Here is a 57,671-nt window from a genome sequence, read left to right on the forward strand (position 1 = left end):
GTCCTGCGCCGCCCCCTCCCGGTGCTCCTGCTGTCCGTCGTGGGCCTGGGAACACTCGCCGTACCCGTGATGGACCTCCAACTGGGCACCACCGGAGACGAAGCCAAACCCACCTCCACCACCGAACGCCGCGCCTACGACGACCTCGCCCACGGCTTCGGCCCCGGCTTCAACGGCCCCCTGACCATCGTCGTCGACGCCAAGGGCGCCCCGAACCCCAAGACCGCGGTCACCACCATCGAGAAGAAGATCAAGGCCACCGACGGAGTCGTGTCCGTCTCCCCCGCCCGCTTCAACCCCGCGGGCGACACCGCGGTCTTCTCCGCCGTCCCCTCCACCGCACCCACCGACACGAAAACCCAGGACCTCGTCAAAACGATCCGGGACGAGCGCCCCGCCACCGAGGCCTCGACCCACGGCGCGAGCTTCGAGGTCACCGGCACCACCGCCCTGAACATCGACATGGCCCAGAAGACCCAGAAGGCCCTGATCCCCTACCTCATCGTGATCGTCGGCCTGGCCATCCTGCTCCTGATGGTGGTCTTCCGCTCGATCCTGGTCCCCATCAAGGCGGCCGTCGGCTTCCTCCTCTCCGTGCTCGCCGCCCTCGGCTCCGTCGTCGCCGTCTTCCAGTGGGGCTGGCTCGCCTCACTCCTCGGCGTGGAGACCACCGGCCCGATCATGAGCCTCATGCCGATCTTCCTCGTCGGCATCGTCTTCGGCCTCGCCATGGACTACGAAGTCTTCCTCGTCGCCCGCATGCGCGAGGCCTACGTCCACGGCGACAGCCCGCGCCAGGCCATCGAGAGCGGCTTCCGCCACAGCGCCCGCGTCGTGGTCGCCGCCGCACTGATCATGACAGCCGTGTTCTCCGGCTTCATCGGCGCCGGCGAATCCATGATCAAAATGATCGGCTTCGGCCTCGCCATCGCCGTCCTGTTCGACGCCTTCGTCGTCCGCATGGCCTTCGTACCAGCCGTCCTGGCCCTGTTCGGCAAGGCCGCCTGGTGGATGCCGCGCTGGCTCGACCGGATCCTGCCCAAGGTCGACGTAGAAGGCGAAGCGCTCACCCACCAGTCCGCGATCGCCCCGGCGCCCCCGGCACACGACGACCCAGCCACACACGAACCGGCCCACGTCTGACCACCCCCACACACCGGAAGGCCGCCCGCGCCGAACACGAGCGGCCCTCCAGGCCGGCTGTCCTGGCCCGGCGGAGGCGGTCGTACACGAGGAGGCCCCTCTCGAAGGCCGAGAGGAGGCCCCCTCGAAGGCCGCGAGACAGCCCGCACCTACCTGCTCTGGTCGGTGAGCGTCACACCAGACGCCTGATTTCTCCGCGCACCCGGTAGAAGCCACCCGTCGAGGAGTGCAGCGCGTCCACCACATAGCGGGCGCCCGGCTGGCGTATCGCACGCGGGAACTGGACGTTCCAACTCGGCTCATAGCCCTCGGAGACCACGTGCACGCGCACTCGGCCTCCTTCCTGAGTGCACTCCACGACGACCCCGCTCCCCGGCGCGGGGACGGCGCTGACCGTGGCGACCGAGGCGGCGGTGGTCAGCGGTGCGTACGTCGGCAGGGCGGCCGCCAGTTTGATGTCCGCGGCGACCGGGACGGTGCCCGACTGGGCGGCGTTGATCGCGGCCTCGCTCGCGTCGATGCAGGCGAGAGAGCCGTCTGTCGAAACGATGTACAGCCTGTCGTCGTGGTACTGCATGGACAGCGCCGAGCCGCCGCCCGTGCCGAGCTTCCACAGCCGGGAGCCGTCGGCGGTGAAGCAGTAGACCGAGGAAGCGGAGTCCCCCGCGAAGACGTACCGCCCGCCGGGGGACGTGGCACACGAGTACACCGCGGCGTCGCACGAATAGGAGGCCTCGATCCGCCCGTCGGACTTGGCGAGCCGCTGGACGACCCGCCGCCCCGTACCGGCGTAGACGGCGTTCTCCTCCTGCCATCCGAAGAGCACATTGCCGTTGGTCGCGGTGTGCCAGAGCTGGCTGGTGCCGTCCGCCGCGTACGCCGTCACACCGCGGCTGTGCCCGTGGTACACGGCGTGGTCGTCGGCCCGCACCATCCACGCGTTGTCCCCGGACGAGTTGCGCGACCACTGGAGCTCGTCCTCGTGGTCGATGACCGTCAGACCGCCGTTGCGGTCGGAGACGTTCAGCACGCCCGCGTGAATGTCCAGCCAGAAGATGTCCACCTCGGCCGCTATCTCGTAGGCCGCGAACGGCACCTTCGAGGAGAGGTCGTACACCCGGCCGTCGTCACAGCCCGCGTAGATCCAGAAGTCGTCCGCCACCAGGCACTTCACACCGTCCGGCAGGGAGTAGTGAGCCAACACCTCGCCGTCGTGGCTCAAGTTGTAGACGCTGCCGTGCTGGTTGCCCACCCAGCAGCGGTCCTCGTCGACATGGATGCCGAACGCCGAGGCGCCCGTACGGAACCGCCACAGCACCGGCGCCGTCGCCCGCGCCGTGGACGGGGCGGACGTCACCTGCCGACGCGTCACGGCCCGGGCCGCGCGCTGCCCCTGGACGGCGGGCGCGTACCCCTTGCGCACCTTCTCCGCTATCTTCTTCGCCGCCGCCGCGTTCGCCTTCTCGACGGTCGGAAACGCGGAGGTCTGACGCTGCCCGTCCACACCGATCCGTCCGTAGCGCACGGAGACGGTGGTTCCCTCGACGGTCACCTCGTAGAACTTGTGGGCACCGCCGCTCTCCTGGGACAGCTCCAGATACGTCGTGTTCCCCGACTGTCGTGCCTGCGCAGCGGACACAGCACACCCCTCCCCAAAGGCCTGGTCGGCCGCTTCGGCCGTCTTCCAGTGACTCCAAACTAGTGGTCACCACTGACAACGACGCGTCGGACCAGGACCCTTGCGCAAGGACCTTCGGGTCAGGAGTCCGCCTTCACCGGCTCCAGGATCGCCACGCACTCCACGTGACGCGTCATCAGAAGTCGTGGCTTGGGCCACGACCTCGCCGCCCAGGCTGTCACTGTCCGCCGGACAGGCCCTGGACGACCAGTTGCACGTCCCGGCACGAGTACCCGAGAGCGTTCGAGTAGACCTCCACCGTCCACAGTCCGGGTTCGGCACGTAGCTCGGCGCGGAAGAGTCCGTCCCCGCACGACTGCATCACCTCGTCCGCCGCAGACCTGCCGTCCTCGCCGATACGGCGGACTCTCAGCCCCATCGCGGCGTCGGCGTTCGTCGCCCACACCTCGAAGGGCTCTCCTGCCTGGGCGAAGTCGGGAAGCTCGACTCCCACGGGCTCCCCGGTGCTCAGCACCCCGGCCGGTTCGAGGCCGTCGCAGATGCGTCTCAGTTGCTTGAGGGCATGACCGGAGTTGATGAGATCCGCGTGCCTGCTGTCGAGCCACACCGTCCGACCGGTGTCGTACCACTCAGGCGGGGTCTGGGCGACATGCGCCACAGTGCCGTCACCGAAGAGCGGCAGGCCCCGGTCTTCCGGATCACCGGAATCCGAGAAGTCCTGGTGGAACTCCGGTCTGCCCCCTGAGGACAAGGAGAGCGCCTGGTCGGTGCGGTGCTTGTCACCCCCCAGAGCGACCAGCGTGTAGCGCTCGCGACCGTGTACGGCATCGTTCTCCTCGATGGCGTTCTGCACCTCCTGGAAGAAGGCGAAGGAGTCGTCGATCATCCGCGTGTCCACCCCCTCGACCGGTTGCCCGGTCAAATGGGACCTGCGGTCCCGGCGGTCGACCACCACCCGGTAGGTGGGGATGAGCTGGCCGAGCGAGGGGTAGGTCGAGCAGACCTCGTGGATCCACTCGCGGAACGGGCTCGGCACCCACCGCACCCGGCCCGTCAGGAACCGCAGCGCCTTGACGCTCCCCGAGAAGGGGGTACCCAGCGTGGCGACCGACCGGGTCTGCTCCCATCCCCCGAGCACCTCGGTGTAGTACCGCACCACCAGACCCCCCATGGAACGGCACAGGAAGATCACCTTGGCCTCCCTGGCCCGCGGAAACCGCTGGGGGTCGGCCGTCTCCTGCCACCGGGTCAGTCGCTCCTCGACGAAACGCGCCAGCTTCTCGGCCGAATTGCGGTTGCTGAGGCGCCAGTCGTAGGGAAATTCCGCGAATCTCTCCTTCTCGACGGCGAGCAGCTCACGGAGGTCCGGGTAGTCCATGTTGGAGACCAGACCGGGAAGCAGACGCCGTCCGTGGATCACGCCGCCCAGGTCCAGGGCGTACGGCGGCTCCGGGTCGTCGTTCCCGATGCCCTTGGGCAGTTTGAGCATCTCTCTCGTGCTCCTGGGCCAGAGGAGCCCGCTCATCGCCTCCGAGCTCAGATCCCAGACGTCGGCTCCGTCCCGGGTCAGGGCCGTGCCCATGATGCCCGGCACGAGAACAACCAGATCGTCCTTCAAAGAATGCTCCTCTTGTCTCTTCGAGCGGATTCCCATGTCCGTTGGTCGACGACCCCCGCGCCGGAGACGGGCTGGTCGACCCGCCAGGGCACAAACACCTGATCGCAGCGGACGCTGTTCTGCGCGACGCCCTGGATCATGAGGGTGATGCCGCGGCTGTCGAAGGCCGAGTCCACGCCCGTCACCTCGTACCCGCGGGATTCCATGAGGTCAAGTGCCTTTCCCCGCCTGACGTCCCAGAGCCGGAGGCAGCCGGAGTTCCGGCTCCAGCCCACGAGCAGAGGCCTCTCCGCCGGACCCGCCAGAGCAACGCCGTCGAGTGCTCCGCCTGACTGCCACGGAAGGACGGACGCCACGCCGTACCCCCCGTCGCACTCGATGAACTTCACCCTCTCTCCGGTGGTGAAGGCGATCAGCGGGACAGGCGCGTCCCGACGCCTCAACAGGCCCGTGGCCACTGCCTTCGCTCTGACGACGTCGACCGGCTGCGGCTTTGCGCCGGGCTCCGTGAGGTCCCAGACGCGGACGGCGTTGCCACCCCAGGCCGACAGCCACGACGGGCCCGAGGGAAGCCCCACCACTTCCAGCCGCTGCACGGCGCCGGCAGCTCCCATCCAGAACGTCCGCCCTTCGCTCCATGCGCCGCGGCCCTGCGTATCGCGCTCCCAGGTGGCCACGCTCTGCCCTGACGGCCACAGCAGACGCAGCCGGCCGGTTCTGGTCTCCTGGAGAGCCATGGAAGACACCGGCCGCTCGGCCGCGCCCGGCAGTGCGAAGGTCTCGGTCTCCAGCAGCTCCAGTCCGAGCCCGAGCGTCCAGAGCACAACGCACCTGCGTCCGACCGCCGCGGTCAGCCAGCGGTCACCGACTCTCGTGGCGGCGAGCGCCTCCACCGCGCCGGGGTGCACGAGCCGGAGCTCTTCGCCGGACCGCCCGTTGGCGGAGTGCAGGCTCAACAGCACGTCAGAGCCCTGCGAGCGGCTGAGCAGCAGAGTGCCGTCGGGCCCTGCGTCCGTCACCCGCAGCCGTGTCCTGCCGACCGCCCTCCCGCCGGTGGGACGTGCGCGGGCCGCACCGCCCTCCCCCTGCGGATCATGCGGCTCCCAGACGCGGATCCGTGTGTCGTCCGCCACCGCCAGACGCCCTGTCCCCGATGGGTCGAAGGCCAGGGACTGGTGATGGTGGTCGCTCGGCAGCGAGACGTATTCCTCGCCCTCTTGGTCCCAGACACGGACCGCGGCGTCCTCCCGGACCGCGGTCAGGAGTCCGCGCGGGCCCCATCCCACGGTCACGGCCTGTCCAGCGCTCGCGGGGCTGGGGCTGAACAGGGGGCGTGCCTTTCCCTGGAAGAGGTCGTCCATCCGCCAGCCATGGAGCGTATGACCGTCCAGCGCCCCGATCACCACCTCGGAGCCGTCACCGTCCGGCCGGCCCAGAGCCGACACCGCGATGACCTGCTCGATGCCGTCCCCCAGTGACCGGACCTGGCGCAACGGCTCTCTCATCGTCTTCCGGCCGGGCACCTCCCACACTTTCACGCCCGCGGGCCCCCCTGTGACCGCTGCGACCCTCCCACCCACCGCCAGGAGAGACACGCAGCGGACCGGCACGCCGAGGGTGTGCTTACGGAGTTCCGCCCGGGAGTACTCCGTGGTGCTGTCCCACCGCCACAGCCACAGGCGGTCACCGTCGACCGTGGCGAGGAGGACCTCCTTGTCCCACCGCACCGAGTCCACGGCACCCGGAGTCCCACCCCAGTACAGCTCCTCCACCGGGTACTTGCCGTTGCCGTGCCACATCCGCACGCACAGGCCGTCATGCGTGGCGACCACACGGCTGTCACCCCGACCCGACGCCGTCACTCCCCGCTGCCGCGGAGGGGCGGCCCAGGTGGCCGGTCCGGTGTCCCTTCCCCGAATCTCGTGTCCCTCCGCGGTCCACGACTTGACCTCACCGGCGCCCGACGCATGGATGATGCCGTCGCCGTGCGCCTCCCAGTGCACGGCGAGCGCCCCACCCGGCGGGGCGCTCCAGCTCCTGTGCAGCGGAAGCCGCGCCGCGCTGCTCCACACGTCGTCCCAGAACACCGATGGCGGCCTCGGCACGGCGGCGAGGAACTCCCTCGAGAACATGGCCAGTGCGGTGGCACGCAGCATCGCCCACCTGGCCTCTTCCGCCGCGTGTCGACGGAAGTGGCCGGCGACACCCAGGTAGAGCGCGCTCTGCACGGTGGTCGAAAGCCGGGCGGCGACCAATGGCTCGAGGATGTCGGGCGAGGCGGCGACCAGGAAGTGACAGTCACCCACCAGTTCTTCGAGGAGGTCGTCCCCGCCCAGGACGGCATGTGTGGTGAGGTGGTTCTTCACATACTGTTCCGTGGTCCGCCAGTCCTCGCCCCTGCGTGGGGTCAGGGTCCGGTGGACCGCTCGGTGCTGCTCCCGCTGCCTCAACTCGTCGCCGAGCAGATGGGCGCCGAAACTGGGGTGATGCAGGCGGTAGACCTCCTCGCCCGACTCGACGTCCTTCGCGATCGTGACACCGGTGGCTCTGCGGATCACGTCACGCAGGTCCTCCTCCCCGTACTCCCTGCTCCCCCGAGCGCGCACCGCGTTGGTCACGGCCAGCCACACCCTGGGCTGGGGCAGTCCGACTCCCTGGGCCAGGGCGAGAGCGGTCATGAAGTCCCGGATGCGAGCGGTGTCCTGCGGGTCGAGCCGTAACAGTTCCTCAGCCAGCAGGGAGTCCAGGACGGACGTCCCCTGCCGTAACTCCCTGCGCAACTGCTCCGCGTCGGAAGGCACCGGCCGCTTGGCCACATGGCGTGCCCACAGGGTGGCCACGAGAAAGAGGCCGTTGCTGCCAATCGCGATCTGCCGGGCGACGGCGCCGCGTTGCCGCACCGCGTGCGGCAGCCGGTAAGGGGAGTTCTCCTCGGCGAGCAGCCGTTCCACGTGCCGGGCGATGTCCTGCTCGGTCTGGTCCCCCCGGTCCAGCTCCATCATGGTGGTGCAGTGCAGCACGTCCAGCAGCGTTTCGGCGCGCAGCTCGCCAGGAAGACTCCGGCGGGCGTTCGGCCGGGTGGCGACCACCACCCGCACCCCTGGCAGGGCTGCCAGCGGGTTGAGCAGCCCGCGTGCGATGTCGAAGGAGTGCCCCGCAGCCGCCTCGTCGAGCCCGTCGAACATCAGGGTGAGACTGCCCTTGAGTTCCGCCACTGCCGCGACCTGCCGCACGAGGCTGTGCGGGGATCCCTGCTTGATCTGCGCCGTGTCCAGTCCTAGCGGGGTGAGGCCCTGAGCCAGCTCCTCGCAGAGCGTCGACAGCGTCCTGCCGCGGCAGTGGAGGGCGGCGTTGACCGAACGGAGTTCGGGCAGCACCCGAGGACGACGGTCCTCGGGGAGGGAGTTCACGAAGTGCGCAACCGTCAGGTGCGCCACATACGCCAGGAGCGTCGACTTGCCCGCGCCGGACTCCCCCGTCACCGTGAGCATTCCGGAGTCCTGGATGCGCAGCCAGTCGACCAGGTCGGCGACCACCCGATGGCGGGAGGTGAAGTCCCGCAGATGCCAGCTCTCACCCGAGCCGGAGAAGACCGGCAGCTCCTCGCTGGCGAGTTCCTTGCCGATCCATGACCGGTCGTCCTCCGGGCGCAGCGCGGACCGCGCCCGCGGGGACCAGTGCGGGTTGGGCAGGAACCAGGCGCGCAGCGTCTGCGGCTCCTGCCAGAACGGCACCTGCTCCCCCGTCCGACTTCTGACGGCGCTCATCAGTTGCTGGAAGGGGACGAAGTCGTTCTCCCGCTGAAAAATCCGTGCGCTGCCGTCGATGACCTGGTCCGGAGTCGAAAGAACCTGTTCCAGGCAATCGACCCAGTGTCCCTCCAGCGCCTCCTGCCGTGATCCCGCGGTCGCGACGACGGCGAATCCGACCTCCGCATCGTCGACGCCGGCCCTCAGCCGAGCGTCCTTTACGTGGTGACTGACCTCGCGCACCGCCTCGCCCGAGAAGCAGGCGTCCAGGACGAGAAGTGTGTCCGTGGGGTCCTCGGCGAGCCAGGAGACCAGCTCCTCGGCCGAGACCGCCCGGCGAGGTTCGAACTCCCCTTCTTGGTAACTGTCTTCACAGGCGAGGTAGAAAGCGCCCGAGACCACTTCGCCGTGCCCGGTCCAGTAAAGGATCTTCCTGTCCGCCGCCTGCTGCCGCAGCCGCAGCACCAGGTCCCGGATCTGCTCGCGCGCTGCGGACGGTTCCGCCTCGCCGTCACCGCCGACGCTGCTGACGTCCAGTGAAGGAGCGTCAAAACCCAGCCGGGCAGCCTGCTCCACGAAGCGAGAGGCCGTCCTTCTCAGCCGACTACGATCCCTGACTCGTCGTGCGTCGCCCCGGTATTTGTCGACAACGACAGTGGCGACCACACCATCACGCTTCTGACCCCGGTCCAACCGAACTCCCCCTCCAAAGAGTTCAGCCACACATCCGTGCCGCACAGCAGGACGGTTTGTGGAAACCTGACGTCTCACACCGCACAAGGTGTGCTGCTCACGCTACTCGACATGGGGCTAGGAGGACTCGTGGAGCCGCGCGACCGCATGGTCATCGGGAATCTTGTAACGGACTGCCACATCTTCGAGGGAGACGGCACACGCCCGATCCGGGAGGAGAACGTGCAGATCATTTACGAACCGGGGCTTCGCCGAGTCGATCTTCCCGTCGAGGTCCAGCGGTGGCGGGAGGACATCGAGGCGGAAATGCAGCGCCGACAGGCAGCGGGCGAACCGTACGCCTGGAACAACCCCCGTTTCGCCGTCGAGAGCATCATCACCTCGCGGAGCGACGAAACCGAGGAACCCTTGGTGCGGATGAGTCTGTGCGACGCGGACTACTACGACTTCCTCGCCACATCCGTCAACCTCGACGAGCCGCTGCGCGAGGCGGAATCCGCCACCCTGCGCTCGCAGTACCTGGAGAACGCCGACCCGGTGACCGCGCCCGCGTTCCTCTCGTGCAGCTTCGGCGTCAACGTGGCGGTGGAGACGGCGCCCGATCGGAAAATGGTCTTCGCGCGGCGAAGTGTCAGCGTGGAGGGCCACAACAAGGTGCGCTGGAATTCCTCGGTCAACGAGGGACTCGCCGCCATCCACGACATCCCCGAGGACGGATCCCCCATCAGCCTGCACGCCGTGGCGCGCCGCGCGCTACGGGAGGAACTCGCCGTCCAGGACGAGGACGACGTCGAGCTCGAACTCCTCGCCTTCGCGCTCGACGTCCAGAACCATCAGTGGGCCGCCTTCTATCGGGCCGTGCTCACCGACCTGACGGCCGACAACCTCGTGGCCCGCCGAAGCCGTGGCATCGAGGACAAGTGGGAGCACGACCGGTTCGACTTCGTCCCGGCCGACCCTGACAGCGTGCTCGACTTCATTCTGCAGAAGGACCCCGGGGAGTGGACCCCGTGCGGGCCTGCTCTCTTCTACCTGGCCCTGGTCCGCGCGGCCGTCGTCGCCCGCGGCGGCAACCGGTCGGGCCGCCTGGACGTCGAGGCCGCCGAGCGCCGGGCAGTGGAACGACTCTCGACACCCGCCGCCCATACGTGACGTCATTGCGCTGCAGCGCCGGAGCGGGTCGTCAGAAGACGTTCCGCTCCCGGTGCTGTCGGCGCAGTTCGAGAAACTTCGCTCGCACCTCGTCAGGCGGCATGCCGCCGCCTGACTGGATCCTCAGGTCTGCCAGCGCGTCCCGGGACTCCATGAAGCCACGCCACTTCTGCTGAGGTTTCAGCCAGGTGTCCACGGCCGTCATCACCGCGACGGCGAGCGCCAGGGCTGGAACCCAATCGATCAGCCAACTCCCGTGACCGCCGCCCAGGTTCTGGTCGGCGGCCACGACGGCGCTGGCGATGATGAGCAGAATCCGGCTGAGGTAGTAGGTGACGCCATAGTTGAAGGTGGCAGTCCTCCACCGCCGCATCTCCCTGTCCATCTCCCTGACGAGTGGCTCCGGCAAGCTCTCGGCCACCGCGCCCCGTTCACCTTCCATCGCGGCCTCCACGACGTCCTCGGCCATGCGTCCCCCTACGAACTTTCTGTCGCGGCATGAACATTTCCCATTCTCACCAATGGACACCGGCCGGCGAGCAACATGGCCAAACGCACCGCGTGTTCCCCCCGCTCAGGCCGAGCGAAGCGTGAAGGCTGCGCACCCTCTCCGGCCACGGCGCGGCGCCGTGAGGCAGCCGGAGGGCAAACGAGCGTCGCGGCCCGATGGACTCCTCTGCGAGTCGGATCCGGCGAGCCCCGACTACCCATGGCTGGCCTCAACAGCATCTAGTTCGGCTTCGGGTTGCTGAATACGAGCACGTGACGAGGAGTGTTCTCTTCCGGCCCGGGTGAGTCTTCACGAGAACCGCCCGCTCGTTCGGGGGCGTCCCGTTCCAAGAGTGCGGTGGATCTGCGGGTTGACCGACGAGGCCGTACTGGCCGGTTCGCCCCGCACCACGCGCTGGGTGCTCAACCCATGGACTACGCGGCGCTGCTGGGCGCGCATCGTCGACGAGATCGTGAGGCAGCACCGACCATGAGACTGACCTTCGACAGCGAGTGGCGCGCGACGGTGACGGACGATCCGCTGCGCATCATCCCCCGCTTCACAGGCGACTCTGTGGACGTGGCGCAGTACGCGGACGCGAAGGAACGTGAGCGGTTCCTCGCGAGCACCTTCGGCAGCCAGGAATGGCTGTGGGACACCCCGGACGTCCTCCGCTTCGAACCGGCCGGCCGGAAACTGGTCGGGGCCGAATTCCAACTGCCGGGAGAATCCGCTTCTGCCGAGGAATCCGCCCGTGTTCCCGACACACCCGCGGTACGCCCGGGTGGGCTCCGCGCCGACGAGGTCCGGGACTTCCGGCTGGAGAGGTGCGCGGTGCTGTGCCGCACCCCCGGGGATGCCGTGCTGACCGGCCTGCGCGATCTCCGCGTCCTCGACGAGCCGTTGGAGGCCCGCGTCGGTATCGCGCCCGATGTGGCGCTCCTCGTCCAGCACGGCACGGTCGTCGGGTGGAGCCTCACTGATCCCGCGCGTTACCTGACCTCCGGGTTCGCCGCCCCCGATCCCGACCCGCCGTCCGACGCCACCCGACGGCTGCTCGCCGAGTGTCTGGATCTGGTGACCCAGCCGGTGATCCTCGACGTGGAGGACCGTGAGCCGACCGCCCTCGCCCGACTCCGTGCGGTCGACGAGGCCCTGCGCAACCAGCACGAGGACCGGCACCGGGCCGACGCCCTGCTCTCCCTCATCGCCAACCTGGTCGAGGACTACGGGACGCGGTGACGATCGGCCGACGACTTCGAACACGGCCTCGGCCGATCCCCGAGTCACTTCGGCCCGGGGATCGGAGCAAGGCTTCAGATGGCGAAGAGACACAGATCAGCCCCCCCTTTGACTGGTTTGACCGCCTTGATCGGTTCCAGGATCGCCACGCACTCCACATGACACCGGCCGCACGTCGCCGCACGCACGTAACTGCCGCCCATCTACCCGCCCGCATGCCGCTGTGGCTCCGAGGCCGTACATACGCTGCTGCGCCTGAGCTCCACTTGTCCGAGACGGAATCCCCGATGGAACCGATAGCTCTTGTCTGCCTGCCCTTCGCGGGGGCGGGCGCCTCGTTCTTCAGAGCATGGGAGAAGCACGTACCAGAGACCTTGCGGATAGTGGCGGTGCAGCTCCCGGGGAAGGAGGAGCCCTTCGTCGAGCCGCCTCACACGGACGTGGCCCAGGCCGTGGCGGACGCGTACGACCAGGTCGTGCGGCTCACCGGTGGTGCGGGCCGGGTGGCGGTCTTCGGCCACAGTCTCGGCGCCGTTCTCGCCTACGAACTCGCCTACGAACTCGCCCACAGGATGGCGAGTTGGAAGGAGTCAATGTCGAGAGGCTGTTCGTCAGCGGCTCGCCGGGGCCCTGGGACGGCAGAGAGACCCGGGCCGGCGACCTGGACGACGAGGCGTTTCTGGCTCAGGTGCGGCGCTTTGCGGGGTATGCGCATCTGGCCCTGGAGAACCCGGACATGCGGAAGTTGCTGCTACCCGCGCTGCGCGCGGACGTCGCGATGCACGAGAACTACCGGCCCTCGACGAACTGGACGGCGGCCACATGTACTTGGCCGACGACGCGCCGGCCCTCCTCCAGGTGATCGATGCACAGGTGCAGACACTCCCGGGAGCCAACCCTGCGCCTGTCCGGTAAGACCGCTCTCGTCACGAGCGCCGCCCGGGGGCTGGGGCGTGCCTGTGCCACCGTCTTCGCGAAGGAAGGCGCGGACCTCGCACTGCTCGACATCGCCGGGGATCTCGACCAGGTGCCCTACCCCCTCGGGTCCGCCAGCCGGCTCGCGCACACGGTGGAACTCTGCCGCGACCTCGGCGCCTCCGTCCTGGCTCAGGCGGTCGACGTACGGGACGCGAACGCGGTCGATGCCGCGGTGGACGCGGCCGTCGCACGGTTCGGCGCGATCGACATCCTGGTCAACAGCGCGCGCATCGCGGCTCCTTCCGGCACGATCGCGCACGACATCGACGAGGGCGAGTGGAACCTCATGCTCGACGTCGACCTGTCCGGGGCCTGGCGCCTGATCCGGGCCATGGGTGGCCGCATGGTCGAGCGCGGTTCGGGCAGCATCATCAACATCGCCTCCACCGCCGGACTGGTCGGCTACCGCCACTTCGCCGCCTACGTGGCCGCCAAGCACGGCCTCGTAGGCCTGACGAAGGCCGTGGCGCTGGACTACGCACCGCGCAAGGTGCGCGTGAACGCGCTCTGCCCGGGATCGGTCCGGGACGCGGACCACGTCGAAGGGCGCATGCCGTCCGAGATCGCCCGCGCCCCGGACGTCCCGGTGAACGAACACGAGGACACCTTCGTGCAGTCGCAGCCGATGAACGCGCTCGTCGAACCGGAGGACATCGCGGCGGCGGCCCTGTGGCTGGCCTCGGACGAATCGCGCCAGGTCACGGGCAGCGTCGTCACCGTCGATGATGGCTTCACCGCGCGCTGACACCCCGACACGCTCCTGCCGGGCACCGCACCCTCCCACCACGACCATGCCACCTGGAGTTCAAGCCGTGCCCCGAATCGAAACGTCCTGGCTCACCCCCGCAGCCGTGTCCGCACACTGCCACGCCGTCCACGTCCGCCTTCCGCACGGCGCGGACGCGGAGCTGATGGGCCGGACGTTGGACGAGGCGGTCGGGGCCTGGTGGGGTGAGGACGCCGGGTGCAAGCCGCCCAGGCTGTGGCACGAGCGGGTCCTTGCCGACCGGGCCGCCGGGGGCGATCGGGTGCGCGCCGAGACGACCCGTGCTCTCCACCCTCGGGACGAGGCCTTCCGCGCCGTCCTGCTCGAGTTCGCCGACGGGCAGGCCGAACTCGTTCTCGTGGCCCATCGCGACCGCCTGGACGCGGAGTCCCTGCGCCTCGTCGCCGACGTCCTGACAGGCCGCTCGCGGCACGAGGAGATGCGTCCCGTCGAGCCGGACGACCGCGGGGAGGCGCGGGAAGAGACGCTCCAGGAGTGGCGGGCGACGGAGTGCGCGGCAGGGCTGGACTGGGCGGCCGGGGAAGACGGCGCGGGCGAGCGTACGGGACATTTCACCGTAGAACTGCGCGCCGGGGCGGCCGGCTTGGGGGCCCGGCTCGCGGTGGCGGCGGCGATCGTTCTCGCCCGGTTCGAGGACCAGGACAGGACGCTTCTCGGCGTGCTGCGGAACCGGCGGGACCGGCCCGCCGGGGCGCTGGGCGCGTTCGACACCGGCACCTTGCTCGCTCTGGACCTCTCCGGCGCCGTCAACACGGCGGGCCTGCTGGCTCGCGCGGGGGAAGCACTCGCGGGACGCGACGGCCGGTGCGGAGCGGGCCAGTACGCGGATCTCGTGCTCGGCGCGGGCGGCGCGGTCGTGGTGGGCATCCTGGAAGGAATCGACGATGAGCTCTCGTACGCCGACGGCCACCTCTACACGGCGTGTCAGACCGCTCCCTTTCCGCTCACCGTCGTCCCCGGACGCACCGCCGCGGGGGCACCGCAGCTGATCGTCCACCATCGTCTCCGCGAGGTGGGCGAGGAGTCGGCGAAGCGATTCGCCCGGCATGTCGCCTTCGTCTATGAGCAGTTGAGCAATACGACAGGGCAGCTCACGCCGGGTGACCTCGGGCTGCTCGATGAGGAGGAGGCGCGCCGTACGGCCGAACTCGGCGTTCCCGCAACGCCGTTGGTCTGGACACCGGAGCGGATCGACGCGGCCTTCGCCGCCAGGGCCGCCGAACGGCCCGATGCCGTGGCGGTCACCTACGAGGGACGGACGCTGACGTACGCCGAACTGGAAGGGCGGGCCGCACGTTGTGCCGCCGCCCTGCGGGCCGGCGGGATCGGTGCCGGTGAGCGCGTGGGGATCTGCCTGGAGCGGTCACTCGAGCTCGTGGTCGCCATGCTCGCCGTACTGAAGGCGGACTGCGTCTACGTGCCCATGGACCCGGCCTACCCGACCGACCGGCTCGCGTACACCGCTGAGGACGCGGGGCTGCGGGCCGTCGTGACCACCCTCGACACCTTCCCCGGGCCTGCCGGTATGTGGTGTGTGCGCCCGGAGGAGCTGGAAGCACGGGGGGACGACCTGGGTACGGCACCGGAAGACGTGAAGCCCACGCGGGCTCCCGAGGAGGCGGCCTACGTCATCTACACCTCGGGCTCCACCGGCCGCCCCAAGGGCGTGGTCGTACCGCACCGCAACGTCGTGGCCCTCCTCGCCGCCACGCGGGACGATTTCGGCCTCGGTCCGGACGACACCTGGACCCTTTTCCACTCCTGTGCCTTCGACTTCTCCGTGTGGGAGGTGTGGGGAGCGCTGCTGACGGGAGCCAGGCTCGTCGTCGTGCCGTACTGGGTCTCCCGGTCACCCGAGGAATTCCACGCCCTGATGCTGACCGAGCGGGTCACCGTGCTCAACCAGACCCCGTCGGCCTTCGCGCAGCTGATGGACGCCGACCGCCGCAGCGGGGAGCAACTGGCCGTCCGGCTGGTCGTGTTCGGCGGTGAGGCCCTCGACGCCCGACCGCTGGTGACGTGGTTCGACCGCTACCCGGAGGCCCGCTGTCGTGTGGTGAACATGTTCGGCATCACGGAGACCACCGTCCACGTCACGGCCCAGACCGTCACACGCCGGGAGGCGCTGTCCGGATCGCGATCGGTGGGCGCGGCCCTGCCCGGCTGGCATCTGTACGTTCTCGACGAGCGGCGCCGCCCGGTTCCGTGCGGTGCTCCAGGCGAGATATACGTCGGTGGCGAGGGCCTCGCCCTGGAGTACCTGGGACGTTCCGACCTGACCCGGGAACGGTTCGTGCCGGACCCCTTCAGCGGCGGGCGCATGTACCGCAGCGGCGATCGCGGCCGACTCCTCCCGGACGGCAGGCTTGAGCACCTGGGGCGCCTCGACTCGCAGGTGAAGGTGCGGGGCTTCCGGATCGAGCTGGACGAGATCCGCACCGTCCTGCTGGAGGCCCCGAACGTCACGGCGGCAGCGGTGGTCGTCGAGGGAGGCGAGACCGGAGACGCCGCTCAGGCCCGTATCACCGCGTACGTGGTACTGCTGGGCACCGGCGGCGAAACGGAGCCGGTGCGCCAACGCGCGCTAAGCGTTCTGCCCTCGTACATGGTGCCGACGTCGGTGATCGCCGTCCCGGCCCTGCCCCTGACCGCGAACGGCAAGCTGGACACGCGCAAGCTGGCGGAACACGCCGTCGCCCCCGCGCCGCCCGTGCCCGCGGACACCACCGAATCACCGGACGGTGACCGCACCGACCTCGCGGCGTCCCTCACCTCGGTCTGGGAAACGCTGCTCGGGGTGCCCGTCGGGCCGGACGACAACTTCTTCCTGCTCGGCGGGAATTCGCTGCTCGCGGTGCGGCTGACAGCGGTCATGCGCGAACAGGGGTTGCCACCCCTGCAGCTGCGGGAGCTGTATCTCCATCCGACAGTGACACGGCTGGCGCGGGTGCTCGAGAGCAGCCGGACGTGACACCGGCGTCGCCGAGCAGCCCCAGGGAGCGACCTTCAGCGCCACCGTCCTCCGGATGCAGAAGCGAGGAGGCCGCCAGCAGATATTCGAGGCCACACCGCCCCCACGACCCCGCCCCGGCACACACCCGGAGCACCCCGCGCCGACCACCTCGCCTTCGGCCACGGCATGCACCACTGCAGCGGAGCAGCCCTCGCCCGACCGGAGACGGTGGCCCTCCTGGACGCCTTTTGCCGACGCCACCCGCAGGCCCGAGTACACGACAGCGCGTGGGGCACGAACCGGACCTACCGTTCGATGCGTCTGCCGTGCGGTTCCAGGCCGTGCCGCTCGGCGTAATCGACCGCGCGCCGCCACCCTGCGACCTCGTCGTCGTCAGGGCCGGTGAGGCAGACGCGCCCCCCGGCGACCAGACGCTCGGCCAACTCCAGTGCTTCCGCCCACCGAGGGGCACGTCAGCGACCTGAACCCGCAGGTCAGGCGTCCTTCTTCACCGGCTCCAGAATCGCCACGCACTCCACATGATGCGTCATCGAAAGGATGTCGACCTGGGCGAGTCACGGAAAAGCCCAGGTCAGAGCTAGTTCATCGGCTCGCTGTCGCGCCTGCGGGCGCCCGGAGCGTCAAACGAGCGTCATGACGTACAGCGCATCGCTCCGATCCGGGACGGAACACGCTGCCACGTCCAACTGCCCCGGCACGGCCCGTCGGCTCGGCAGGCACGCCTGTGGGCCTTCGGGCTGGCCGGCCGGCGCACCCGATGAAGCCGTGCCTTCTGCACTCCATCGAGAACGCCAGGGCCTCGGCTCTTCCAGGCTGACGGCTGCTTGCAGAGGGACGATGAGCCCTTGTCGGTTCGTGAGGCCGGCCTACCGGTAGCTCGCCAACTCCGACGGCCGGTGGATCGGGCCGGTGATCTGGGTCAGTGGCCGGCCCGTACCGTGGTTGGCCTGGGCGATGATCTCCGCGGTGATGGAGACGGCCGTCTCCTCCGGTATGGAGGCTCCAAGATCGAGGCCGATGGGGGAACGCAGCCGGGCCAACTGGTTCTCCGTGACGCCCTGCTCCCGCAGGCGGCGCATGCGCTCGTCGTGGGTGCGCCGGAAGCCCATGGCCCCGACGTAGGCGACGGGCAGCTCGAGTGCCAGGCGCAGCAGGGGGCTGTCGAACTTGGCGTCGTGCGTGAGGACACATAGGGCGGTGCGCTCGTCCACCTCAGTGCGTTCCAGGTAGCGGTGGGGCCAGTCGACCACCACTTCGTCCGCGTGCCGGAAGCGGGCGGGAGTGGTGAAGACGGGGCGGGCGTCGCAGACGGTGACGTGGTAGCCCAGGAAGCGGCTGGCCTGGCTGAGGGCCGCGGCGACGTCGACGGCACCGAAGACCAGCAGGCGCGGCGGGGACGCATGGACATGAACGAGGACGGACAGCCGTTCGGGGCATTCGTCTGCCTGCCCGCCGATGTCGATGCGGACGATGCGGCCCGCTCGCAGCAGGGCCCTGGCCCTGTCGGCCACTGCCCGCTCCGCCGGGCCGCCGTCCACGCGCCCGTAGGTGACATGGCCGCCGCCGAGCACGCTCAGCGTGGAGCCGAGGAGGCGCTCCGGGCCGTCCACGACCTGTGCCACGGCGACCGGTCGCCCTCGATCGATCTCGCAGAGGGCCGTGGACAGGTGCGCTGGGCTGCGGGATCGATGCGCTGGACGAAGACGTCGAGTTCACCGCCGCAGGTCAGGCCGACGGCGAAAGCGTCGTCGTCGGAGTAGCCGAACCAGGCCCGCCGCGGAGTGCCCAGGTCACGGAGCACCTGCCGGCACAGTTCGTAGACCGCTCCCTCGACGCAGCCGCCGGAGATGCTGCCGACGGCGTTGCCGTCCTCGTCCACCGCGACCGACGTACCGACCGGCAGGGGGGCGCTGCCATGCACGCCGACGACGGTGGCCAGGACGAAGGGACGTGCCTCGCGGCACCAGCGGTGCAGAGTGTCCGCGATGTTCAGCATGGCAGTTCTCCATGGCAGTTCTCCATGGCAGGACCAGGATCGGGAGGGGAGCGGGCCGCCACCATGACGCCGGGGAAACGTCACGCGGCGGCGGCCCTGGGAAGTCCGGCAGCCGGACCGGGCAGGCTGCCGGACGAGCGGTGCGCACTCCGCCGGGCCGAAGTGCCGGTGGGTCAGAGCAACACCCCTGCCGTGATGGGCAGTTCGCGGATGCGGCGGCCGGTGGCGTTGAAGACCGCGTTGGCGATGGCGGGCGCCACCCCGATCATCACGAGCTCTCCGAGACCCTTGACGCCGAGCGGGTCGGCCTCGCGGTCCTCGCCGTCCAGGTAGATCGCCTTGAGGTCGGGTATGTCGGCGTTGACGGGGACGAGGTAGTCGGCGAGATTGGCGTTGACGATGCGTCCGTCGCGGTGGTCCGTGCCGGTGTGCTCCAGCAGGGCTGTGCCGATGCCGCCGACCATGCCGCCGAGGGCCTGGCTGTCGGCGAGCTTGGGGCTGATGATGCGGCCCGCATCGTACACGCCGTACCCGCACCAGGCCCAGGGTCGCGTCGACGGCCGCGAAGGTCGCGTTGTAGATGTAGAAGGAGTGCGGCTCCGGGCCCGACGGCGGGGCGAAGGAACCGTCCGCTTCCAGGTGGGTGCGGTCGTTGCGGGTCAGCAGCCGCCGGTAGGTCTCACCGCGCGCGGGATCGTTCTTCAGGTGCAGTCGACCGTTGCGTACCACGACATCGTCGGTCGCCACCCCGTACAGCGGCGACTCGCGGTCCCCGACGGCCAGTTCGATCGCCTGACGGCGGACCTTGTTGCAGGCGTCGAGGGTGCCGGAGCCGACGCTGGCCATGGTCATCGCGCCACCGTGCGGTGGGGTCGGCGGGTAAAGAGAGTCCCCCAGCCGGAAGGTCACCGTGCGCACGGTCAACCCGATTGCGTCGGCGGCGACCTGAGTCTGGGAGGTGTACGTACCCGGGCCCATGTCGGTGGCGGCCGCCTCGACCAGCGCGGTGCCGTCGGCGTCCAGACGGGCCCGGGCCTGGGCGGGCATGCGCGCGGTGTCGTAGACGCCGGCGGCCATGCCCCTGCCCATCAGCCAGTCCCCCTCACGCGTCGCGCGGGGCCTGGGGTTGCGGCGATCCCAGCCCAACTCGCGCGCGCCTACCGCATAGCACTCGCGCAGCCGGCGGGTGGAGAACGGCAGCCCGGACGACTCGTCCTCGTTCGGCTCGTTGCGTCGGCGCAGCTCGATCGGGTCGACGCGGAGTCGGTGGGCGAGTTCGTCCATGGCCGACTCGATAACGAAGGAGGCCGTCTGGAAGCCGGGGCCTCGCACGTACAGCGGCGTGGGCAGATCCAACGGCACCGTCCGGTACGCCTGGCCGACGTTGGGCATGCTGTAGAGCATCTGTCCGGCCGCCAGGATGGACTCGGTGAACTTCTCGTACGACGATGTCTCCGCGTCGAGCTCGTGCACCGTGGCGGTCAGACGGCCGCGGCGGTCGCTGCCCAGGCATAGGCGGTATTCATACGAGGGCCGGTAACCGGTGCCCAGGTACATCTGCTTGCGGCTGAGCACGATCGACGAGTCATGGCAGGCGGGGCGGTGGCTACCGCTGCGGTTCGTGCCGGGGCTACCCCGGCACAGCCGGCCGATCCGAACGAACGAAGGTCGGCTGCAGGACGTCCTGCAGCCGACCTCTTGCTTTACCTGCAACGCTGACGGCAGCGCAGCCAACCAAGCACCGCCTTTGACACCTCGAAACACCAGGTTCCCGCTACCTGGCTGTTCAATCGAAAATGAACAGTCGGGCAGATCTATAGCGACTCCGACAGTTGGGCAACAGGACCACCGGAGCCAGGAACAGGCGTTATTAATGCCACTCGGCCGAACCTAGCTAATCGGCGGGCTCTACGAGTCCCATTGCCTCCGGGAACTCGATAGCCATAGCCCTTCGATCCGGAACCTCTTCGCCTTCGGCCACCTCTCGAAACAACCTGACGAGGTCATTACGGATATTGTCGGGCACATTATTGAGCAGATATCCAACCGGCTCAATAATTGTCGTTGAAACATCCGGGTCGATGTCATCGTCATCGGTCAGCTCGATTGAGATAATGAGCTCCATGACAGCCTTCGCGAGCACCCGATCGACGCCGGTCAAGGTACGATCCTCACTCTAATGTTCGTGATCATTTGCTTCCCTAGAATCCTGCGTGCCTGATTCGCCACAGCAGCGTTCGGGACCTCCCAGACTCCGGTCAATCCATTTTGCTCCAGCGCGAGCGACTGGTTTTGTGCTTGCCTGGCAGTCTTTGGGTACCCGGTCACATTGAGCTTCCGATCGATCATAACACCGTTGACTGCGTCATACCCATCGAACTTGATCTGACTAAGATTGTTTCCGCCAGCCTTGTAGTACTGGAGGGCCGGTGCCACTCCCGGCCGTGAACCGAGCGCACCTGCGTCGTACTGTCTCGCTGCTGAACTCATATTGGCGTTTTCGTTGACCCAATTGATTTCACCATCACAGTTATGAACCAGGACTGGCGCTTCACCGGCGAGCACATAGTACGTGTGGAGTTGTTGGACGGTGAGGTTATACATGTCCGCGGCGCCGGGACGAGCGATGACCGCGTCGATGCGAACGTGGTGGTCGGTGGCGGTGTTGAGGACGTGACCGGGCTTGAGTTTGCCGGCGGGGATCCAGGTATGGAGGGTGTCGTCCCAGAAGGGGTGCCGCGAGGTGGTGTGGAGCGTCGCTTCGTGACCGTCTGCGTGGCGGATCGTCACATCGACGAGGTCGTAGTCGTGGTGAACCAGGCGAGCCTTGACCACGTGGGGGCCACGGTGCTTACCAGTGGCCGGGTCGGCGCTCTCCACGCGGTCACCCGGTCTGATCTTGCTGATGGGTTTCGTCTTCCCACCCGCCATCAGAACCGGTGTCTGCGGATCGAAGCTACAGAAGGAAACGCCCTCCTCAGCAGCCTCCTGCGCCAAGCCTCCTTCGGCGAGCATTCCCGTAGCCAGATCGCCGAGGGACTGGCACAGGCTTACAGCCTCGCAAGGGTTGCTCGGGACGTCCTTGATGTCGGCCCAGTGGTGGTAATACTGGACGAATCCCTCGCAGGAGCTGGTCCAGAGAAGATCTTCACCGGTGCACCGTTCCCGGTAGTACAGTTCGACATTTCTCGCCGGGGAAAGGTCCGAACGGTACGTCCCGTACCCCACCATCATCTTGATGGTGGGCACCGGATGGCCCGAGTTGAAGTCCTTCATCAGCTTCATCGGCGGCAGAGAGCCTTCGTCTCCGGGTGCCTCGTAGCTGGTTCCGTCGTAGTCGGGCGACTGAGGGTCGTTGTGCGACTTGTAGGGCCCGTACGTGCCGTTACTGCCGGAGCAGAAGGAGTGCGGGTAGCACGATTCGAGGCCAGTCGGGTCACTGTTGGTGATGGGGTTGTCGGCAGCGTAGGTGTAGCCGCCCAGTTCCTGCGGTTTGGTGGCTTCCAATACCGGATCGAGGCTGATGAAGCGGCCGAGCGTGGGGTCGTACTTGCGGGCGCCGACGTCGGTGTAGCCGGTGGTGGTGTCCTGGGGATTGCCGAGGTAGGAGCGGGTGGGGTCAGGCCAGGTGGTGCTGTTGGCACTGGCTCGTGGCTGGCCATAGGGGGTGTACTGCTGGCGGGCGACCTGCTGGGTGGTGGTGTCCATCGAGAGGGTCGCAGTGCCGTGCGGGTCGTTGAAGAGGTACTTCACTCCACCGTTCGCAAGGCTGGAGCGGACGGCCACGGGGGTCCCGGCGCCGCCGTGGGTGTAGGTGCGGACGGCGCCGAGGAGGACGTTGGGGGTGACGCTGGTGTTGACGACGATCTGGGTGTCCCCGGCGAAGAGGGTGGTCTGGCCGGGGTCGCGGCGGATGAGCTGGTTGCCGTCGGCGTCGTACAGGTACTTGGTGGTCGTGGGGCTGGAGCCGCTGGTGTCCACCTGGGCCAGGTGGCCTTCGTCGTCCCAGGTCAGACTCTGGCCGGGGCCGGTGGTGGGGGTGCGGGTGTGCAGGTTGCCGTTTACGTCGTAGCCGAAGGCCGTGGGGTTGCTGCCGCCGGTGGTGGCGGTGAGGGTGTGGGGCTGGGCGCCGGTGGAGTTGCAGTTGGCGGTGCATCCGTTGGCGTAAGTGGTGGTGACGTTGGTGCCGGAGCTGCCGATGGCGTGGTCGACGCTCTGCTGGCGGTCGCCGATGGCGTCGTAGCTGAAGGACTGCCAGTAGGAGCCGGGCGTTGTGGTGAGGGTGCCGGCCGTGGGCGGGTTGACAGTGCAGTTGTTGCCGGTCCAGGCATCCTTGAGCCGGTCCAGGGCGTCGTAGCTGTAGCACTGCTGGTCGGTGACGGTGTTACCGGTCTCCGACTGCTGGTCGGTGATGGAGGTCGGATTGCCGGAGGCGTCGTAGGCGTATTTGGTGTCATCGACTACCGGGCCGGGCGCCTGGGTCCGTTTGATCACACGGTCGGTCAGCCGGAGGGTCTGGGCGTCGTAGTCGTAGGTGGTCGTGGCCGGGTTGGTCGAGGCGCCCTGGGTGACCACGGACAGTGCACCGAAGTCCGTGTAGACGGTCGAATCGACGTAGGTACCGGCGCTGCTGCTGGTTTTCGTCGGATTACCCAGTGCGTCGTACGCGTAGTTAATGCCCTCGCTCGTCAGCCGCTGGATAGCCGGGTCTGTCTGCATCTGGAGCAGCTGGTTGTTGGCGGTGTAGGTGTACTTCGTCGTGTAGGTCGACGGCAGCGGCGCCTCGGAGGCCGGCAGGGTGATCGTCGTGCCGGTCGGCTTGCCCAGGGCGGTGTAGCCGGTGGCGGCGACCGTGTAGCCGCCAGTGGTGCCCTGGACGTAGCGGGTCGAGGAGGTCAGGTAGCCGATGCGCTTCGTGTCGTACAGCCAGGAGGCGAACTGGAAGTTGGACTTCGACTTGTCGCTACCTGTGAGCTTGCGGCCCAGAAGGTCGTAGGTGTAGTCGAGTTCGATCTGCTTGGGGTCGTCGGTGGTGGACACGAGGTTGCCGGCGTCGTCGTAGCCGTAGCTGCTCTTGCCCGCGTCCGGGTCGTTCTGGGACGTCTTGCGGCCCAGCAGGTCGTAGTCAGATGTCCATACCGTATTGTCGGGGCCCGTGATCTGGTGCTGCTGGCCCGCAGCCGTGTAACCGTAGGTGGTGGCCGAGGCGGTGCCGCCGGTGGCGGTGAACCCGTTGGCCGCAGTACCGGACACGGTGGGCGGGGCGGTGTACTGGTCGAGTTCGGTGGTCTGCCCTCGTGCGTTGACGACCTTGGAGGAGACCACCCCGCCCTTGGGCGGCAGGACGGTGGTCTTGTCCCCGGTGTAGGCGGTGGTCGTGGACCAGGTCTTGACTCCGTTGTGTTCCTCGGTGACCAGGTCGGTCCGCCCCTGCCCGTCGTAGTCGGTGACGGTGACATCGGGGATGTTCAGCTGGGAGACGGGGACCGGGATGCTGCGGGGGCTGCCCGCGACGTTGTAGGCGTTGTTGGTGACAACGGTCCAGCCGTGCGAGTCGTACTGGGTGTCCGACACCGCGGTGCTGGAGTTCTCCGCCGTCGCCTGTACCTGCAGCGGCCGCAGCATCGCGTCGTACAGTGTCTCGTTGGTCTGATAACTGCCATTGTCAAGAAGTGTGTTGGCCACGACGATCGACGGTGCCGACTGGGACATGCTGTAGGTGTAGGTCGTGTTCGCAGGGGCGCCGTTGGCCTTGATCTCATTGGGCAGCCACACCCCGGTCATGCGGCCGAGCGCGTCGTATGTGAGTGAGGTGAGCGAGCCAGCCGCGTCCGTCTTGGCGGTGGGCAGGGCCCGGGCCGGGTCCAGGGTGTTGCCGGCGAGCTGGCAGTCCATGGATGAGGCGGTGACCGTGGAGCAGTCCACGCCGGGCGTGACCTGGGTGACAGTCGTAGTGCTGGTGGGCAGCGCGCCGCTGGCAGGGCTGTAGGAGGTGAAGGCGGTCTGGGCGAGGCTCTTGCCGTCCGGGGAGATGGAGTTGGGAGTCCGGGTTGCCTTCGTCTCGCGGCCGTAGGAGTCGTACCTGGTGGCAGCCTGATCGACAAAGGCAGTCGCGGTGGCGCCGCTGGCGGCGGATGCCTCCTGGACGAGGGTGGCGTCACCAACCTTGGGCAGGGCGGGATTCTTCTGCCCGTCACCGTCGTAGGCGAAGCCGTTGGTGTCGTAGGAGGTCCGGATATCGGAGATCAGGGTTCCGCTGGGAGTGGCACCGGCGCTCAAGCAGTCCTGGGCCGTGGTGATGGTCTCGGCCGGCAGCACCACGGTGTCCGCACTACCGGTGAGGTAGCGGGTGTAGGTGCACTTGGGGACGTTGTGGCTGTCGGTGGTCTCACCGCGGTCGTCGGCCTGCACGGGCAGGCCCGTCGTCGACGTACCGAGCGTTGTGTTGTAGAAGGTGTCGGTCTCGGTCTTGCGCCAACCGTTGGACACGGCTTGTCGGGTCAGCGACTTGGCGGTGCGGACCATCTGTGCCGTCAGGTCCGGCACACCGCTGCGGTTCCGGCTGGCTGTGGGGCCGATGATCTCGGGCACGGTGACAACTGCTTTGTCCAGGCTGCCCGTGGCGCTGGTGTAGGTGTCGGTCTCGAAGACCTGTCCGGCCAGGGTGTTGTCGTCGGCGATCGAGGTGGCGCCGTCCTGGCTGGTCAGCGCCGGCACCGAGCGGGTCTTCCCGCCGGGCAGGGTGTCGCCGTTCATGCCCAGGAAGTAGTAGGTCTTGCTCAGGGTCTTCTGGTCGTAGTCGTTGGCGCCGTTGGTCAGGTGGAACACACTGGGGTCACCGGTGGTGACGTCCACCTCGGGGTAGCCCCGGAACTGTCCCCAGGTGCGGTTCTTGGCCTTGACGAGCTCATTGTCATCGTAGTGCCAGCCGGGGTTGCCCTTGTAGGCGTAGTCCGTCTCCAGCTTGGGCTCGGTGCCGTCCTGGTAGGAGTTGTGCTTGTCTTCGGTGACGACCGCGGTGACCTTGTACTTGTAGAACCAGTCCATCCACGGCGCCGGCTGCCCGTCGGGCGTCCAGTACACGGGGAAGCAGGACAGCGTGTTGGTGGAGGCGAAGGTCTGGGCGGCCGCGTCCGTGGGGTCGTTGGGGTCACTGGCCGGGGCGCTGGAGCATTTGGGCCGGTCGTAGGTGACAGTCGTCTGCGCACCGGCCTCGCTGGTGACCGTCTGGATGCGGTCGTGGTACATCAGCGGCATCTGCGGGATCGTTCCGACCCGGTTGGGCAGTTGCAGCGGCGGGTCGAAGTTCACCGCCGGTGTGGAGGTGCTGCCCGACGCACCGCCCAGAGTATCCAGGCCGGTGCGCTGGATGGAGTCCAGCCACAGGGTGGGGGCGTGGTCGCCGCCGTCGGGGAAGGACTGGGTGAAGGTGTACTTGTCGACCTGCTGGGTCACGCCGCCCGTCTGGATCTGGGTGGTGATCGACGTCAGGCGCTTGCGCGACCAGAAGCTCGGGCCGTGATTGGTGCAGGTGGTGGAGTCCTTGGTGCAGTTGAGGTCGACCGGCACATCCGGCCAGTACGCGGCGTTCGCGGCCGTGAACTGGCTGTCCGCGCAGGTGTTGCCGGACGGCGTGCCAGCGATGCACCGTTCGGCGGAGGCGTCGAACACGACCTGCTCCGGCGCCGTACCGGAGTAGATGCTCGATGAGGTCATGCCGTAGTCGATGCGGGACAGCGTGCCGCCGCGGGTGTAGGCCACCGCGGTGTCCTTCAGGTCCGCGCCGTAATAGCCGGTCTCCGGCGCGTAGTACCAGGCCGTGGCGTTGCCGTGCAGGTCCACCGCGTAGTCCAGATTGAAGCGATAGCCCAGCGTGCAGGCGGTGGCGGCGAAGTCCGTGCTGTCCGGGCAGTCGGACACGCCGCTGTGCGCGTGGTACACCGGCACGGTCCACACGGACTTCGTCTCATCCTTGCCGCTGGACCAGCCCGGCAGGCGGTTGAGGCCGAAGAAGTACTGCACCCCGCCCTCGGTGACCTTGAAGTACTCCCCGTTCTTGGTGCCGTTCGTGCCGTTGCTCAGGTCCTCGACCTTGGTGGTGGCGCTGTCGTCAGCGGGGCGGAAGGTCTTGGTCGAGTCGTCGTAGACAATGTCGGTGGACCTGCCGTTCAGCGACAGGGTCAGGATCTGCCCCGCCCAGCACTGGTCGCCATCGTTCTTCGGCGCCCCTGACGACGAGTCGTCTCTACAGGACTTGTAAGTGCGCTCGACGTAATTCTCCGTGGAGGACCAGCCGTCACCCAGCCACGAGGACTGGTTGTTGGTCCCCTCGGTGCGCGCGTCCTGGCTGGCGGAGCTGTAGGAGAGATCAACGTTCGGCACCGCTCCGCCGAGCGCCGGCGGCACCGAGATCGGATAGCTGTAGGTGAACGCGCCGGTGTTCCCTGAAGTCGACCAGGAGCCGCCCGGCGACAAGCTGGTCGCCGAATAGTCACCGGCCGAACCCGACGTGCCCGAGGCCGCGGCCATGACCACCATCGCGCCGGACGCGGTCGTAGCCGACCGGGCAGAGCCGGCAGCACCCGACGCCGCCACACTCGGGCCCGGAATAACGACCTGCGCGGACAGCGGTGTTCCGGGAGCGGTGCGCACCGCGGTCTGCACCTGACAGCGTGCCAGCTTCGGCGTGGTCAGCGCGCAGGCGGGCAGTTGAACCAGGTGCAGGCGCGAGGCGAAGTCACCGCCGAAGGCGTAGCGGAACGACGAGTCGTCCACCCGCAGCGCGACCTTCCCGCTCCCCGGGCTGGTGCGCTGCAGCGTGAACAGCACGCCGTGGACACCGGCCGTGCGCGCGGCTTTCTGGGCCTGCATCGTCACCCGCACTCGCTGCGACCCGGTGACGGCGGCTGACCGGGGCTGCGGACCCGCGGCAGAACCGAGCAGGACGGGCAGGCTTCCGGCCCGTACCTGAGTCGCTTTGGCGCTCAGGCTCGCGGAGGCAGCCGCGTTGGGCAAGGTCACCACGGCGCTGCCCGGCGCGGGGAGCTTCGTGTGGCCGCTGGGGTTGAAGTGCTTGAACCGCTTGGGAGATGAACTCCGTTTGGGCCAGGGCCGGGCCAAGGGAACCCGTTTGTTGTGCGGAGCGGCGGGAGCCGACACGTGGGGCTTGGCCGGAGAGGCCGCCGTGGCCACGCCGGCGGGCAGCAGGCCCACCACCAAGGCACCGGCCATCACCACTGCCGTGCGACGAACCCTCCGGGCAGCCCAGGCCGCCCGACCGCGTCTCCACCCCGAAATCCGCGCCATGCTGTGCGTCCCCTCCCAGCCCCGAACCGCCCAAGTTCCGCTCAACTTCGGCGATTTGAGTGCACGTCAAAACGGAGGCACACATCGGTCAAGCCCCCCGCGGACGATCACGCTACGGCCTGAGGTCGATCCAATACGCAAAGTATCTCCACAGGAAGAACAAAAGAATCACCCAAAGTGGAACGCAAGTTGATACCAATGCGTCAAAAACGAGCTACAGATGGGCACTTGGCAATCCATTGACGATGGACCCCGCACACACCAGCCACACAGAATGCACAGCGGCGCGGGGCCCACGGGGGGAACCGCATGAACCTGCGAAGGACCCCAACCTCGATGTCCGCTTCTCGCAAAACCGTGAGCGCGTCCAGACGCCCCACGTCGAGACCGATCGCCACCGCCGTCATCGCGGCCCTGGCCGCCGGATCGCTGGCCGCCACGGCGCCGGCCCACGCCGCATCCAGCGCGCCGGCCCCCTCACACCAGGCCACCTCGCCGAGAGACCGCCCCGAGTCCGCCGCCAGGCGCCTCAACCCCACGGAGTCGGCGTCCGCGCAGGCGAAGGCGACCGGCCAGCCGGTGATCATCGACCAGCTCACCGGCACCGGGACCCAGGTGGTGGCCAACCCGGACGGCACCTTCACCCGGACCGACTCCTCGATGCCCCAGCGTGTGCAGCAGCAAGGGAAATGGGTCCCGATCGACACGACCCTGGTGCGGCAGCCGGACGGGGCCTGGGCGCCCAAGGCCGCCGTCACGCACGTGGCGTTCTCCGGCGGTGGCTCCAGCACGCTGGTCACGATGCGCGACGGCGCGGACAAGCTGGGCTTCTCCTGGCCGGGCGCACTTCCCAAACCGGTGATCTCCAAAGACACCGCCACCTATCCGGAGGTGCTGCCCGGGGTCGACCTCCAGCTGACCGCGGACGCCTCCGGTTACTCCTCGATCCTGGTGGTCAAGACCCCCAAGGCCGCAGCCGATCCGCGGCTGCAAAGCCTCGCGTTCAACACCACCTCGGCCAACCTCAAGCTGGCCGCCACCGCGAACGGCGGCGCGCAGGCCACCGACAAGCGCACCGGCAAGACGGTGTTCCACAGCGACACGGCGCTGATGTGGGACAGCACCGGCCAGAAGACGGGGAGCACGGTCCGTGCCCGGACGGCGACCGTCTCGGCCGCGCGGGCCGAGCACTCCGCGGCGGCCAAGGTCGGCAAGCACCGTGCCCGGGTCCATGTGACCCTCAAGCACGGCAAGCAGCTGCTCGGCCTGGACACCTCCCTGCTCACCGCCAAGACCACCACCTACCCGGTCTACGTGGACCCTGAGTGGAGCGGCAGGCCCTCCCAGCTGGACTGGGCCCGGATCTCCGACAACGGGTGGAACGTCTACAACTCGACCTCCACCAGCGGAGCGACCAACGCCCGGGAGGGGTGGGACAACACCGCCCCCGGCAACGGCGAGCGCGCCCGCACCTACTACCAGATCAACACCAGCGGCATCAAAGCCGCCGTGGTCAGCCACGCCTCGCTGTACGTGACGCAGCTCTCTGCCGCCTCCTGTGACGACACCCCGGCCGCCGTCTACGGCACCGACCGCCCCGCCGGATGGAACTCCTCCTCGCTGTACTGGGGGCATGAGCCCGGGGGGCGCACCGGCGCACTCGGCACCAACCCGAAGAGCCACGAGGCCGGTACCTGCCCGGTCAAGGAGGGGTCCAACTCCTGGGTCAGCCCGCCGTCGCTCGAGTTCGATGTCACCTCCCGGGCACAGAGCGCGGCGGGCGGTAGCTGGAGCAGCATGACGCTGATGGTGCAGTCGCCCGACATGAATGACGCCTACCAGTGGAAGCAGCTCGCCTACGGCGGCGGCGCGACCCTGTCGGTCACCTACAGCTACCGGCCCAAGCTCAAGAACGGCACCGGCACCCCCGCCATCAAGCCGTCCATCGTCAGCTCGGGCAAGACGATGACCACCACCCACACCCCGACGCTGTCCGCCCGCGCGGTCGACCCCGACCTGGCCGGCGGCAGCGAGCTGGTGCGCATCGACTACAGCGTCTACAACTCCTCAGGCACCCTGGTGGGCCAGGGCTTCGGCCCCAACCTCGACTCCAAAAAGCGCGCACGGTACAACACCAACGGCAGTGACTGGACCACCCCGAAGCTGCCGGATGGCACCTACACCTGGAAGGCCACCGCGCAGAACGCGGCGGGCTACTGGGTCGGCCCCGGCTCCGGCATCTGGACCAAGACCCAGACCTTCACCGTGGACACCCTCGCCCCGCCCTCCCCCACGGTGACCTCCAGTCAGTTCCCCGCCAAGCAGATCGGCGCCGCTTACGGTGACCAGGGCACCTTCGTCCTGGGTAACAACCACACGAACAACATCACCGGCTACCTGTTCTCCCTGGACGCCACACTCGGCAGCACGGTGTACAGCAGCACTGTCACCCACTGGGCCGTGGGTACGAAGATCACGTTGGGCAAGGTCTACTACGCCACGTCCGACAACGGTCCCGGCACCGGGACCTCTGTCCTCAACGGCAGCGCCTCCCCCGCCTTCGCCCCCGGCGTGACGGGATCCCACACCCTGTACGCGAAGGCGGTGGACCAGGCCGGCTCGACGTCCCTCTCCCAAACCTCCTACGTCTTCTACGCCGGGACCAGCACCCCGACGTACGCCTACGGCGACAAGATGATCAGCGGCTGGACCGCGACCAACACCGACGGCACCACCACCGCCGTGCCCAAGGCCACGACCACGAGCACCGGCGGCCAGCTGATCAGCCAGGCCGCCTTCAGCGGCTACGACTTCGCCGACGGCTACCAGGCCATGCTCGGCAACAAGAGCACCACCTCAAAGGTCATCAGCGGTGACAGCGCCACCTTCAGCTTCGACATCCCCAAGGACGGCCCCTGGAGCTTCGGCGCGAACCTGACCAAGGGCAAGGACTACGGGATCTACCGCCTGGTCCTGGACGCGGGCCAGAGCACCCAGTCCACCCTGATCAGCGGCTTCGACGCCTACAACGCCTACACCACCACCCAGTTCCTCAACCTCGGCATCCCCAAGGACACAAGCGGGCAGCTACTCATCCTCAAACAGGGCGTACACACCCTCACCCTGACCCTGAGCGGCAAGAACCCCAGCTCGACCGGCTACCAGGCCGGCATCGACGTACTGCGCCTCGGGCCAGCACTGACCTGCGCGATCAACGACACCAGCAGCTGCCTGAACAACACCGCCACCAGCACCTTCACCACCACAACCAGCCCTGCCGACGCCGACGGCTCCGGCAACAGCATCAACTCCGCCGACCTGACGAGCACGTCAGGCTGGCAGAGCGACAAGACGGTCACCGTGGACGGCGCCACCGTCACACTGCCGAAGTTCGGCACCGGCACGTACGACAACATGCTGGCCTCCGGCCAGACCATCACCCTGCCGGGCAGCGGAGTGGTCAACACCGGCGACGCCCTGGTCTTCCTCGCCTTCGCCACCGGCGGCGCCGCCAAGGGCACCGGCGGCACCATCACCTACGCCAAGAACAACTGTGTGGACCAAAACAACCCAGCCGATCAGCCTTACCAACTGGACACCGTGCCCGACTGGCTCTCCGGCCCGGCCTCCGCGGCCTCGCTCAGCCTGGTCCACGAGAACCACAGCAACAACACCCAGACCAGCCCGAGCTCCGGCCCGAAAATCTATGCCATCAGCATCCCGCTGCAATGCCCCGGCTCGGTCATCAGCAGCATCTCCCTGCCTCTGTTCACCAACGGCGTCCAGGCAGGCCAGCCCACCCTGCACGTCCTCGGGCTCGGCCTGCGGCCGATGACCCTCACCGGCGGATCAAGCCCTCAGCACTGGGTCGGCACCTGGGCCTCGGTTCAGGACACCGCCAAGGTGCAGCTGTCCAGCGGCAGCACCGCCAGCATCAACGGGGGGCAGACGCTCCGTATCCCGGCGCATGTCAGTGTCGGTGCCGACGACGGCAACGGCGTACGCATCCACCTGTCCAACGCCATGGGCACCACCCCGGTGACCTTCGACGCGACCTCCGTCGCAGCGCAGGACACCACCGCGGGGGGCGCCACCGCGGCCGCGGCCCCGACGCGGCTGACCTTCGGTACCGCCGCCTCTGCCTCCGTCACCATCCCGGCGGGTGGCGACGTCACCAGCAACCCGGTGGCCCTACAGGTCGCGCAGCAGGCGACCGTCCTGGTCAGCCTGCATGTGCCTGGCTCGGTGTCCACGATGCCCGGCCACGCCGTGGCCCAGACCCCCGTGTGGGCCAGCACCGACGCCGCCGACCACACCCGTGACACCACCAGCAGCAACTACATGCAGACCACCTACGCCGGTCTGCCCTACCTCGCCGGAATCGACGTCACCACCCCCACCTACACCCCCACATCCACCCCCACCGGCTCGCTGGTCCTCTACGGCGACCAGAGCGTCAACGGTGATACCGCAAAAGGCGACGGGAACTCCCCAAACGGCGACGGCCAGCACCACCTCAGCGACGCCATCACCAACGCCCTGGTCAGCGACACCAACGGGGACAACTCCGTGGACTACGGCGTCCTCAACGCGGGCACCAACAGCACCAGCCTGAGCAACAACCTGCTGCCCCAGATCACCAACAGCGCCACCCCGGCCAACGCGCTCAACCCTCTGGACCGTAACGTGCTGGCCCAGGGCAACGTACGCACTGTCCTCGTCTCCACCGGCGCCGCGGACCTTCTCAACTGCACCAGCGACGCCAACACCTGCGCCACCATCGTGGAGAACGGACTGGCCTCCCTCAACAGCCAGCTGAGCTCGTACTACACCGACGACAGCCAGACCTACGACGCCTCCGGCCGGCCGATCACCCAGAACTCCAACATCACCGTCTACCTCGCCACCATCCCGCCCTTCACCGCCGCCCACCCGGGCACAGCAACCCAGGAATCCGCGCGCGAGCAGGTGAACAGCTACCTGCTCGGCAGCTTCCCCACCCAGGTCATCAACTTCGCCGCCGCGGTCTCCACGGACGGCAACGCCACCTCCTCGACCGTGAAAGCGGCCGACCTCTCAGGCGGCAACCCCTCCAACGCCTACTACACCGACCTCGCCGGCCAGTACCTCAACGACACCAACACCGTGGTCGACATCCCGCCGAACCTGATCGTCCCGCTCGCCACCGGCAGCGACACCCCCGAGGACGACTGGGAACTGGCCACCGACGGCACCGACAGCAACACAGACAACCCGCTCACCACCCTCGGCGGCGCGACCTTCAGTTCCGACGGTCCGGACGCGGTCAACGCCGGCGCCGGTGCGGCGTCCTTCGACGGCAGCACCGGATTCCTGGAAAGCGACCACACCGCCGTCAACACCTCCGGCGACTACACCATCTCCGCCTGGGTGAAGATCAACTCGGATGTCGGCGCCACCGCCATCTGCCAGGGAACCAGCCAGCACCAGGCCCTCTACATCGGCTACGACAGCGGCAACAAGGGCTGGATGTTCCAGACCACCACCACCAACGACGCCGACGCCGACTTCCCCACCGCAGAAGGAGACAGCAACACCGGCGCCGTAGGCACCTGGGCCCATCTCCTGGTCACCTACACCGCCCCGGTCGACGGTGACTCCAGCACGGGCGTGATGTCGCTCTACCAGAACGGCACCCTGATGGGGACCGCCACCAACCTCACCCCGCAGTACGACTCGTCCATGCCCCTGACCATCGGCGGCTGCGTCAACAGCGTCGACGCCACCACGCCGTACGCCGCCTTCCCCGGCTCCGTGGCAGACGTCCACACCTACCCGTACGCCATGCCGAGCGACCAGGCCAGCGCAGACAGCGTGATCGTGCCGACGGGCTGGGACAACGGGATGCCCGAGGACGAATGGAAGCTCGCCACGAGCGGGACCGACACCGCGGCCCTCAACCCGTTCACCGCTTCCGGCAGCGCCACCTACGGCACCGACGCACCGAGCGGGATGGCCGGCAGTGTCGCCTTCGACGGGAACACCGGCTTCCTCAAGAGCAAGCAGAGCGCGGTGAACACACTCGGCGACTACACCGTCTCCGCCTGGGTGAAGATCAACTCAGCTCTCGGCACCACCGCTGTCTGCCAGGGCACCACCCAACACCAGGCGTTCTACCTCTCCTACGACAAGCCCAGTAAAGCCTGGATGTTCCAGACCACCACCACCAACGACGAGAACTCCGACTTCCCCACCGCAGAAGGAGACCCCAACACCGGCCCCATCGGCACCTGGACCCACCTCGTCGCCGCCTACCGGGCACCCATCACCGGAAAGTCCAACACCGGCTCGATGGCCCTCTACCAAAACGGCACCCTGATGGGGACCGCCACCAACCTCAGCCCCCAGTACGACTCCTCCATGCCCCTGACCATCGGCGGCTGCGTCAACAGCGCAGCAGCAACCAGCCCCTACCTGGCCTTCCCCGGCTCCGTCGCCGACGTCCACGTCTACCCACGGACACTCTCGGCAACCGAGGTCGGCGCACTGCACTGACCCCACCACCACCCGGGCCCCGCCGCACCCACCAGGAGCGGCGGGGCCCGTTCGTGTCCTCGGCCGAGACAAGATGGCAGCGCCGCTCTGACGGCACCCCAGTACCCGGCGATAAAAACGATCCGTCGGATCCGAAGACGTAACTCACCGGACACCGCTTCATAAACCTGACGCGTCATCAGCACCAACGTCAAATGAGCGTCAGAAGAACCTCCCGACAGCCTCGCAAAGCCGAGACACGACACCCGGGTTCATCGCGCAAACCGAGTGAAACACCTGGTCAGCCTGCCTTCTCAAAAATATCCGACGCAGACCACATCATGCTCACCGGGAAACAGGTCGAACGAGTCGCGGCCTGCGACAAACCGCAGGTCAGACGCCCTTCCCAACAGGCTCCAGAACCGCCACGCACTCCACATGCGACGTCATCGGAAAGAGATCGAACGCCCGCAGCGTCCGCACCTTGTACCCGCCGTCGCGGAAGTACCCGAGGTCACGGGCGAGCGCCGCCGGGTCGCAGGCGACGTAGGCGATGCGGCGGGCGCCCAGGGAGGAGAGGTGCTCGACCGTCTTCTTGCCGGCGCCGGCGCGGGGCGGGTCGAGGACGATGAGGTCGACCTCGGTGATGCCGGTACGCGGGAGGACCGACTCGACCTTGCCCTGTTCGATGCGGACCCGGTCGAAGGCGGTGAGGTTGTGCCGGGCGTCCTCGACCGCGCGCTTGCCGGACTCGATGCCGAGGACCGCGCCCTTGTCGCCGAGGCGGTCCGCGAGGGCGCCCGCGAAGAGGCCGACGCCGCAGTACAGGTCGAGCGCCATCTCGCCCTTGCGCGGCATCAGGCCCTGCATGACGGCCTTGACCAGGGTGTCGGCCGCCATCGGGTGGACCTGCCAGAAGCCGCCGCTGCCGACACGGTACGTACGGCCGTCGGCCCGCTCGCGCACGAACGCGCGGCCGTGGACGCGGTGGATGCCGCCGTCGTGCTCCTCGACGCGCATCACGGAGACGGGCTTGTCGAGTTCCACGAGGGGCAGGCGGGCGCCGGGGCGGGGCTCCAGGATGACCATGCGGTCCTGGGAGCCGGTCGCGGCGATCGCGTCGACCGAGGCCATGCCGGACCAGTCGCGCTCCTCGATGCCGAGTTCGCTCACGCCCGGCGCCGCGATCATGCAGTGCTCGATCGGCTCGACCTCGTGCGAGCGGTGGCGGCGCAATCCGGCGTTGCCGTCGGCGTCCACGGCGTACTGGACGCGCGTACGCCAGGCCGGAACCTCGCCGGCGGGCAGCTTGTCGCCCTCGGCGGGCATCACCGTGCCGTCCCAGCCCGCCTCCTCGGGCGTGAGGCCCGCGAGCCGCTGCAGCTGCTCGGCGATGACCTCCCCCTTGAGGCGGCGCTGCGCGCCCGGCTTGGCGTGCTGCCAGTCGCAGCCGCCGCAGCGGCCGGGGCCGGCGTAGGGGCAGGGGGCTTCGACGCGGTCCTTGGACGCCGAGAGGATCGTCACCGCGTCCGCGCGCAGGAAGCGCGCGTCCTCCTCGCCCTCCGTGACACGCGCGACGACGCGCTCGCCGGGCAGGGCGTGCCGGACGAAGAGGACCTGGCCCTCGGCCGTACGGGCGATGCAGTGCCCGCCATGGGCCACGGGGCCGATCTCGACCTCGTACTCCTCCCCCACCAGCGACTTCTTCGGTTCTGCCTGCATGGCGGGGTGACTCCAGATGCGAAAGGGGATGAGGAAGGGGTCGCGGAACCGCGAACGGCCGGACAACAGCCCACCAGTCTACGTGGACGTTGCCCGGCCGCTCACCACAAAGCCGTCAGCCCCTGCGGTCGCAAGGCCGTCAGCCCTTGGTGTTCGAGGACTCCTTCGGGCGTTCCTCCGCCGGACCCCGGCGCACCGCACCCGGCGCGTTCCAGTCCTGCCGCTTGCGGGCCCGGTTCCGCGCCACCTCCGAGGACTCCAGCTGGTAGGGCACGGAAGTCACCATCACACCGGGCGTGAACAGCAGCCGGCCCTTGAGTCGCAGCGCGCTCTGGTTGTGCAGCAGGTGCTCGTACCAGTGGCCGACCACGTACTCGGGGATGATCACGGAGACCGCGTCGCGCGGGGACTCCTTGCGCAGGCCCTTGACGTACTCGATGATCGGCCGCGTGATCTCGCGGTACGGCGAGTCGAGGACCTTCAGCGGTACGTCGATGCCGCGCCGTTCCCACTCCTCGCGCAGCGCCTTGGTCTCGGCCGGGTCGACGTTGACGCTGAGCGCTTCGAGGGTGTGGGAGCGCATCAGTTTGGCGTAGGCGAGGGCGCGCAGGGCCGGGCGGTGGATCTTGGAGATCAGGACCACCGAGTGGACGCGGGAGGGGCGGACGCTGTCGTCGGAGGGCTCCTCGGGGGCGGCGAGCTCCTCGGAGACCCGGTCGTAGTGCTTCCGGATCGCGCTCATCGTCGCGTAGAAGATCACCATGCCGAGCAGGGCCACCCAGGCGCCGTGGGTGAACTTGGTGACGAGGACGACAACCAGCACCAGGCCGGTGAAGAAGGCGCCGAAGGTGTTGATCGCGCGGGAGCGGATCATGTGGCTGCGCTTGGCCGGGTCCTTCTCGGTGCGCAGGTGGCGGTTCCAGTGCCGGACCATGCCGGTCTGGCTGAGCGTGAAGGAGACGAAGACGCCGACGATGTAGAGCTGGATCAGCCGGGTCGAGTCGGCGCCGTAGATGACGACCAGGAGTGTGGCGGCGCCGGCGAGCAGGACGATGCCGTTCGAGAAGGCGAGGCGGTCGCCGCGGGTGTGCAGCTGGCGCGGCAGATAGCGGTCCTGGGCGAGGATCGAGCCGAGCAGCGGGAAGCCGTTGTACGCGGTGTTGGCCGCGAGGAACAGGACCAGCGCGGTGGCGGCCGCGAGCACGATGAACAGGAAGCTGCCCTTGCCGAAGACCGCCTCGGCGACCTGCGAGATCACCGGGTTCTGCACGTAGCCGGAGCCGATCGGAACGCCGTTGTGGATCAGGTCGGTGGCCGGGTTCTCGGCCATCCGGACCTTGGTCGACATGGCCAGGGCGATGATGCCGCAGAACATGGTGACGGCGAGCAGGCCCATCGCCGCGAGAGTGGTCGCGGCGTTCTTCGACTTGGGCTTGCGGAAGGCGGGGACACCGTTGGAGATCGCCTCGACGCCGGTGAGCGCCGCACAGCCGGAGGAGAAGGCGCGCAGCAGCAGGAAGACGAGCGCGAAGCCCGCGAGCCCCTGGTGCTCGGCCTTGATGTGGTAGTCGGCGGTCGGCGCGCGCATGGTGTCGTTCAGGACGAGCCCGCGGAAGGCGCCCCACGCGATCATGATGAAGACACCCGCGACGAAGACGTACGTCGGAATCGCGAAGAGCTTTCCGGACTCCTTCACTCCGCGCAGGTTCATCAGCGTGAGCAGCACGATGACGACGACGGCGCACAGCACCTTGTGCTCGACGACGAAGGGGATGGCGGAGCCGAGGTTCTCGATGCCGGACGAGATCGACACGGCGACGGTGAGGACGTAGTCGACGAGCAGCGCACTGGCGACGGTGAGGCCGGCCCTGGGGCCGAGGTTGGTGTTGGCCACCTCGTAGTCACCGCCACCACTGGGGTAGGCGTGCACGTTCTGCCGGTAGGAAGCGACCACCGTGAACATCAGCACGACGACCGCGAGCGCGATCCAGGGGCTGAAGTGGTAGGCCGACACGCCCGCGATGGAGAGAACCAGAAGCACTTCCCCGGGTGCGTAGGCCACGGAGGAGAGCGGGTCGGATGCGAAGACGGGGAGTGCGATGCGCTTCGGCAGCAGGGTTTCCCCGAGCCGGTCACTGCGCAGTGCGCGCCCGATCAAGATCCGTTTGGGCACGTCGGTCAGTTTGGACACGCAGAGGATCGTAAGCGTTCGAACGGGGGGTCGCCCACCCGCCGCTCGACATCTGCCCTCCGAGTGAAAACGGGGAGGGGCCCCGTTGCGGATTCAGCGGCCTCGCATATCCGCATGCCTATATGACAAAGCCCCTGTTTATCCCATTATGGAGGTTCCATGCACGTGACCGCTGAGCTCATCGGCGCCACCGCAGGACTCGTCGGCCTCGGAATCCTGACTCTCTTCAGCGTGCGGAGCTTCAATCGCCGCTGATCCCCGAGAACGCACAGGCGAACGTGCACAAGGGTGCCCCTGATCGACCGCGCGTGTGTAGCTTGGGCGGCGGTCTGAGACCCTGTTTAGCCTGAGCCGTAACCATTTACATTCGGAAGGACGGTCGTGCACATCGTCATCATGGGCTGCGGAAGAGTGGGTTCCGCTCTGGCCCAGACCCTGGAGCAACAGGGGCATACGGTCGCTGTGATCGATCAGGACCCCACCGCCTTCCGACGACTGGGCTCCGGCTTCGGCGGCCGTCGTGTCACCGGAGTCGGCTTCGACCAGGACACCCTGCGTGAAGCGGGCATCGAGGAGGCCGGCGCCTTCGCCGCCGTCTCCAGCGGTGACAACTCGAACATCATCGCCGCCCGGGTGGCCCGCGAGATGTTCGGCATCGAGAACGTCGCGGCGCGCATCTACGACCCGCGCCGCGCCGAGGTCTACCAGCGCCTGGGCATCCCGACCGTCGCCACCGTCCGCTGGACGGCCGACCAGATGCTGCGGCGGCTGCTCCCCTCGGGTGCCGAGCCGCTGTGGCGCGACCCCACCGGCGGGGTGCAGCTCGCTGAGGTGCACGCCTCCGCCGCCTGGGTCGGCCACAAGATCAGTCGCCTCCAGGACGAGACCGGGGTGCGTGTGGCCTTCCTCACGCGGCTGGGCGAGGCGATCCTGCCCACCTCTCAGACGGTGCTGCAGGAGGGCGACCTGGTGCACGTGATGATGCGCACGGACGACGTCGAGAAGGTCGAGGCGTCGTTCGCCGAGGGCCCCGAAGAGGAGAGCGGTCACTGATGAGGGTCGCCATTGCCGGTGCCGGTGCCGTCGGTCGCTCCATCGCGGGCGAGCTCCTGGAGAACGGGCACGAGATTCTGCTGATCGACAAGGCGCCGACCGCCATCTCGGTCGAGCGCGTCCCGCAGGCGGAGTGGCTGCTCGCCGACGCCTGCGAGATCACCTCGCTGGACGAGGCGGCGCTGCAGCGCTGCAACGTGGTGATCGCGGCCACCGGTGACGACAAGGTCAACCTGGTCGTCTCCCTGCTCGCGAAGACCGAGTACGGCGTCCCGCGCGTGGTCGCCCGTGTGAACAACCCGAAGAACGAGTGGCTGTTCAACGAGGCCTGGGGCGTGGACGTGGCGGTCTCCACCCCGCGTCTGATGTCGGCCCTGGTCGAGGAGGCCGTGAGCGTCGGCGACCTGGTCCGGCTGCTGCGCTTCAGCCACGGTGACGCGAACCTGGTCGAGCTGACCCTCCCGCCGGAGTCGGCCCTGGCCGGCACGCAGGTCGGCGACGTGGAGTGGCCCGAGGACACCTCCCTGGTCACGATCATCCGCGGCACCCGCGTCCTCACGCCCTCCCAGGAGGACTCCCTGGAGGCGGGCGACGAACTTCTCTTCGTCGCCGCCCAGGCCCGCGAGGAACAGCTCGAGGACCTGCTCTCGGTCCGCCGCGACGACGCGACGAGCTAGGGCCTGTCCGCTCCGATACGACGTCGGGGGCGCCCGGAGATCTCCGGGCGCCCCCGACGTCGTACGGGGAACTACGTGGTGCGGGGAACCGCTACGCGTCGCGGCGGTGACGGCCGGCCGTGGCCTCGTCACCGGACTCGTTCCCGAGGGCGGCCTTGCGCTCCTTCTCGGCCTGCTCCTCCGCCTCCATCTCGGCGAACACGTCGATGGGGGCAGGGGCCTTGGCCAGGAACACCCAGGTCAGCCAGACGGCGAGGAGGAAGGGCGGGATCTTCAGCGTGATCAGGACCCAGCCCAGTTGCGCGGTGTTGGCCCACCAGTAGAGCGGGAAGAGGATCGCGCACTTGGCGAGCAGGATCAGGCCCCAGGCCCAACTGGCCTTCGCGTACGCCTTCTTTCGGCCGGGATTCCGAGTGCGCCAGGAGAGGTTCTCCTTGAAGACCGGGCCGAGGATCAGACCGATCAGAGGCACGCCCGCGAGGGTCGTGACGATGTAGGCGACGGCCAGGCCGAGCGTGTAGAGCATGCCCGGCAGATAGAAGTCCTTGGCGTTGCCCGTCATCATCGCGAAGACCACGCCGAAGGCGACGCCGAAGACGCCGCTGAAGGCGTGCTTGACGGTGTCCCGCATCGCGAGGCGGACCACGACCAGCAGCAGGGACACCCCGAGGGCGGCGATCGCCGACCAGTGCAGGTTCTTGTTGATCGTGAAGATGGTGACGAAGAGCAGGCCGGGCACCACCGTCTCGACCATGCCCCGCACGCCGCCGAACGCCTCGAAGAGTGCGGCCTCGGTCACCGCCCGCGCATCCTGCTGGGCGTCCTGGGCGTCTTCGGTCGGCTTGTCGAGCGACGTCACCGGCTACTCCCGTCCAAGGGGTCTGAGTTCGTACTTCGGATTGAAAAGCACCCTACGGCCCCGGCTCATCGAAATCCGGCCCGAGGCGATCAACTTGCGTCCCGGCTCTATGCCCACGATGGAGCGTCTGCCTAGCCAGACCACGTCCAGGGCGGCCGAACCGTCGAACAGCTCGGCCTCCAGGGCCGGGACTCCCGCCCGCGGGCGCAGAGTGACCGTGCGCAAGGTACCAGTAACCGTGACGATCTGTCGGTCGTGGCAGTCACCGATCCGCGTACAGCCCGCGGTCTCGGAGTCCTCGCGCAGCTCCTCGGACTCCAGGTCCTCCTGGGACGAGGAAAGCCGGTCGATCATGCGCCGGAACCGGCCCGCCGGCTTTTCGGAACGAGGAACAGCACTCATACCGAAAGCGTACCGGGGAGCACTGACGTCGGATGAACGCGTGCGCCCACCCGTGCTCTTTCGCGCACCTGTGCCCTTCCTGCATCCCTACCCGCTTAGTACCCCTTCCCGCGGGGACTACTTCTCGAACCGGTATCCCATCCCGGGCTCCGTGATGAAGTGCCGAGGATGCGAGGGGTCCACCTCCAGCTTGCGGCGCAGCTGCGCCATGTAGACCCGCAGATAGTTCGTCTCGGTGCCGTACGACGGTCCCCACACCTCCTGGAGCAGCTGCTTCTGGCTGACCAGGCGGCCGGTGTTGCGCACCAGCACCTCCAGCAGATGCCACTCCGTGGGTGTGAGCCGTACGTCCCGGCCCTCCCGGTTGACCTTCTTGGCGGCCAGGTCGACGGTGAAGTCCTCGGTGTCGACGACGACGTCGTCCTCGCCACCCCCGGTCGGCTCCGCGCGGCGCACCGCGGCGCGCAGCCGGGCCAGCAGTTCGTCCATGCCGAAGGGCTTGGTGACGTAGTCGTCGGCGCCCGCGTCGAGCGCCTCGACCTTCTCGTCCGAGGAGTGCCGGGCCGAGAGCACCAGGATCGGCACCCGGGTCCAGCCGCGCAGCCCCTTGATCACCTCTACGCCGTCCATGTCGGGCAGCCCGAGGTCGAGAACGACGACATCGGGATGGCGGGCGGCGGCGAGCTGGAGCGCGCCGGCGCCGTCGGCGGCCGCGTCGACCTCGTAGTGCCGTGCCTTCAGGTTGATCACGAGGGCACGTACGATCTGCGGCTCGTCGTCGACCACGAGCACCCTGGTCATGAAGCCTGCCTTTCTGCTGTTGCCGTGGCCAGGTCGGGCAGTCTGTCCACCGCCCGGACCGTGAGCACCATGGTGAGTCCGCCGCCAGGTGTGTCCTCGGCGTTCAGTGTGCCGCCCATCGCCTCGGCGAAGCCGCGGGCGACCGCGAGGCCGAGGCCGACGCCCGCGCCGCGGGGAGCGTCGCCGTAGCGCTGGAAGGGCGCGAAGATGCGGTCCTTGGCCTCGTCGGGGACCCCCGGGCCGCGGTCCACCACCCGTACCTCCACCCGGCTCGCCATGGCGCTCGCGGATACCAGGACCGGTTCGTCGATGGGGCTGTACTTGACGGCGTTCTCGACGAGGTTGGCGACCGCGCGCTCCAGCAGACCGGGGTCGACGGCGACCATGGGCAGCGTCTCGGGGATGTCCAGCTCGGCGCTGTCCTCGGGTACGCCGCCCAGCGCCATCGGGACCACCTCGTCGAGGTCGATCTCGCGGATGAGCGGGGTGACCGTGCCGGTCTGCAGGCGGGACATGTCGAGCAGGTTGCCCACGAGGTGGTCGAGCCGGTCGGCGCCCTCCTCGATCGCCTCCAGGAGCTCCGCCTGGTCCTCCTCCGACCAGGCCACGTCGTCGGACCGCAGCGAGGACACGGCGGCCTTGATAGCGGCCAGCGGGGTCCGCAGGTCGTGGCTCACGGCGGCGAGCAGCGCGGTGCGGATGCGGTTGCCCTCGGCCAGCTCCTTGGCCTGGTCGGCCTCGTGCTGGAGGCGCTGGCGGTCCAGGACGACCGCGGCCTGGGCGGCGAAGGCGGCGAGCACCCGGCGGTCGGAAGCGGGCAGGACGCGTCCGGAGAGCGCGAGCGCCATGTGGTCGCCGACCGGCATGTCCACGTCCGCGTCCTCGGGCCGCTTCGGCGACCGGGGGCCCACGCTGCCCGCGCACGTCCACGGGTCGACGTCGCCGGCCCGCTCCAGCAGGGCGACCGACTCCATGCCGAAGGTCTCCCGGACCCGTTCCAGCAGGGCCTCCAGACTGGTCTCGCCGCGCAGCACGCTGCCCGCGAGGAAGGAGAGGATCTCCGACTCGGCGCGCAGCCGGGCCGCCTGGTGCGTACGCCGGGCGGCGAGGTCCACGACGGACGCCACGGAGACGGCGACCCCGACGAAGATCACGATGGCGACGATGTTCTTGGGGTCGGCGATCGTCAGCCGGTGCAGCGGCGGCGTGTAGAAGTAGTTCAGCAGCAGCGAACCGAAGGCCGCCGAGGCGAGGGCCGGGAAGAGCCCGCCGAGCAGCGCCGCCGCGACCGTCACCGTCAGGAACAGCAGCATGTCGTTGGCGAGGCCGAGATCGATGGTGTTCAGCAGCAGAGCCAGCACCACCGGGCCGCCCACTCCGATCAGCCAGCCCCAGATGATCCGGGAGCGGCCGAGCCGCGCGCCCCGGGCGACCGGTAGTCCGCGCCCCTTGGCGACCTCGTCGTGGGTGACGATGTGGACGTCCAGGTCGGGGCCCGACTCCCGGGCGACGGTGGCGCCGACGCCGGGCCCGAAGACGTACTGCCAGGTCTTGCGGCGCGAGGAGCCGAGCACGATCTGGGTGGCGTTCACCCCGCGCGCGAAGTCGAGCAGCGCGACCGGTATGTCGTCCCCGACGACATGGTGGAAGGTGCCGCCCAGGTCCTCCACCAGCGTGCGCTGGACCGCCAGTTCCTTCGGTGAGGCGGAGGTCAGTCCGTCGCTGCGGGCTATGTAGACGGCCATGACCTCGCCGCCCGCGCCCTTCTCCGCGAGCCGCGCGGCCCGGCGGATCAGTGTGCGGCCCTCCGGGCCGCCGGTCAGCCCGACCACGATCCGCTCCCGCGAACCCCAGATCTTCGAGACCCGGTGCTCACTGCGGTACTCGGTCAGGTACTCGTCGACCCGGTCGGCCACCCACAGCAGGGCGAGCTCACGCAGCGCGGTCAGATTGCCGGGCCGGAAGTAGTTGGACAGGGCCGCGTCGACCTTGTCGGACTTGTAGATGTTGCCGTGCGCCATACGCCGGCGCAGCGCCTGTGGCGACATGTCGACCAGCTCGATCTGGTCCGCCCGTCGCACGACCTCGTCCGGGACGGTCTCGCGCTGCCGTACGCCCGTGATGGACTCCACGACGTCGCCCAGTGACTCCAGGTGCTGGATGTTGACGGTGGAGACGACGTCGATCCCGGCGGCGAGGAGTTCTTCCACGTCCTGCCAGCGCTTGGCGTTGCGGGAGCCGGGGACATTGGTGTGCGCGAGTTCGTCCACCAGGGCGACGGCCGGGGCGCGGAGCAGTACGGCGTCCACGTCCATCTCGGTGAAGACGGAGCCGCGGTAGTCGAGATGTTTGCGGGGCACCTGCTCCAGGCCGTGCAGCATCACCTCGGTGCGCGGCCGGTTGTGGTGCTCCACGAAGGCGACGACGCAGTCGGTGCCCCGCTCCACACGGCGGTGCGCCTCGGAGAGCATCGCGTACGTCTTGCCGACGCCCGGTGCCGCACCGAGGTAGATCCGAAGCTTGCCGCGTCCCATGGCCCCATTGTCTTCCTGTCACCGCTGTATACGCAGCGTCGACCTTACGGCCAACAATCTCGACAAATGGGGCGGGGAGTCGGCCGACGGCCGTCTTTGACGCAACCCTGATGCACCGGTCGGCACAACCCTGATGCGCTGGTCCGGGCCCTGCTCGGCTCAGTGCTCGGCCCTGCGCTCGGCTCAGTGCTCGACGATCCCTCCGTCGCGCAGCTCCAGGATCCGGTCGGCCAGGTCGACCGGGGTCGCCCGGGAGGGGGCGACCAGGACTGTCACCTGTTCGCAGCGGACGAGCGTATGCAACAGCTCCATCAGGGCACGGCCGGTCCCCGCGTCGAGTCCGGAGGCGAACTCGTCGGCGACGAGGAGCGCGGGGTCGCCCACGAGAGCGCGCGCGATGGCCACGCGCTGTTGCTGCCCGCCGGTGAGCTCCCCGGGTCGGCGCGCCGCATGGTCGGTGAGCCCGACGAGGGAGAGCAGCCGCGCGATCCGCTCCTCGCGCGCGTGCTCCGCGACCCCGCGCAGCCGCAGCGGCACACCGACGTTCTCGGCGACGGTGAGCAGCGGGATGAGCCCGAGGGGCTGGAAGACGAAGCCGATCCGTTCCCGGCGCAGTTCCAGCAGGCCGTCCTCGCCGAGCCCCTCCAGTGCGAGCCCGTCGACGGTGATCCGCCCCGCGTCCGGTTCGTCGAGCCCGCCGACCAGGTTGAGGAGTGTGGTCCTGCCGGACCCGGGGCGGCCGGTGAGGACGACGAGTTCACCGCGTGGCACGTCGAAGGAGACTCCCCGCAGGGCGGGTACGACGTCGGCTCCACCGCCGTACCAGCGATGCACGTTCTCGACGCGCACCATGGCCTTCGTGGCGACCTCGACCTGGCTCATGTCCCTCCCCGGTCAGCCGGGCGATTGCCTCCCCCGCCGTTCGGGCGCCCGGTGACGACACCGGGGCGCCCGGCCGGAGAGGGTGTCAGTTGGGGTTGTCCCCGTCGGTGAGAGTCTCCCAGGCGACGAAGAGGTTGTTGCTGCCGGACGGCCGGTTCTGCTCGGTCAGCTTCTGGGTGTTGGTCATGGCGATGCCCAGGCGGTTGTGCAGGGCGTTGTAGCCGGTCTCGGTCACCGGACCCAGCCCGAGGGTGAGGGAACCACCGCACAGCCAGCTCGGCACCGCCTCGCCCAGCTGGTACTTCGACTGGAATCCGAGCGCCTGCCGCAGCCGCTCGCCGACATCGGTGCCGTACAGGTCCTCGCCCTGGATCCGGCTGGTCTCGGCGATGTGCGAGATGGCCGAGATGCCGTACCCGGTGTGCGTGAAGTCGCGGCAGGTCTCCTGAGTGAGCCCGGTGACGAAGGTGGACTGCCCCTGCCAGTAGTTGACGATCTTCGCGGTGGTGTCGAGGTTCTGGCTCGGCACGGTCTTGGGCAACGCACCGTCGGAGGAGAGGTAGATGTACGCGGCCGCACGGGTCCGGAACTTCGCGATGGCCTTGTCGTACGACGTCCGGTCCTCAAGGAAGACGGAGATGCCGACGGCGGCCTCCATCATCGACAGTTCCCAGTTCCCGTTGGAGTTGGAGCCGTTGATGACCTCGGGGAGGTAGACGGTGCGCAGCATGGTCGCGAAGCGGCCGGAGTTGGCCCAGGTGCCGGTGTAGGTGTACTTGATGAGCTCGGCGGCCTTGGGCCAGGAGGAGCCGGCCCAGCCGGCCTGCAGGGGCGCGTTGCTGTTGGTGTGCTCCTTGATCACGGCCGACCAGGCGTCCATCAGGGCGATCGACTTCTTCGCGTACCGGTCGTCGCGCGTGATGTACCAGGCGAGGGCGTCGGTGTAGGCGGCTATCGCGTCCTCGCGCTCGTCCGTGCAGCCGTAGTTGGGGTTGGAGTAGGAGCCGCACTCCACGGTCGCGCGGGGCTTCGGGACGCGGTTCAGGTCGGCGTACTTGCTCGCCATCATCTGGTCGTACGCGGCTTTCCAGGGCTGAGCTCCGGCGTTGACCTTGGTGCGGGCGAAGTCCAGCTGGCTCTTGGAGACCGTGACTCCGGGGTGCGCGAAGGTGACGGGGGCGGCGTCGGCCTGTCGAGCGGCGGGCCAGACGAGAGCGCCCGCGACAAGGGCGGTGACGGTGGCGAGGAGTGCGGTACGGCGCATGGTGGGGGGCCATCCGTTCTCATATATGAACGATGAACGCCTGCATGAACCTAGGCGCTGGGCCGAGACCATAGGTACAGACCAAGTGGCTCGTCAAGGGATCTCGCGCAAGAACCCGCCGAGGCTCCGCGCACACGAAAAAGCCGCACCCCGTGGAGAGGTGCGGCCCTTTCAAGCGGTGCGGCGTTTGCCCGCGGAGCGTCCGGCGGGCAGTCTCTAGCGGACCTCGGTGATCTCCGGTCCGCGCTGCAGTTGTCCCATGCCTCCGGAGAAGCGGGAACCGCTCTGCTCCTCCTGCTGGACACCCTCGGGCACCATCTGCGCGTCGTTCGGCAGCTTCAGGACGATCGGGTCGCGCGGAGCCATCGGGCCCTCACCGCGTACGACGACCGTGTCCCGGAAGATCTGCTCCAGCAGGCCCGCGGCCTGCGGCTGCACGGCGCCCTGCCCGGAGATCACTCCACGCAGGAACCAGCGGGGCCCGTCCACGCCGACGAACCGCACGACCTGGAAACCACCCGTGCCGTCCGGCAGCTGCACCGGGACCTGCGCCCGCAGCTCCCAGCCCAGCGGGCCCTCGACCTCGTCGATGACACCGCCCTGCTGGGTGATGCCGGTGGCGATCTCCTCGCGCACCTCGCCCCAGATGCCCTCACGCTTGGGGGCGGCGAAGGCCTGCAGCTGGATGGCGCTGTCCTTGAGGACGACGGTGGCCGCGACGATCGCGTCGCCCGCGACCTCGACCCGCAGCTCCATGCCGTCGACTCCGGGCACGAAGAGACCACCCAGGTCCACGCGGCCCTCGGCGGGGTCCCGCACCTCCGAGTCGTCCCAGGGTCCGTCGGGCCGCGGCTCCGGCTCGAGCCTCACGTGCTCCCGCTCCGCCTCGTCCGCCTCAGTGTCGACACTGTCGACGACCTGCTCGGCCTCGCCCGCCGCGTCCTCGGCGGCACTGCCCTTCTTGCGACGTCCGAACACGTCACTGTCCTTCCCGGTCGGATACGACCGAAGCGTATCGATTCCCACCCGTTGTGCCGCCCACGGCGGCATGACCGCCGGTGGACCCGAAGCCCCCTGCGGCCCGCGCCGAGTCGGGAAGTTCCGCGACCTCCTGGAAGCGGACCTTCTCGACCTGCTGGACGACCAGTTGAGCAATCCGGTCGAAGCGCTCGAACCGCACCGACTCGTGCGGGTCGAGATTCACCACGATCACCTTGATCTCCCCACGGTACCCGGCATCAACCGTCCCCGGGGCATTCACGAGGGCGACACCGCAGCGGGCGGCAAGCCCGGAACGCGGGTGCACGAAGGCCGCGTACCCCTCGGGCAGCGCGATGGACACACCCGTGGGCAATACGGCGCGCTCGCCCGGCTTCAGTTCACGACTCTCGGTGGTACGCAGATCTGCTCCCGCGTCACCGGGCTGCGCGTACTCGGGAAGCGGTACGTCCGGGTCGACGCGGCGGATCAGCACGGCGAGTTCTTGACGGGGCTCGCGGGTCACGGGTTCACCTCGAAGGCACGGACACGGCGGATCTGGTCCGGTTCGTTCATGGCGGCCCGGATCTCCTCCGGGCGGCCGTTGTCGATGAAGTGGTCCACCTTGACCTCGATGAAGAGGGCGTCCGCGCGAACGGCGACGGGCCCGTCGGGGCCACCGATCCGCCCGGTGGCGGTCGAGTAGATCTTACGGCCGGCCACCGCCGTGACCTCGGCCTCGAGGTACAGCACCGTGTCCACGGGGACGGGCAGGACGAAGTCGGTCTCCAGGCGGCCGGTGACCGCGATGGTGCGCAGCAGCCAGTTCAGCGAGCCGAGTGTCTCGTCGAGGGCGGTGGCGAGCACTCCGCCGTGCGCGAGCCCCGGGGCGCCCTGGTGGGCGGGCCGTACCGTAAACTCCGCCGTGACGGTGACGCCCTCCCCCGCGCGGGCCTCCAGGTGCAGTCCGTGCGACTGCTCCCCACCACACCCGAAACACTGTTCGTAGTGGGCGCCGAGGAGCTCGCCGGGGGCGGGCGCGTCGGGGTGCCGCACCGGCGCGACGGCGTCGGCGGGAGGCTGCAGAGCTGCGGAAGTACGACTCACAGCCGCAGACCTTACCCGCGCGTCCACCAAGTCTTCGCACCGTGCCAAGCTTGGCTTCATGCAGCTCTCCGCCTCCCCGTACGAAGAACGCCTCACCGCCCCCCGCAGCTGGTGGGCGATCTGCTTCCTGATCGGGATAGCGATGGCCCTGGTCTTCCTCCCCTTCGGCACACTGCCGCTGCTGGGCGCGCTGGTCGGCGGCACCGCGGTCTCGGCGGTCGTGGCGAGCGCGTACGGGTCGATCCGCATCCGGGTCGTCGGTGACTCCCTGATCGCGGGCGAGGCGAAGATCCCGGTCGCGGCCCTGGGCGACGCGGAGATCATGGACCAGGAGGAGGCGCGCGCCTGGCGCACGTACAAGGCGGACCCGCGCGCCTTCATGCTGCTGCGGGCCTACATCCCCACGGCCCTCCGCGTCCAGGTCACCGACCCGGCCGACCCCACGCCGTACCTGTACCTGTCGACGAGGGAGCCGGAGCGCCTGATCGCGGCACTCGAGGCGGCTCGGGCCACGGCGTAGGGCCACCGGAATCAGGGGGGCTTGCGAAGAAGAAGTCGCGCCCCGAACCACCTCGGCGCGCGACCGTGCGCCTTCGGGTAGCGGTTACGCACCGGCGCACACCGCTCCACGGGCCGTGCGTCTTCGCATCCAGTGCTCCCGGCCCACCACGAGCCAGTGCCCCCACGAGCCGGGGATCCTCACGAGCCGGTGCCCCCTGCCCCGTCGCTCGTCTCGACTCGGCGGGCGGGCGGGCGGTGCCGGGCTCAGTGCCCCAGTCCCTTGGGGATCTCCCCCATCCGCAGGGGATCCGTCGGCTTCTCCAGGGGCGGCAGCTCCGCAAGCGCGTCCCACGGCACCTGGGACTTGCGCAGGTCCTTGCGGATACGCGCCGCCAGGCGTTTGGTGTCCCGGCGGTTCATGACCGCTCCCACCGCCGCGCCCACCATGAACGGCATCAGGTTCGGCAGATCCCGGACCATGCGTTTCATGATCTGCTGGCGCAGCTCACGCTTCATCTGGCCACCCAACGCGGCGTTGATCGTCGACGGTTTGGTCACGTCGATCCCGCGCTCGGAGGACCAGGAGTTCAAATACCCGGTACTGCGCTGTTTGAGGTTGCCCGGCGGCCGAAGGCCATAGACCTCGTGGAGCTCGGCGATCAGCTTCAGCTCGATCGCGGCGACGCCGGTGATCTCCGCGGCCAGCTCGGTCGGCATCGCGGGCGGCACCGGCAGCATCGCGGCGGCACCGATCCCGGCGCCCACCGTGGACGTCGCGTTGGCCGCACCCGCCACGAGCTTGTCCGCGAGCTGTTCGGGGGTGAGTCCCGGGAACTGCCTGCGGAGGGTCGCCAGGTCCCGTACGGGGACGCGCGGCGCGATGTCGATGATCCGGTCGGCGAGGTGGGACAGGCCCGCCTTGGCCCTGCTGCCGCCCTTCTGGACGCCCTTTCTGACCCCGTCCCGAAGGCCGGCCGCACGGCGGCCGGTGGCGGGAACGGCGACGTCCGCCGGAACCGAACCGTCGGACGGTTCCGGATCGCCGGCCGGCTTCACCATGCCGGCCCGCTCGAAGGCGCCTGTCGGCGCTGTGGCGGGCGCCCGCTCGAGCGAGGCTGATCCTGGTCGGGAAGAGCCCCGCTCGTCGTCACGCACGCCTTCAGGGCCGTCTGAGGGCCCTTCGTCCGCTGCCCGTGAAGGGAAGCGGCGCTTCCAAGGTGGGGTCGAGCCAGTCACGGCCGACCCTGCCTCAGTCGCAGTCGCGGCAGATCGGCTGACCGTTCTTCTCGCGGGCCAGCTGGCTGCGGTGGTGCACCAGGAAGCAGCTCATGCATGTGAACTCGTCCTGCTGCTTGGGCAGCACCCGGACGGCCAGCTCCTCGTTCGAGAGGTCCGCTCCGGGAAGCTCCAGGCCTTCTGCGGCCTCGAACTCGTCTACATCGACAGACGACGTGGACTTGTCGTTCCGGCGAGCCTTCAGTTCTTCAAGGCTGTCCGAGTCGACGTCGTCGTCGGTCTTGCGTGGGGTGTCGTAATCCGTTGCCATGTCGCTCTCCCCCTCTGGGTGTCTGCGGTGTCTCAGCGCACGTAACGCGTGAGAGGCCGGACTTGTGCCCGACCTGAGGCGGAGATTTTGCCTCACATCAAGGTCTGTTACTCAATCGACACCCAACCGGACTCCCCATGAGTGATCGGCTTGGATGGCGATGCGGACCGTACACGGTCCGAAGGGCCCACTTCAAAGGCGTCCCACCGTGTACTTCCCGTGATCTAGACCCCCGAAAACCCGGATTTTCCCGGCTTTACGACAGCCTGCGTGGCCACGGAGAGTAGATGGCCAGAAATTCGCCCTTGTGATCGATCACACACGAGTCTCCCGGATGGGCGACCAGAAAATTCCGCGCAAAGCGAACATCGCCGCGTGTCCGCGACATGTTCTCAGATCGGCAGGGTGACGCGCATCACGAGCCCACCCCCCTCGCGCGGCTCTGCCGCGATATGGCCCCCGTGTGCGCGGGCCACCGACCGGGCGATGGAAAGGCCGAGGCCCACGCCCTTGTCGCTGCCCGTGCGCTCCGTACGCAGCCGCCGGAAAGGCTCAAAAAGATTGTCGATCTCGTACGCGGGAACCACCGGACCCGTGTTCGTGACCACCAGTACCGCCTGGCCGTGCTGGACCTGCGTCGTGACCTCGACCCAGCCGTCGTCCGGCACGTTGTACCGCACCGCGTTCTGGACGAGGTTCAGGGCGATGCGCTCCAGCAGTACGCCGTTGCCCTGGACGACCGCCGCGGCGCGCTCCCCGCGGATCGCCACACCCTTGGCCGCGGCCTCGGCGTGCACCTGGTCGACGGCCTGTGTGGCGACCTCGGCGAGGTCCACGGGCTTGCGCTCGACGATCTGGTTGTCGCTGCGGGCGAGCAGCAGCAGTCCCTCGACGAGCTGCTCGCTGCGCTCGTTGGTGGCCAGCAGCGTCTTGCCGAGCTGCTGGAGCTCCACCGGGGCTCCGGGGTCGGACAGGTGCACTTCGAGGAGCGTGCGGTTGATCGCGAGCGGGGTGCGCAGTTCGTGCGAGGCGTTGCCGACGAACCGCTGCTGGGCGGTGAAGGCCCGCTGGAGCCGCTCCAGCATGTCGTCGAAGGTGTCCGCCAGCTCCTTCAGCTCGTCGTCGGGGCCGTCCAGCTCGATCCGCCGGGACAGGTCCGAGCCAGCCACCGCGCGCGCGGTGCGGGTGATCCGGCCGAGCGGCGACAGGACGCGGCCCGCCATCGCGTAGCCGAAGGCGAAGGCGATGATCGCGAGGCCGAGCAGGGCGAGCAGGGAGCGGCTGAGCAGGTCGTCCAGGGCCGTCTGACGCTGATGGTCGATGCAGTTGCTGATCGCAACGTTGAACTCGTCGAGTGACAGGTTGCCCGCCTGGACGGCGGGGCAGTTGTCGCTGCTCACCTTGATCGACGTACCACTGACGATCTTGAAGAGCGGCTCGGCGCCCGTGTTCAGGGCCTGCGCCGCGAGCAGATAGATGATCGACAGCAGCATGATGCCGGCGATCAGGAACATGCCGCCGTACAGCAGCGTGAGCCGTATGCGGATGGTCGGACGCAGCCAGGGGAACGGGGGCTCCGCCCTTCTGGGGTCCCAGGTGGGCTTCGGAGGCGCCGTGGGGGGCGCGGGAGTCGTGGCCACCGCGGATCAGATCCGGTACCCGGAGCCGGGCACGGTGACGATGACCGGGGGTTCCCCGAGCTTGCGGCGCAAGGTCATGACGGTGACGCGGACGACGTTGGTGAAGGGGTCCGTGTTCTCGTCCCAGGCCTTCTCCAGGAGCTGCTCGGCGGAGACGACGGCGCCCTCGCTGCGCAGCAGCACCTCCAGGACGGCGAACTCCTTGGGCGCGAGCTGGACCTCCTTGCCGTCGCGGAAGACCTCGCGCCGGTTGGGGTCGAGCTTGATCCCGGCGCGCTCCAGGACGGGTGGCAGCGGCACGCTCGTACGACGCCCGAGAGCACGCACGCGTGCCGTCAGCTCGCTGAACGCGAACGGCTTGGGGAGGTAGTCGTCGGCGCCGATCTCCAAGCCCTCGACACGGTCGCTGACGTCGCCGGAGGCGGTGAGCATCAGCACGCGCGTGGGCATGCCGAGCTCGACGATCTTGCGGCAGACGTCGTCGCCGTGCACGAGCGGGAGGTCGCGGTCGAGGACGACCACGTCGTAGTCGTTGACGCCGATGCGCTCCAGGGCGGCCGCACCGTCGTACACGACGTCGACGGCCATGGCCTCCCGGCGCAGTCCGGTGGCCACCGCATCGGCGAGCAGCTGCTCGTCCTCGACGACGAGTACGCGCACGTCGCTTGTCCTTCCTCTGTCCACCCGCGTAGCGCCTCTTCGGCACACGTGGGCAGGGGGGTCTGTCATGGGTGAGGCCTCCATCCTGCCCTTTTCGGCCATAAACCGGCTGTAAGGCGGGTGAGAGGCGACCGGTACGACGGTCTCGGGGCCCGGGAATGCGAGATTTTCTCGTCGGGTTGAGGTTTCCACGGAAGGGAGCGGGGGGTAGGACGGCTTTACACCCCGCGATCACGCTCTGCATGTGGCAAGCCACCTTGTGGTACGTCCAACCGCTTCCGCAGAGCGGGCGTGGGTGTCCGGCACCGTCGCCGCCCAGCCCGGGCAGCGCTGGGCACCCTCTGGAGACGTGATCGCCCCTTCCCAACGGCACACCCCCGTGCCACCGACCCACGACCCAGGACGAGGGGGCGCAGCATGGACGCATTCACCGCAGGACTTCTGCAGCGCATAAGGGCGACCGAGTCCGACCTGACGCGGGCTCGCGAAACAGGCGACGACTTCCTCGCGGAGGTCGAGCAGGCCGAGCTCGAGGACCTGCGCCGCCTTGCCGCCGAGCACGGTGTGGAGGTCGGCGCGTCGCGCGTCTGAGCAGTTCGTACGAGAGCGGGGCCCCGGCATCGATCCAGTGCCGGGGCCCCGCTCCGTTGTTGTGCGTACCGAATTCCGTAGCCGCTGTACGCACCGGGAACAGCGGGTGCCGTACGGACCGGGAACGGTGGGTGTCCTCAGTCGTGCCAGGCGCCGAACTCCTCCAGAAGCCGCTGGAGGGGCTCGAAGACGCCAGGGGAGGCCGCGACCGCCAGAGCGCCCCCGGGGCGCTCTCCGGGGCGTCCACCGGTCAGGGCGCCCGCCTCACGGGCGATCAGGTCGCCCGCCGCGAGGTCCCAGGGGTGCAGACCGCGCTCGTAGTAGCCGTCGAGGCGGCCCGCGGCGACGTCGCACAGGTCGACGGCCGCCGAACCGCTGCGCCGGATGTCGCGCAGCAGGGGGATCAGCCGGTGGGCGACCTCGGCCTGGTGGACCTTGACCTCGGTCACGTAGTTGAAGCCGGTCGAGACCAGGGCCTGGTCCAGGGGCGGCGATGGGCGGCAGGCCAGCCGGCGCTCGCCGACCCAGGCCCCGCTGGCGCGGGCGCCCCTGCCGCGCACGGCGCTGTAAGTCTCGCCGCGCATCGGTGCCGCGACGACTCCGACGACGGTCTCGCCGTTCTGTTCGGCCGCGATGGACACCGCCCAGGTCGGCAGCCCGTAGAGGTAGTTCACCGTGCCGTCGAGCGGGTCGACGACCCAGCGGATGCCGCTGGTGCCCTCGCTGGAGGCGCCCTCCTCGCCGAGGAAGCCGTCGTGGGGGCGGTGCTGGGCGATCAGGTCGGTGATCAGCTTCTCGGCGGCGATGTCCATCTCGGTGACGACGTCGATCGGGCTGGACTTGGTGGCGGCGACCGTGAGGTCCGCCGGGCGGCCGTCCCGCAGCAGCTCGCCGGCGCGGCGGGCGGCGTCGTGGGCGAGCTGGAGCAGTTCGGTGTGCAGGGGCTCGATCAAGGGGCTCCTCAGGCGTACGGGCTGTCGGCGCCCGCGGCGGCGGGCTTGGGGGCGCGGGCCGGGCAGCAGCCCACAGGGCACAGGCCGTGGCTCGCGCCGAGCGCGCCCAGGGCGCAGGGTGTCACCTGCAGCCCGTTCTCCGTCGCGGCGCGCTCCAGGACGAGGTCGCGGATCGCCGCGGCAAAGCGGGGGTCGGCGCCCACGGTGGCCGAGCGGCGCACGGGCAGCCCCAGCTCCGCCGCCTTGGCCGTCGCCTCCGTGTCGAGGTCGTACAGCACCTCCATGTGGTCCGAGACGAACCCGATGGGGGCCATCACGACGGCCGGGACCCCGGCCCCGTGCAGCTCCTCCAGGTGGTCGCAGATGTCGGGCTCGAGCCACGGGATGTGCGAAGCTCCGGAGCGCGACTGGTACACGAGCCGCCAGGGGTGCTCGATCCCGGTCTCCTCGCGCACGGCGTCGGCGATCAGCTTCGCCACGTCCAGGTGCTGCTCGACGTAGGCGCCGCCGTCGCCGTGGTCCTCGGCCGGGCCGGAGGTGTCGGCGGCCGCAGTGGGGATGGAGTGCGTGGTGAAGGCGAGATGCGCGCCCGCCCGTACGTCCTCGGGGAGCTCGGCGAGGGACTTCAGGACGCCCTCGATCATGGGCTCCACGAAGCCGGGGTGGTTGAAGTAGTGCCGCAGCTTGTCGATCTTCGGCAGCTCCAGGCCCTCGGCCGCCAGGGCCGCCAGGGCGCCGGCGAGGTCCTCGCGGTACTGCCGGCAGCCCGAGTACGAGGCGTACGCGCTGGTGGCGAGGACGAGGACGCGGCGGCGGCCGTCGGCGACCATCTGGCCCAGGGTGTCGGTGAGGTACGGCGCCCAGTTGCGGTTGCCCCAGTACACGGGCAGGTCCAGGCCGTGGTCCGCGAAGTCCTTGCGGAGGGCGTCGAGCAGGGCACGGTTCTGGTCGTTGATCGGGCTGACCCCGTCGAACAGGAAGTAGTGCTGCCCCACTTCCTTCAGCCGTTCCTTGGGGATGCCTCTCCCCCGCGTCACGTTCTCCAGGAACGGAACCACGTCGTCCGGGCCCTCGGGGCCGCCGAACGAGAGCAGGAGCAGGGCGTCGTAGGGGGTGGCATCGAGCACATCTGGCATGGGTCCGATCCTGCCATCCGTCACTGACAGCCGGACAACAGCCACATGACAAGCGGAATCGGGACGTGCGCGAGGTGGTGCGTTAGGGTCCCCTAACCCGTAAGCTGTATCGGCCATCTACACGCCTTACCGGAGTCCGACCGCACGCAGTGACCGTGCGGCCTGGCCGAGCCCACCGGAGACCCTTCGTGCCCAGCCCGTACCGCGCCCTGTTCGCCGCCCCCGGCTCCAAGGGCTTCTCCGCCGCGGGCTTCCTCGGCCGGATGCCCCTGTCGATGATGGGCATCGGCGTGGTGACGATGATCTCCCAGCTCACCGGGCGGTACGGGCTCGCGGGCGCGCTGTCGGCAACCATGGCGCTCGCGGCCGCGGTGATGGGCCCGCAGGTCTCCCGGATGGTGGACCGGCACGGCCAGCGGCGGGTGCTGCGCCCCGTCACCCTGTTCGCGCTCGTGGCGGCCGCCGGGCTGCTGCTGGCCGCGCGCTTCGAGTGGCCGGACTGGGCGCTGTTCCTCTGTGCGGCCGGGATCGGCTGTGTCCCGAGCATCGGCGCGATGATCCGGGCCCGTTGGGCGGCCCTCTACGGAGGCACCCCGCAGTTGCACACCGCGTACTCGTTCGAGTCCGTGGTGGACGAGATCTGCTTCATCTTCGGGCCGATCTTCTCCATCGGCCTGTCCACGGTGTGGTTCCCGGAGGCCGGGCCGCTGCTCGCCGCCTGCTTCCTGGCGGTGGGCGTCTTCTGGCTGACCTCCCAGCGCGCGACCGAGCCCGTGCCGCACCCGCGTGAGCACCACACCAGCGGTTCGGCGCTGCGCGCGGCCGGACTCCAGGTCCTGGTGGCCACGTTCGTGGCGACCGGAGCGATCTTCGGGGCCGTGGACGTGGTCACCGTGGCCTTCGCGGAGGAGCAGGGCCACAAGGGCGCCGCGAGCGTGGTTCTGGCCCTCTATGCGGCGGGTTCCTGCGCGGCGGGAGCCGTGTTCGGACTGCTGCACTTCAAGGGGGCGCCCGAACGTCGGTGGCTGCTGGGCATATGCGCCATGGCCGTGAGTATGATCCCCCTGCTACTGGTCGGAAACTTGCCGTTTCTGGCCGTGGCGCTGTTCGTTGCGGGCCTGTCCATCGCTCCCACGATGATCACGACGATGTCCCTCATCGAACAGCACGTACCACGCGCGAAACTGACCGAGGGCATGACCTGGGTGAGCACCGGACTCGCGGTCGGGGTCGCGCTCGGCTCCTCCGTGGCCGGCTGGGTGATCGACGCCGCCGGTGCGAAGGCCGGGTACGGGGTTCCGGCGGTGTCCGGAGCCGTCGCGGTCGCGGTCGGATTCCTCGGGTATCGCCGGTTGAGCAGGCCGGTTCCGCAGCGGGAGGGGACCCATGAGCACCACAGTGAGCGGGAAGAGCGGCACGTGGCGTAACTGGGCGGGGAACGTCACCGCCCGGCCCGTACGGGAGGTCACCCCCGCTTCGGTCGAGGAGCTCTCCGCGGCCGTACGCAAGGCTGCCGACGATGGTCTGAGGGTCAAGGCCGTCGGCACCGGGCACTCCTTCACCGCCGCCGCCGCGACCGACGGCGTGTTGATCCGCCCTCAACTGTTGACCGGCATCCGCAACATCGATCGCGCGGCCGGGACCGTCACCGTTGAGGCGGGCACCCCGCTCAAGCGTCTCAACATGGCTCTCGCGCGCGAGGGGCTGTCGCTCACGAACATGGGCGACATCATGGAGCAGACGGTCTCGGGCGCGACCAGTACCGGAACGCATGGCACGGGCCGCGACTCGGCCTCGATCGCCGCGCAGATCAAGGGACTTGAGCTGGTCACCGCGGACGGTTCGCTCCTCACCTGCTCCGAGGCGGAGAACCCCGATGTCTTCGCGGCGGCCC

At 68.9% G+C, this 57,671-nt stretch carries 37 protein-coding genes and 3 pseudogenes (1 of these 40 running past the window's edge); 14 read left to right on the forward strand and 26 right to left on the reverse strand.

Annotated elements, in window-relative coordinates; all coding sequences use genetic code 11:
- Positions 1–1,143, forward strand: a 1,143-nt coding sequence (locus ACZ7M2_RS43190) for an MMPL family transporter (RefSeq protein WP_471599977.1), incomplete at its 5' end; no start/stop codon positions are given.
- 172 nt (positions 1,144–1,315) lie between these two features.
- On the opposite strand, the gene ACZ7M2_RS43195 is transcribed toward ACZ7M2_RS43190, so the two are convergent.
- The 3 genes from ACZ7M2_RS43195 to ACZ7M2_RS43205 form a co-directional block, all read right to left on the reverse strand.
- The gene (locus ACZ7M2_RS43195; protein WP_352053006.1) at positions 1,316–2,782 is read right to left on the reverse strand and encodes a WGR domain-containing protein; all 1,467 of its coding nucleotides are present in this window, start codon (positions 2,780–2,782) and stop codon (positions 1,316–1,318) included.
- Between the two features lie 217 nt (positions 2,783–2,999).
- Positions 3,000–4,400, reverse strand: a complete 1,401-nt coding sequence (locus ACZ7M2_RS43200) for an esterase/lipase family protein (protein ID WP_471599978.1) — start codon at positions 4,398–4,400, stop codon at positions 3,000–3,002.
- On the reverse strand, positions 4,397–8,725 hold the full coding sequence (locus tag ACZ7M2_RS43205; RefSeq protein WP_471599979.1) for an NACHT domain-containing protein: 4,329 nt from the start codon (positions 8,723–8,725) through the stop codon (positions 4,397–4,399). Before ACZ7M2_RS43205 ends, ACZ7M2_RS43200 begins: the two co-directional genes overlap by 4 nt.
- A 228-nt stretch (positions 8,726–8,953) precedes the next feature.
- Here ACZ7M2_RS43205 and ACZ7M2_RS43210 point away from each other — a divergent pair, with 228 nt between their 5' ends.
- Complete coding sequence (locus ACZ7M2_RS43210; RefSeq protein WP_471599980.1) at positions 8,954–9,994, forward strand: translation initiation factor 2; 1,041 nt, start codon at positions 8,954–8,956, stop codon at positions 9,992–9,994.
- A 31-nt stretch (positions 9,995–10,025) separates the two neighbouring features.
- Here the strand turns inward: ACZ7M2_RS43210 and ACZ7M2_RS43215 are convergent, their stop codons facing one another.
- Complete coding sequence (locus tag ACZ7M2_RS43215) at positions 10,026–10,463, reverse strand: hypothetical protein (protein ID WP_471599981.1); 438 nt, start codon at positions 10,461–10,463, stop codon at positions 10,026–10,028.
- 510 nt (positions 10,464–10,973) lie between these two features.
- On the opposite strand from ACZ7M2_RS43215, the gene ACZ7M2_RS43220 reads away from it, so the two are divergent.
- The 5 genes and pseudogenes from ACZ7M2_RS43220 (at position 10,974) to ACZ7M2_RS43240 (ending at position 16,462) form a co-directional block, all read left to right on the forward strand.
- Entirely contained in the window at positions 10,974–11,726 is a 753-nt protein-coding gene (locus ACZ7M2_RS43220; protein ID WP_471599982.1) for a hypothetical protein, read from the forward strand.
- A gap of 287 nt (positions 11,727–12,013) precedes the next feature.
- Positions 12,014–12,235: pseudogene (locus ACZ7M2_RS43225) on the forward strand (thioesterase II family protein); the annotation flags it as partial.
- Positions 12,236–12,306: 71 nt separating this feature from the next.
- Positions 12,307–12,588: a thioesterase II family protein gene (locus tag ACZ7M2_RS43230; protein ID WP_471599983.1), complete on the forward strand. Its 282-nt coding sequence runs from the start codon at positions 12,307–12,309 to the stop codon at positions 12,586–12,588.
- A 3-nt stretch (positions 12,589–12,591) separates the two neighbouring features.
- Complete coding sequence (locus ACZ7M2_RS43235) at positions 12,592–13,449, forward strand: SDR family oxidoreductase (RefSeq protein ID WP_471599984.1); 858 nt, start codon at positions 12,592–12,594, stop codon at positions 13,447–13,449.
- Between the two features lie 67 nt (positions 13,450–13,516).
- Positions 13,517–16,462, forward strand: coding sequence for an amino acid adenylation domain-containing protein (locus ACZ7M2_RS43240; protein WP_471599985.1), 2,946 nt, complete (start codon positions 13,517–13,519; stop codon positions 16,460–16,462).
- 287 nt (positions 16,463–16,749) lie between these two features.
- Here the strand turns inward: ACZ7M2_RS43240 and ACZ7M2_RS43245 are convergent, their stop codons facing one another.
- From ACZ7M2_RS43245 to ACZ7M2_RS43265, 5 genes and pseudogenes are all read right to left on the reverse strand, one after another.
- Complete coding sequence (locus ACZ7M2_RS43245) at positions 16,750–16,887, reverse strand: hypothetical protein (RefSeq protein WP_471599986.1); 138 nt, start codon at positions 16,885–16,887, stop codon at positions 16,750–16,752.
- A 444-nt stretch (positions 16,888–17,331) separates the two neighbouring features.
- A pseudogene (locus ACZ7M2_RS43250) lies at positions 17,332–18,461 on the reverse strand (XdhC family protein).
- Positions 18,462–18,634: 173 nt separating this feature from the next.
- Positions 18,635–20,039 (reverse strand): annotated as a pseudogene (locus tag ACZ7M2_RS43255) (xanthine dehydrogenase family protein molybdopterin-binding subunit); the annotation flags it as partial.
- Positions 20,040–20,355: 316 nt separating this feature from the next.
- Positions 20,356–20,622 (reverse strand): hypothetical protein, encoded by a 267-nt coding sequence (locus ACZ7M2_RS43260; RefSeq protein ID WP_471599987.1) that lies wholly within the window; start codon positions 20,620–20,622, stop codon positions 20,356–20,358.
- Complete coding sequence (locus ACZ7M2_RS43265; RefSeq protein WP_471599988.1) at positions 20,619–27,692, reverse strand: polymorphic toxin-type HINT domain-containing protein; 7,074 nt, start codon at positions 27,690–27,692, stop codon at positions 20,619–20,621. The genes ACZ7M2_RS43260 and ACZ7M2_RS43265 overlap by 4 nt, the downstream gene beginning before the upstream one ends.
- Before the next feature lie 432 nt (positions 27,693–28,124).
- On the opposite strand from ACZ7M2_RS43265, the gene ACZ7M2_RS43270 reads away from it, so the two are divergent.
- Positions 28,125–34,301: a LamG-like jellyroll fold domain-containing protein gene (locus ACZ7M2_RS43270; protein ID WP_471599989.1), complete on the forward strand. Its 6,177-nt coding sequence runs from the start codon at positions 28,125–28,127 to the stop codon at positions 34,299–34,301.
- Between the two features lie 372 nt (positions 34,302–34,673).
- On the opposite strand, the gene ACZ7M2_RS43275 is transcribed toward ACZ7M2_RS43270, so the two are convergent.
- Both ACZ7M2_RS43275 and ACZ7M2_RS43280 read right to left on the reverse strand, forming a co-directional pair.
- Positions 34,674–36,002: a class I SAM-dependent RNA methyltransferase gene (locus ACZ7M2_RS43275; RefSeq protein ID WP_471599990.1), complete on the reverse strand. Its 1,329-nt coding sequence runs from the start codon at positions 36,000–36,002 to the stop codon at positions 34,674–34,676.
- A 139-nt stretch (positions 36,003–36,141) separates the two neighbouring features.
- Entirely contained in the window at positions 36,142–38,193 is a 2,052-nt protein-coding gene (locus tag ACZ7M2_RS43280) for an APC family permease (protein WP_471599991.1), read from the reverse strand.
- Between the two features lie 381 nt (positions 38,194–38,574).
- Here ACZ7M2_RS43280 and ACZ7M2_RS43285 point away from each other — a divergent pair, with 381 nt between their 5' ends.
- Together ACZ7M2_RS43285 and ACZ7M2_RS43290 are read left to right on the forward strand one after the other, a co-directional pair.
- Complete coding sequence (locus tag ACZ7M2_RS43285; RefSeq protein WP_054237133.1) at positions 38,575–39,246, forward strand: potassium channel family protein; 672 nt, start codon at positions 38,575–38,577, stop codon at positions 39,244–39,246.
- Positions 39,246–39,923 carry a potassium channel family protein gene (locus ACZ7M2_RS43290; RefSeq protein WP_054237132.1) on the forward strand — a complete coding sequence of 226 codons (678 nt, stop codon included), beginning with the start codon at positions 39,246–39,248 and terminating at the stop codon, positions 39,921–39,923. The genes ACZ7M2_RS43285 and ACZ7M2_RS43290 overlap by 1 nt, the downstream gene beginning before the upstream one ends.
- A 91-nt stretch (positions 39,924–40,014) precedes the next feature.
- Here ACZ7M2_RS43290 and ACZ7M2_RS43295 read toward each other — a convergent pair whose 3' ends face one another.
- From ACZ7M2_RS43295 to ACZ7M2_RS43335, 9 genes are all read right to left on the reverse strand, one after another.
- Positions 40,015–40,782 carry a DUF3159 domain-containing protein gene (locus ACZ7M2_RS43295; RefSeq protein WP_352051151.1) on the reverse strand — a complete coding sequence of 256 codons (768 nt, stop codon included), beginning with the start codon at positions 40,780–40,782 and terminating at the stop codon, positions 40,015–40,017.
- 3 nt (positions 40,783–40,785) lie between these two features.
- Positions 40,786–41,184 carry an OB-fold nucleic acid binding domain-containing protein gene (locus ACZ7M2_RS43300; RefSeq protein ID WP_079090087.1) on the reverse strand — a complete coding sequence of 133 codons (399 nt, stop codon included), beginning with the start codon at positions 41,182–41,184 and terminating at the stop codon, positions 40,786–40,788.
- Between the two features lie 117 nt (positions 41,185–41,301).
- Positions 41,302–41,985, reverse strand: coding sequence for a response regulator (locus ACZ7M2_RS43305; protein ID WP_054237129.1), 684 nt, complete (start codon positions 41,983–41,985; stop codon positions 41,302–41,304).
- Positions 41,982–44,519: a DUF4118 domain-containing protein gene (locus ACZ7M2_RS43310; protein WP_471599992.1), complete on the reverse strand. Its 2,538-nt coding sequence runs from the start codon at positions 44,517–44,519 to the stop codon at positions 41,982–41,984. Before ACZ7M2_RS43310 ends, ACZ7M2_RS43305 begins: the two co-directional genes overlap by 4 nt.
- Positions 44,520–44,702: 183 nt before the next feature.
- Complete coding sequence (locus ACZ7M2_RS43315; protein ID WP_471599993.1) at positions 44,703–45,401, reverse strand: ABC transporter ATP-binding protein; 699 nt, start codon at positions 45,399–45,401, stop codon at positions 44,703–44,705.
- Positions 45,402–45,486: 85 nt separating this feature from the next.
- Positions 45,487–46,665, reverse strand: a complete 1,179-nt coding sequence (locus tag ACZ7M2_RS43320; RefSeq protein WP_471599994.1) for an alginate lyase family protein — start codon at positions 46,663–46,665, stop codon at positions 45,487–45,489.
- A 216-nt stretch (positions 46,666–46,881) separates the two neighbouring features.
- Positions 46,882–47,643, reverse strand: a complete 762-nt coding sequence (locus tag ACZ7M2_RS43325; protein ID WP_471599995.1) for a DUF3710 domain-containing protein — start codon at positions 47,641–47,643, stop codon at positions 46,882–46,884.
- A 1-nt stretch (position 47,644) separates the two neighbouring features.
- Entirely contained in the window at positions 47,645–48,169 is a 525-nt protein-coding gene (gene dut / locus ACZ7M2_RS43330) for a dUTP diphosphatase (protein ID WP_095852176.1), read from the reverse strand.
- A complete protein-coding gene (locus ACZ7M2_RS43335; protein ID WP_352051147.1) occupies positions 48,166–48,750 on the reverse strand; it encodes a PaaI family thioesterase in 585 nt (194 codons plus the stop codon). Before ACZ7M2_RS43335 ends, dut begins: the two co-directional genes overlap by 4 nt.
- A gap of 58 nt (positions 48,751–48,808) precedes the next feature.
- On the opposite strand from ACZ7M2_RS43335, the gene ACZ7M2_RS43340 reads away from it, so the two are divergent.
- The gene (locus ACZ7M2_RS43340) at positions 48,809–49,270 is read left to right on the forward strand and encodes a DUF3093 domain-containing protein (protein ID WP_067375327.1); all 462 of its coding nucleotides are present in this window, start codon (positions 48,809–48,811) and stop codon (positions 49,268–49,270) included.
- Positions 49,271–49,515: 245 nt separating this feature from the next.
- Here the strand turns inward: ACZ7M2_RS43340 and ACZ7M2_RS43345 are convergent, their stop codons facing one another.
- From ACZ7M2_RS43345 to ACZ7M2_RS43360, 4 genes are all read right to left on the reverse strand, one after another.
- A complete protein-coding gene (locus tag ACZ7M2_RS43345) occupies positions 49,516–50,487 on the reverse strand; it encodes a hypothetical protein (protein WP_471599996.1) in 972 nt (323 codons plus the stop codon).
- A gap of 13 nt (positions 50,488–50,500) precedes the next feature.
- Positions 50,501–50,797, reverse strand: a complete 297-nt coding sequence (locus tag ACZ7M2_RS43350; RefSeq protein ID WP_003997302.1) for a DUF4193 domain-containing protein — start codon at positions 50,795–50,797, stop codon at positions 50,501–50,503.
- Between the two features lie 392 nt (positions 50,798–51,189).
- A complete protein-coding gene (locus ACZ7M2_RS43355) occupies positions 51,190–52,437 on the reverse strand; it encodes a sensor histidine kinase (protein ID WP_352051145.1) in 1,248 nt (415 codons plus the stop codon).
- 6 nt (positions 52,438–52,443) lie between these two features.
- Complete coding sequence (locus ACZ7M2_RS43360) at positions 52,444–53,097, reverse strand: response regulator transcription factor (protein WP_010983842.1); 654 nt, start codon at positions 53,095–53,097, stop codon at positions 52,444–52,446.
- Positions 53,098–53,514: 417 nt separating this feature from the next.
- On the opposite strand from ACZ7M2_RS43360, the gene ACZ7M2_RS43365 reads away from it, so the two are divergent.
- Positions 53,515–53,688 carry a hypothetical protein gene (locus tag ACZ7M2_RS43365; protein ID WP_165854003.1) on the forward strand — a complete coding sequence of 58 codons (174 nt, stop codon included), beginning with the start codon at positions 53,515–53,517 and terminating at the stop codon, positions 53,686–53,688.
- 137 nt (positions 53,689–53,825) lie between these two features.
- Here ACZ7M2_RS43365 and ACZ7M2_RS43370 read toward each other — a convergent pair whose 3' ends face one another.
- Positions 53,826–54,641, reverse strand: a complete 816-nt coding sequence (locus ACZ7M2_RS43370) for an inositol monophosphatase family protein (RefSeq protein ID WP_471599997.1) — start codon at positions 54,639–54,641, stop codon at positions 53,826–53,828.
- 8 nt (positions 54,642–54,649) lie between these two features.
- Positions 54,650–55,777 (reverse strand): ferrochelatase, encoded by a 1,128-nt coding sequence (locus ACZ7M2_RS43375; RefSeq protein ID WP_471599998.1) that lies wholly within the window; start codon positions 55,775–55,777, stop codon positions 54,650–54,652.
- A 188-nt stretch (positions 55,778–55,965) separates the two neighbouring features.
- Between ACZ7M2_RS43375 and ACZ7M2_RS43380 the strand changes: the two genes are divergently transcribed.
- Positions 55,966–57,204 carry an MFS transporter gene (locus ACZ7M2_RS43380; protein ID WP_471599999.1) on the forward strand — a complete coding sequence of 413 codons (1,239 nt, stop codon included), beginning with the start codon at positions 55,966–55,968 and terminating at the stop codon, positions 57,202–57,204.
- Positions 57,164–57,671, forward strand: the start of a protein-coding gene (locus ACZ7M2_RS43385; protein ID WP_471600000.1) for a D-arabinono-1,4-lactone oxidase. It continues 812 nt past the right edge of the window; only the first 508 of its 1,320 coding nucleotides appear in the window; the start codon lies at positions 57,164–57,166; its stop codon lies beyond the right edge, outside the window. Before ACZ7M2_RS43380 ends, ACZ7M2_RS43385 begins: the two co-directional genes overlap by 41 nt.

It is taken from the genome of Streptomyces sp. NPDC111507 (assembly GCF_055638955.1).

Excerpts from the sequence above, each read along its gene's own strand:
- ACZ7M2_RS43290 (WP_054237132.1), top strand. The coding sequence starts at position 39,246 with ATGAGGGTCGCCATTGCCGGTGCCGGTGCCGTCGGTCGCTCCATCGCG.
- ACZ7M2_RS43350 (WP_003997302.1), bottom strand. The coding sequence starts at position 50,797 with ATGGCAACGGATTACGACACCCCACGCAAGACCGACGACGACGTCGAC.
- ACZ7M2_RS43215 (WP_471599981.1), bottom strand. The coding sequence starts at position 10,463 with ATGGCCGAGGACGTCGTGGAGGCCGCGATGGAAGGTGAACGGGGCGCG.
- ACZ7M2_RS43310 (WP_471599992.1), bottom strand. The coding sequence starts at position 44,519 with ATGGGACGCGGCAAGCTTCGGATCTACCTCGGTGCGGCACCGGGCGTC.
- ACZ7M2_RS43340 (WP_067375327.1), top strand. The coding sequence starts at position 48,809 with ATGCAGCTCTCCGCCTCCCCGTACGAAGAACGCCTCACCGCCCCCCGC.
- ACZ7M2_RS43265 (WP_471599988.1), bottom strand. The coding sequence starts at position 27,692 with ATGGCCGGTGCCTTGGTGGTGGGCCTGCTGCCCGCCGGCGTGGCCACG.
- ACZ7M2_RS43315 (WP_471599993.1), bottom strand. The coding sequence starts at position 45,401 with ATGAGCCAGGTCGAGGTCGCCACGAAGGCCATGGTGCGCGTCGAGAAC.
- ACZ7M2_RS43375 (WP_471599998.1), bottom strand. The coding sequence starts at position 55,777 with ATGCCAGATGTGCTCGATGCCACCCCCTACGACGCCCTGCTCCTGCTC.
- ACZ7M2_RS43305 (WP_054237129.1), bottom strand. The coding sequence starts at position 41,985 with ATGACCAGGGTGCTCGTGGTCGACGACGAGCCGCAGATCGTACGTGCC.
- ACZ7M2_RS43220 (WP_471599982.1), top strand. The coding sequence starts at position 10,974 with ATGAGACTGACCTTCGACAGCGAGTGGCGCGCGACGGTGACGGACGAT.
- ACZ7M2_RS43365 (WP_165854003.1), top strand. The coding sequence starts at position 53,515 with ATGGACGCATTCACCGCAGGACTTCTGCAGCGCATAAGGGCGACCGAG.
- ACZ7M2_RS43275 (WP_471599990.1), bottom strand. The coding sequence starts at position 36,002 with ATGCAGGCAGAACCGAAGAAGTCGCTGGTGGGGGAGGAGTACGAGGTC.
- ACZ7M2_RS43320 (WP_471599994.1), bottom strand. The coding sequence starts at position 46,665 with ATGCGCCGTACCGCACTCCTCGCCACCGTCACCGCCCTTGTCGCGGGC.
- ACZ7M2_RS43300 (WP_079090087.1), bottom strand. The coding sequence starts at position 41,184 with ATGAGTGCTGTTCCTCGTTCCGAAAAGCCGGCGGGCCGGTTCCGGCGC.
- ACZ7M2_RS43210 (WP_471599980.1), top strand. The coding sequence starts at position 8,954 with ATGGGGCTAGGAGGACTCGTGGAGCCGCGCGACCGCATGGTCATCGGG.
- ACZ7M2_RS43235 (WP_471599984.1), top strand. The coding sequence starts at position 12,592 with ATGCACAGGTGCAGACACTCCCGGGAGCCAACCCTGCGCCTGTCCGGT.